Source organism: Klebsiella sp. 54 (assembly GCF_018223875.1).
Taxonomy (GTDB): domain Bacteria; phylum Pseudomonadota; class Gammaproteobacteria; order Enterobacterales; family Enterobacteriaceae; genus Klebsiella; species Klebsiella quasipneumoniae.
Window position 1 is genome coordinate 1 of record NZ_JAGRRA010000001.1, and the last position, 56,335, is coordinate 56,335.

The 56,335-nt window shown below is 60.1% G+C and carries 52 protein-coding genes, 1 tRNA gene and 2 pseudogenes (1 of these 55 cut by a window edge); 26 read left to right on the forward strand and 29 right to left on the reverse strand.

Features of this window, described 5'->3' with window-relative positions; genetic code table 11:
• The 4 genes and pseudogenes from KHQ24_RS24360 to KHQ24_RS00015 all read right to left on the reverse strand — a co-directional run.
• Positions 1-166: pseudogene (locus KHQ24_RS24360) on the reverse strand (putative porin); the annotation flags it as partial.
• A gap of 144 nt (positions 167-310) precedes the next feature.
• Complete coding sequence (locus KHQ24_RS00005; protein ID WP_004205145.1) at positions 311-613, reverse strand: PTS lactose/cellobiose transporter subunit IIA; 303 nt, start codon at positions 611-613, stop codon at positions 311-313.
• A 98-nt stretch (positions 614-711) separates the two neighbouring features.
• Entirely contained in the window at positions 712-2,034 is a 1,323-nt protein-coding gene (locus KHQ24_RS00010) for a PTS sugar transporter subunit IIC (RefSeq protein ID WP_004205144.1), read from the reverse strand.
• Positions 2,035-2,045: 11 nt separating this feature from the next.
• Complete coding sequence (locus tag KHQ24_RS00015) at positions 2,046-2,360, reverse strand: PTS sugar transporter subunit IIB (protein WP_023319372.1); 315 nt, start codon at positions 2,358-2,360, stop codon at positions 2,046-2,048.
• A gap of 94 nt (positions 2,361-2,454) precedes the next feature.
• On the opposite strand from KHQ24_RS00015, the gene KHQ24_RS00020 reads away from it, so the two are divergent.
• From KHQ24_RS00020 to KHQ24_RS00035, 4 genes are all read left to right on the forward strand, one after another.
• Entirely contained in the window at positions 2,455-2,670 is a 216-nt protein-coding gene (locus KHQ24_RS00020) for a hypothetical protein (protein ID WP_128316240.1), read from the forward strand.
• Entirely contained in the window at positions 2,654-3,595 is a 942-nt protein-coding gene (locus KHQ24_RS00025) for a LacI family DNA-binding transcriptional regulator (RefSeq protein ID WP_004205142.1), read from the forward strand. Before KHQ24_RS00020 ends, KHQ24_RS00025 begins: the two co-directional genes overlap by 17 nt.
• 213 nt (positions 3,596-3,808) lie before the next feature.
• Complete coding sequence (locus tag KHQ24_RS00030; RefSeq protein WP_004205140.1) at positions 3,809-5,179, forward strand: MFS transporter; 1,371 nt, start codon at positions 3,809-3,811, stop codon at positions 5,177-5,179.
• Between the two features lie 13 nt (positions 5,180-5,192).
• Positions 5,193-6,455, forward strand: coding sequence for a gallate dioxygenase (locus tag KHQ24_RS00035; RefSeq protein ID WP_211777070.1), 1,263 nt, complete (start codon positions 5,193-5,195; stop codon positions 6,453-6,455).
• On the opposite strand, the gene KHQ24_RS00040 is transcribed toward KHQ24_RS00035, so the two are convergent.
• Entirely contained in the window at positions 6,452-7,678 is a 1,227-nt protein-coding gene (locus tag KHQ24_RS00040) for a LysR family transcriptional regulator (protein ID WP_017900183.1), read from the reverse strand. The genes KHQ24_RS00035 and KHQ24_RS00040 overlap by 4 nt on opposite strands.
• 127 nt (positions 7,679-7,805) lie before the next feature.
• Here KHQ24_RS00040 and galB point away from each other — a divergent pair, with 127 nt between their 5' ends.
• The 4 genes from galB to KHQ24_RS00060 are packed head-to-tail and all read left to right on the forward strand — an operon-like array spanning position 7,806 to position 11,212.
• The gene (gene galB / locus KHQ24_RS00045; RefSeq protein ID WP_004205133.1) at positions 7,806-8,546 is read left to right on the forward strand and encodes a 4-oxalmesaconate hydratase; all 741 of its coding nucleotides are present in this window, start codon (positions 7,806-7,808) and stop codon (positions 8,544-8,546) included.
• The gene (locus tag KHQ24_RS00050) at positions 8,543-9,256 is read left to right on the forward strand and encodes a 4-carboxy-4-hydroxy-2-oxoadipate aldolase/oxaloacetate decarboxylase (RefSeq protein ID WP_017900182.1); all 714 of its coding nucleotides are present in this window, start codon (positions 8,543-8,545) and stop codon (positions 9,254-9,256) included. Before galB ends, KHQ24_RS00050 begins: the two co-directional genes overlap by 4 nt.
• A 1-nt stretch (position 9,257) precedes the next feature.
• Entirely contained in the window at positions 9,258-10,343 is a 1,086-nt protein-coding gene (locus KHQ24_RS00055; protein WP_117131853.1) for a 4-oxalomesaconate tautomerase, read from the forward strand.
• Positions 10,344-10,345: 2 nt separating this feature from the next.
• Positions 10,346-11,212, forward strand: coding sequence for an NAD(P)-dependent oxidoreductase (locus tag KHQ24_RS00060; RefSeq protein ID WP_023319368.1), 867 nt, complete (start codon positions 10,346-10,348; stop codon positions 11,210-11,212).
• Positions 11,213-11,215: 3 nt separating this feature from the next.
• On the opposite strand, the gene KHQ24_RS00065 is transcribed toward KHQ24_RS00060, so the two are convergent.
• The 8 genes from KHQ24_RS00065 to eefA all read right to left on the reverse strand — a co-directional run bounded on the left by KHQ24_RS00065 (position 11,216) and on the right by eefA (position 21,995).
• Positions 11,216-11,506: a YicS family protein gene (locus KHQ24_RS00065; RefSeq protein ID WP_002923120.1), complete on the reverse strand. Its 291-nt coding sequence runs from the start codon at positions 11,504-11,506 to the stop codon at positions 11,216-11,218.
• A 106-nt stretch (positions 11,507-11,612) separates the two neighbouring features.
• On the reverse strand, positions 11,613-12,515 hold the full coding sequence (locus KHQ24_RS00070; RefSeq protein WP_004205129.1) for a DMT family transporter: 903 nt from the start codon (positions 12,513-12,515) through the stop codon (positions 11,613-11,615).
• Between the two features lie 151 nt (positions 12,516-12,666).
• Positions 12,667-14,097, reverse strand: coding sequence for a PTS N-acetylmuramic acid transporter subunit IIBC (gene murP, locus KHQ24_RS00075; RefSeq protein ID WP_119620988.1), 1,431 nt, complete (start codon positions 14,095-14,097; stop codon positions 12,667-12,669).
• A 24-nt stretch (positions 14,098-14,121) separates the two neighbouring features.
• Complete coding sequence (murQ, locus tag KHQ24_RS00080; protein ID WP_048293921.1) at positions 14,122-15,024, reverse strand: N-acetylmuramic acid 6-phosphate etherase; 903 nt, start codon at positions 15,022-15,024, stop codon at positions 14,122-14,124.
• A gap of 162 nt (positions 15,025-15,186) precedes the next feature.
• Positions 15,187-16,350, reverse strand: a complete 1,164-nt coding sequence (locus KHQ24_RS00085) for a multidrug effflux MFS transporter (protein WP_060656552.1) — start codon at positions 16,348-16,350, stop codon at positions 15,187-15,189.
• 45 nt (positions 16,351-16,395) lie between these two features.
• Positions 16,396-17,760, reverse strand: a complete 1,365-nt coding sequence (gene eefC / locus KHQ24_RS00090; RefSeq protein ID WP_004205125.1) for a multidrug efflux RND transporter outer membrane subunit EefC — start codon at positions 17,758-17,760, stop codon at positions 16,396-16,398.
• 3 nt (positions 17,761-17,763) lie between these two features.
• Complete coding sequence (eefB, locus tag KHQ24_RS00095) at positions 17,764-20,871, reverse strand: multidrug efflux RND transporter permease subunit EefB (protein ID WP_211777071.1); 3,108 nt, start codon at positions 20,869-20,871, stop codon at positions 17,764-17,766.
• Positions 20,871-21,995 carry a multidrug efflux RND transporter periplasmic adaptor subunit EefA gene (gene eefA, locus KHQ24_RS00100; protein ID WP_211777072.1) on the reverse strand — a complete coding sequence of 375 codons (1,125 nt, stop codon included), beginning with the start codon at positions 21,993-21,995 and terminating at the stop codon, positions 20,871-20,873. The genes eefB and eefA overlap by 1 nt, the downstream gene beginning before the upstream one ends.
• 205 nt (positions 21,996-22,200) lie before the next feature.
• Here eefA and KHQ24_RS00105 point away from each other — a divergent pair, with 205 nt between their 5' ends.
• Positions 22,201-22,323, forward strand: coding sequence for a hypothetical protein (locus KHQ24_RS00105; RefSeq protein WP_032426094.1), 123 nt, complete (start codon positions 22,201-22,203; stop codon positions 22,321-22,323).
• Here KHQ24_RS00105 and KHQ24_RS00110 read toward each other — a convergent pair.
• On the reverse strand, positions 22,283-22,399 hold the full coding sequence (locus KHQ24_RS00110; RefSeq protein ID WP_032431163.1) for a hypothetical protein: 117 nt from the start codon (positions 22,397-22,399) through the stop codon (positions 22,283-22,285). The genes KHQ24_RS00105 and KHQ24_RS00110 overlap by 41 nt on opposite strands.
• On the opposite strand from KHQ24_RS00110, the gene KHQ24_RS00115 reads away from it, so the two are divergent.
• Positions 22,374-22,790 (forward strand): GNAT family N-acetyltransferase, encoded by a 417-nt coding sequence (locus KHQ24_RS00115; protein WP_004205120.1) that lies wholly within the window; start codon positions 22,374-22,376, stop codon positions 22,788-22,790. The genes KHQ24_RS00110 and KHQ24_RS00115 overlap by 26 nt on opposite strands.
• Before the next feature lie 630 nt (positions 22,791-23,420).
• Here the strand turns inward: KHQ24_RS00115 and KHQ24_RS00120 are convergent.
• Complete coding sequence (locus tag KHQ24_RS00120; protein WP_032456747.1) at positions 23,421-24,068, reverse strand: TetR/AcrR family transcriptional regulator; 648 nt, start codon at positions 24,066-24,068, stop codon at positions 23,421-23,423.
• Between the two features lie 80 nt (positions 24,069-24,148).
• Between KHQ24_RS00120 and KHQ24_RS00125 the strand changes: the two genes are divergently transcribed.
• On the forward strand, positions 24,149-25,642 hold the full coding sequence (locus tag KHQ24_RS00125; protein ID WP_032456746.1) for an MDR family MFS transporter: 1,494 nt from the start codon (positions 24,149-24,151) through the stop codon (positions 25,640-25,642).
• On the opposite strand, the gene KHQ24_RS00130 is transcribed toward KHQ24_RS00125, so the two are convergent.
• On the reverse strand, positions 25,639-26,553 hold the full coding sequence (locus KHQ24_RS00130; protein WP_180250168.1) for a LysR substrate-binding domain-containing protein: 915 nt from the start codon (positions 26,551-26,553) through the stop codon (positions 25,639-25,641). The genes KHQ24_RS00125 and KHQ24_RS00130 overlap by 4 nt on opposite strands.
• 95 nt (positions 26,554-26,648) lie before the next feature.
• On the opposite strand from KHQ24_RS00130, the gene KHQ24_RS00135 reads away from it, so the two are divergent.
• Positions 26,649-27,281 carry a pyridoxamine 5'-phosphate oxidase family protein gene (locus tag KHQ24_RS00135; protein WP_023319359.1) on the forward strand — a complete coding sequence of 211 codons (633 nt, stop codon included), beginning with the start codon at positions 26,649-26,651 and terminating at the stop codon, positions 27,279-27,281.
• On the forward strand, positions 27,278-27,748 hold the full coding sequence (locus KHQ24_RS00140) for a DUF1348 family protein (protein ID WP_017900757.1): 471 nt from the start codon (positions 27,278-27,280) through the stop codon (positions 27,746-27,748). Before KHQ24_RS00135 ends, KHQ24_RS00140 begins: the two co-directional genes overlap by 4 nt.
• Before the next feature lie 20 nt (positions 27,749-27,768).
• Here KHQ24_RS00140 and KHQ24_RS00145 read toward each other — a convergent pair whose 3' ends face one another.
• Complete coding sequence (locus KHQ24_RS00145; RefSeq protein WP_004205112.1) at positions 27,769-28,305, reverse strand: carboxymuconolactone decarboxylase family protein; 537 nt, start codon at positions 28,303-28,305, stop codon at positions 27,769-27,771.
• Positions 28,306-28,423: 118 nt separating this feature from the next.
• On the opposite strand from KHQ24_RS00145, the gene KHQ24_RS00150 reads away from it, so the two are divergent.
• The 3 genes from KHQ24_RS00150 to KHQ24_RS00160 all read left to right on the forward strand — a co-directional run bounded on the left by KHQ24_RS00150 (position 28,424) and on the right by KHQ24_RS00160 (position 31,144).
• Positions 28,424-29,329: an AraC family transcriptional regulator gene (locus KHQ24_RS00150; protein WP_017900756.1), complete on the forward strand. Its 906-nt coding sequence runs from the start codon at positions 28,424-28,426 to the stop codon at positions 29,327-29,329.
• Positions 29,330-29,455: 126 nt separating this feature from the next.
• Complete coding sequence (gene nlpA, locus KHQ24_RS00155) at positions 29,456-30,265, forward strand: lipoprotein NlpA (RefSeq protein WP_017900755.1); 810 nt, start codon at positions 29,456-29,458, stop codon at positions 30,263-30,265.
• A 24-nt stretch (positions 30,266-30,289) separates the two neighbouring features.
• Positions 30,290-31,144: a DMT family transporter gene (locus tag KHQ24_RS00160; protein WP_004205109.1), complete on the forward strand. Its 855-nt coding sequence runs from the start codon at positions 30,290-30,292 to the stop codon at positions 31,142-31,144.
• On the opposite strand, the gene KHQ24_RS00165 is transcribed toward KHQ24_RS00160, so the two are convergent.
• A complete protein-coding gene (locus KHQ24_RS00165) occupies positions 31,134-31,694 on the reverse strand; it encodes an NUDIX domain-containing protein (RefSeq protein ID WP_017900754.1) in 561 nt (186 codons plus the stop codon). The two genes, KHQ24_RS00160 and KHQ24_RS00165, sit on opposite strands and share 11 nt — an antisense overlap.
• Positions 31,695-31,860: 166 nt before the next feature.
• Between KHQ24_RS00165 and KHQ24_RS00170 the strand changes: the two genes are divergently transcribed.
• Both KHQ24_RS00170 and KHQ24_RS00175 read left to right on the forward strand, forming a co-directional pair.
• Positions 31,861-32,640 (forward strand): MBL fold metallo-hydrolase, encoded by a 780-nt coding sequence (locus KHQ24_RS00170; RefSeq protein ID WP_004205106.1) that lies wholly within the window; start codon positions 31,861-31,863, stop codon positions 32,638-32,640.
• Positions 32,641-32,661: 21 nt separating this feature from the next.
• Positions 32,662-33,615 (forward strand): GlxA family transcriptional regulator, encoded by a 954-nt coding sequence (locus KHQ24_RS00175; RefSeq protein ID WP_017900753.1) that lies wholly within the window; start codon positions 32,662-32,664, stop codon positions 33,613-33,615.
• On the opposite strand, the gene KHQ24_RS00180 is transcribed toward KHQ24_RS00175, so the two are convergent.
• The 5 genes from KHQ24_RS00180 to KHQ24_RS00200 form a co-directional block, all read right to left on the reverse strand.
• Complete coding sequence (locus KHQ24_RS00180) at positions 33,612-34,661, reverse strand: NAD(P)-dependent alcohol dehydrogenase (protein WP_004205104.1); 1,050 nt, start codon at positions 34,659-34,661, stop codon at positions 33,612-33,614. The genes KHQ24_RS00175 and KHQ24_RS00180 overlap by 4 nt on opposite strands.
• Before the next feature lie 154 nt (positions 34,662-34,815).
• Complete coding sequence (locus tag KHQ24_RS00185) at positions 34,816-35,106, reverse strand: putative quinol monooxygenase (RefSeq protein WP_004205103.1); 291 nt, start codon at positions 35,104-35,106, stop codon at positions 34,816-34,818.
• A gap of 1 nt (position 35,107) precedes the next feature.
• Positions 35,108-36,115, reverse strand: a complete 1,008-nt coding sequence (locus tag KHQ24_RS00190; RefSeq protein WP_004205102.1) for a zinc-binding alcohol dehydrogenase family protein — start codon at positions 36,113-36,115, stop codon at positions 35,108-35,110.
• Positions 36,116-36,227: 112 nt separating this feature from the next.
• Positions 36,228-36,695, reverse strand: a complete 468-nt coding sequence (locus tag KHQ24_RS00195) for a DUF3237 domain-containing protein (RefSeq protein ID WP_004205101.1) — start codon at positions 36,693-36,695, stop codon at positions 36,228-36,230.
• Between the two features lie 165 nt (positions 36,696-36,860).
• Positions 36,861-36,955, reverse strand: a tRNA-Sec gene (locus tag KHQ24_RS00200).
• Between the two features lie 292 nt (positions 36,956-37,247).
• Here KHQ24_RS00200 and KHQ24_RS00205 point away from each other — a divergent pair.
• The 3 genes and pseudogenes from KHQ24_RS00205 to KHQ24_RS00215 all read left to right on the forward strand — a co-directional run bounded on the left by KHQ24_RS00205 (position 37,248) and on the right by KHQ24_RS00215 (position 41,854).
• Positions 37,248-38,642: pseudogene (locus KHQ24_RS00205) on the forward strand (glycoside-pentoside-hexuronide family transporter).
• A 12-nt stretch (positions 38,643-38,654) separates the two neighbouring features.
• Positions 38,655-40,973, forward strand: coding sequence for an alpha-xylosidase (yicI, locus tag KHQ24_RS00210; protein ID WP_032456738.1), 2,319 nt, complete (start codon positions 38,655-38,657; stop codon positions 40,971-40,973).
• Positions 40,974-41,131: 158 nt separating this feature from the next.
• Entirely contained in the window at positions 41,132-41,854 is a 723-nt protein-coding gene (locus KHQ24_RS00215) for a MurR/RpiR family transcriptional regulator (RefSeq protein WP_004205097.1), read from the forward strand.
• A gap of 614 nt (positions 41,855-42,468) precedes the next feature.
• Here the strand turns inward: KHQ24_RS00215 and KHQ24_RS00220 are convergent.
• The 4 genes from KHQ24_RS00220 to KHQ24_RS00235 form a co-directional block, all read right to left on the reverse strand.
• Positions 42,469-43,848, reverse strand: coding sequence for a maltose-6'-phosphate glucosidase (locus tag KHQ24_RS00220; RefSeq protein ID WP_004205096.1), 1,380 nt, complete (start codon positions 43,846-43,848; stop codon positions 42,469-42,471).
• 12 nt (positions 43,849-43,860) lie between these two features.
• Entirely contained in the window at positions 43,861-45,420 is a 1,560-nt protein-coding gene (locus KHQ24_RS00225) for a PTS transporter subunit EIIC (RefSeq protein WP_109938739.1), read from the reverse strand.
• A gap of 251 nt (positions 45,421-45,671) precedes the next feature.
• Entirely contained in the window at positions 45,672-47,387 is a 1,716-nt protein-coding gene (locus KHQ24_RS00230; protein ID WP_004205094.1) for an AsmA family protein, read from the reverse strand.
• 150 nt (positions 47,388-47,537) lie between these two features.
• The gene (locus KHQ24_RS00235) at positions 47,538-48,929 is read right to left on the reverse strand and encodes a nucleobase:cation symporter-2 family protein (RefSeq protein ID WP_004150226.1); all 1,392 of its coding nucleotides are present in this window, start codon (positions 48,927-48,929) and stop codon (positions 47,538-47,540) included.
• 284 nt (positions 48,930-49,213) lie between these two features.
• On the opposite strand from KHQ24_RS00235, the gene gltS reads away from it, so the two are divergent.
• Entirely contained in the window at positions 49,214-50,416 is a 1,203-nt protein-coding gene (gene gltS, locus KHQ24_RS00240; RefSeq protein WP_004901437.1) for a sodium/glutamate symporter, read from the forward strand.
• A gap of 114 nt (positions 50,417-50,530) precedes the next feature.
• Here the strand turns inward: gltS and glpK are convergent, their stop codons facing one another.
• Together glpK and KHQ24_RS00250 are read right to left on the reverse strand one after the other, a co-directional pair.
• Positions 50,531-52,042 carry a glycerol kinase GlpK gene (gene glpK / locus KHQ24_RS00245; protein WP_004873089.1) on the reverse strand — a complete coding sequence of 504 codons (1,512 nt, stop codon included), beginning with the start codon at positions 52,040-52,042 and terminating at the stop codon, positions 50,531-50,533.
• A gap of 21 nt (positions 52,043-52,063) precedes the next feature.
• Entirely contained in the window at positions 52,064-52,915 is an 852-nt protein-coding gene (locus KHQ24_RS00250) for an MIP/aquaporin family protein (protein ID WP_004205091.1), read from the reverse strand.
• Positions 52,916-53,357: 442 nt separating this feature from the next.
• Between KHQ24_RS00250 and zapB the strand changes: the two genes are divergently transcribed.
• From zapB to KHQ24_RS00270, 4 genes are all read left to right on the forward strand, one after another.
• Positions 53,358-53,603: a septal ring assembly protein ZapB gene (zapB, locus tag KHQ24_RS00255; RefSeq protein ID WP_004150222.1), complete on the forward strand. Its 246-nt coding sequence runs from the start codon at positions 53,358-53,360 to the stop codon at positions 53,601-53,603.
• Between the two features lie 152 nt (positions 53,604-53,755).
• Positions 53,756-54,745 carry a sulfate ABC transporter substrate-binding protein gene (locus tag KHQ24_RS00260; RefSeq protein WP_004205090.1) on the forward strand — a complete coding sequence of 330 codons (990 nt, stop codon included), beginning with the start codon at positions 53,756-53,758 and terminating at the stop codon, positions 54,743-54,745.
• A gap of 242 nt (positions 54,746-54,987) precedes the next feature.
• Entirely contained in the window at positions 54,988-55,761 is a 774-nt protein-coding gene (locus KHQ24_RS00265; protein WP_211777073.1) for a CDP-diacylglycerol diphosphatase, read from the forward strand.
• 64 nt (positions 55,762-55,825) lie between these two features.
• Positions 55,826-56,335: the 5' end (the start) of an SLC13 family permease gene (locus tag KHQ24_RS00270; RefSeq protein ID WP_211777074.1), read on the forward strand. The gene runs 795 nt beyond the window's last position; only the first 510 of its 1,305 coding nucleotides appear in the window; it begins with the start codon at positions 55,826-55,828; the stop codon falls past the right edge of the window.

Consider the following 56,335-nt stretch of genomic DNA (forward strand, 5'->3'; position numbering starts at 1 on the left):
CGGCCGCGGCGTCGATTTTCGCCTGGCGTTCGGCCAGCGCTTTATCAACGGCTTTGGCGACGATGGCGTCGATCTGTTCCTGAGTAAATTCTTGCGCCATTACGGAAATTGGGCACAGCACGGCGACAACCGCCATGGCTAAAGGCAGTTTTTTCACAGTATTCATGGTTATCTCGCTTTAATAATTAATATATTTCAGATAATAACCATCCCATTCTGGCTAAAATATATAGCCAAAATAAGCTGATTTGTTTTTTAGGGTGCAGCGACGCCGGAGAATAATATTCTCGCAGGCGTTATTCCATATTCATTAACGCTGGTACAGATGGATTAATTCTTCTGAGAACTCGCGGGCCAGCAGCGAATTCATCAGATGATCCTGGGCATGTACCATAATCAGCGTCATAGGCTGACGCGCTTCACCGGCATCCTGCTCGATGAGCTGGGTCTGCATCTGATGCGCCCGACGGGCGTAACCGTCGGCTTCATTTAACAGTAAACGCGCTTCGTCGATATTTCCGGTTCGGGCCGCATGTAGCGCTTCAAAACATAATGAGCGTGACTGTCCCGCATTAACGATAATTTCCATTACCGCATCTTCTAATTCAATCATGTGTATTCCTGAGGTCTTTATTATTTAATAATGCAGTGAAAGTCCTTTTTCTGCATTATTACGCTGCCATCATATTATCTCTCCGGGGCGGAGAGGAATTAGCTAACGGTTTCTGCCACCGGAACGCTATTTTTGGTTTTCTCAACTTCGGTTTTCATTAAGGAACGTTCATAGGCGCGCAGGAACGGCAGGTAAATGACCGCCGACATCACCATGCAGATAAGGCACATCACTACCGGGCTCAGTGTCCAGTTGGCCGCCCACGAGGCGCCAATCGGTGCCGGCGTGGTCCACGGAGTGAGGGACACCACCTGGCTCAGCCAGCCAAGACGCGTCGCGCCGTAAGCCAGCACCGCGTTGACCATCGGTACGCAGACGAAGGGGATAAACATCATCGGGTTCATGATGATCGGCGCCCCGAACAGGATCGGCTCGTTGATATTAAAGAAGCTCGGCACGATGCCCATCTTGCCGATGGTGCGCAGATGCGTGGCCCGACTACGCAGCAGCAGGAAGGCCAGCGGTAGGGTTGAACCGACGCCGCCAATCAGCAGATAGTGATCCCAGAAGCCCTGCAGATAGACGTGCGGTAACACCGTGCCGGCCGCCAGCGCCGCCTGGTTTGCCGAGAGGTTAGCCATCCAGAACGGGTTCATAATACCGGTGACAATCAGCGAGCCGTGGATCCCAGCGAACCAGAAAATCTGGCACATCAGGACGGAGAGCAAAATAGCCGGCAGCGAGTCGGAGGCGGAAACCAGCGGCTCCAGCAGATGCATGATCGCCTGCGGCAGGATCATCCCGGTCTGCGCTTCGATAAACAGGTTCAGCGGATGCAAAGTACCAATCACCACCAGCACCGGGATAAGGATTTCAAACGAACGAGCGACGCCGGTCGGTACCTCTTTCGGCAGTCGAATGGTGATGTTGTTTTGCTTCAGCCACGCGTAGACGCGGGTGGAGTAGATGGCGGTGATGAGGGCGGTAAAAATGCCCTGGCCGGACAGATACTGAGTGGAAATTTTTCCATCGGCATAGGGCGCGGCGACCAGCAGGAAGGCCATAAACGCCAGCAGACCGGACATCACCGGATCCAGCTGAAACTGACGACCGAGGCTGGCGCCAATGCCGACCGAGATAAAGAAGGTCATTACGCCCATGCTGAGGTTAAACGGCAGCATCAGCTGTTCGCGGTAGTGCTGGGAGAAATCGAGCCAGCCGCGGGCAAAGCCGTTGGTGGTCTCGGGTGAAAACGGCGGAAAGATAAATACCAGCATGAAAGAGCCGATGATCATAAACGGCAATGCGGCAGTGAAGCCATCGCGGATAGCGATAACATATTTCTGCTGCCCAAGGCGTCCTGCCAGCGGAGTAATAGATTGCTCGATCACGGCAATCATGGACTGATACAGAGAACTCATTTCAACACCTCTCAGTGCGCCGCTGGGATCAGCGACAGAGCATAATTCAGGACGTTGTCTCCCCGCTGCATACCGTAGTCCATCGTATCGATGGGCTGAACGGGAATGTTCAGGGGAGCCGCTTTGTCAGACAGGGTTTTCAACATGTATTTTACCTGGGGGCCTAGCAACACCACCTGATACTGCGGAAACTGGATGTCAAATTCGGAAACGCCATAGGCGTCAATCTGCACCGGCAGATCACGTTCATTCGCCGCCTCCACCATCTTTCTGACCAGCAGACTGGTGGACATTCCGGCAGAGCAGCACAGCATAATCTTGTACATCGACGACCATCCTCAAAATGTAAAAAGTTATTGCGTGGATGATTTGATATCAGACGGAAACCGGTTTCCATTTATAAAAAGCAGAACTGTGATAGTGGTCAAGATCTCCTGCTTATGGGGCGGATTTATTGGATTTGGCTCACATTATTCTGTCGATTTGGCGATGTTTTGCGCTGAAATGGAAAATCGGTTTCCAAAAAAATGGCGAAATGGATATACTGCGCTGGTCATAATTGAAGCGATTCAGGTTTACAGGATTTTGGCGGGACGCGGCGCCCGCGCAGGGGAAAATGATGTCGACAATCAATGATGTTTCACGACTTGCCGGGGTTTCTAAAGCCACGGTGTCGCGAGTGTTGAGCGGCTCACGTGGCGTGAAGGAAGCCAGTCGTCAGGCGGTGCTGCAGGCGGCGGAGGCGCTCAATTACCGGCCAAACATGATAGCCCAGTCGTTGCTTAGCCAGTCCACCGGCTGCATCGGCGTCATCTGCGCCCAGGACAATATCAATCAAACCACCAGCTATCTCTACGCCCTGGAAAAACAGCTCAGCCAGCACCAGAAGCACCTGCTGCTGCGCTTCGCCAACACCAGCAGCGGCGTGATGAACTCGCTGGAGGAGTTAACCTGCGGGCTGTGCGATAACGTGCTGATCATCGGCGCGCGTTTTCCTCTGAATATTAACCGCCCGGACGTGGTGTTGGTGGACTGCCTCGACAGCGAGGGCGAAAACAGCATTCAGTTCGATCACGCCTTCGCCGCCGAAACCGCCTGCCACTATCTGATAAGCCAGGGCAGAAGGCAGATTGCGCTGATCCATCCGCAGAGCAGCGGCTTTGCCGATCAGGTGCTGCTGGGCTACAAGCATGCGCTGGAAAAAAACTTTTTGCCGTTTAATCGCAATCTGGTGTTTCTGGATAACACCTCGCCGTCGGTGGCGGTGCAGGAGCTGGTCAATAACGCCACGACGCTGAACTTTAACGCGCTGCTGGTGAGCGATGAGCTGCAGGCGCAGCGCGTGGTCCCGCAGCTGCAGGCGTTTAACCGCGCCGTTCCGCAAAATGTGATGGTGTTTAGCCTCGCCGGATCGTTACAGCTGCCCGGAATCCCGACTATCCCGGCGATTGAATATTCCATGGACGCGATGGCGTCGCGGATCGTCAACTGGCTGACCGAGAAAACGGACAACCCGGGCGGCAGCCCGCTGCGCGGCGATTTAATTATTCCAAAGCACTGATCGTCGCTCTTGCCCTGACCCGCCGCCGTTGGCTGCGGGTTTTTTATTGGCTGTTTTTTGTCGTATCCCTCACATTATAAATAAAACTCATATCTGTCCCCGGGTTTTCGAACCGGACAGCCTGCGTGACCTGCCTTAAGTTGAGTACGAAAGTTCCACTCAAAAAAAACACTAACCAGAACATTCGTACCGCCTGCTTGAGGAAGTCACCCTATGAATCACATGAACGTTGTCGATGTGAAAGCGTGGATAGATGCCCGCCCGGTCTCGCGCTTTCAATGGAACGTGCTGCTGCTCTGTTTCATCATCATTATGCTGGATGGGTATGACGCTGCGGTGATGGGCTTTGTCGCCCCGGCGCTCATCGAGGACTGGGGCATCAGCCGGGCTGAAATGGGGCCGATTCTTGGGGCGGCTATGTTCGGCGTCGCCATTGGCGCGCTGGTGGCGGGCCCGCTTTCTGACCGCTACGGCCGAAAACGCATTTTACTCTGGTCGGTGGCGCTGTTTGCGCTGTTCAGCCTGGCCGGCGCCGTGGCGCAAAGCCCGTCGCAGCTGGCGCTGCTGCGCTTTCTCACCGGCCTCGGACTTGGCGCCGTGATGCCCAATTGCGTCACGCTGGTGGCGGAATATATGCCGGAGCGGCGTAAAGGGGTGATGATCACCCTGATGTACAGCGGATTCAACGTGGGTTCCGGCCTCGGCGGCTTTATCGCTGCCGGGTTGTTATCGCATTACAGCTGGCACTCGGCGCTGATTTTTGGCGGCGTGCTGCCGCTCGTGGTGCTTCCCTTTATGATCGTGATGTTGCCGGAGTCGGCGATGAGCATGGTGGCGCGCCGACTACCGGGCGAGCAGATCGCCAGGGCGCTTAACCGGCTTGGAGGCCAGTTTACGGCTGACACCGTCTTCCAGCTGAATGCGCCGCCCATCACGCGGAGCAGTAAAGTGGCGCAGCTGTTTCGGCATGGCTATGCCCGCGGCACGATAGCGCTGTGGCTGACCTATTTTATGGGGCTGTTCGTGATATATCTGCTGAACGGCTGGCTGCCAACCATTCTCCGCTCCGGCGGGCTGTCGCTGCAGCAGGCGGCGATGATGACCGGCTTGTTCCAGCTCGGCGGCCCGCTGGGCGGGATCCTTGTCGGTATGCTGATGGATCGTGCTTCGGCGAAAGCGGTGATTGCGGCAACCTATTTCCTTGGCTGCCTGTGCCTGTTGTCCCAGGGGTTGATGGACTTCGGATCGGCGGCGCTGTCGGTGCTGATTTTTATCAGCGGGATGTGCATTAACGGCGCGCAGAACGGTCTGCAGGCCTATTCGCCAGCCTATTATCAAACCGAGATCCGTGCTACCGGCGTCAGCTGGATGCATGGTATCGGCCGTACCGGGGCTATTCTCAGCTCCACGCTGGGCGGGATGCTGATGCTGGCCGTGCCGGGACACTCGTCGATCTTTTTGGTGCTTGCGCTGCCGGCCTGCCTGGCGGGGACCTGTATTTTGTTGCACCGTATGAATCACGCTAAGCCTCGACTCACAGAGGCAGAACTGGACGCTTTGTCATCCCCCCTGGAACACCGATAAGTGGAGTTATCTGATGGCTAACATTCTCGGCGGTATCGCCGTCTCTCATACCCCGACTATCGGCTTCGCGGTCGATCATCATAAACAGCAGGACCCGGCATGGTCGCCGATCTTCCAGAGCTTCGAACCGCTGCAGCGCTGGCTGGAGGAGAAAAAACCGGATGCGCTGGTGTACATCTTTAATGACCATGTGACCGCCTTTTTCTTCGATCACTATTCGACATTTACGCTGGGAATCGATAGTCAATATGACGTTGCCGATGAAGGCGGCGGACCACGCTGTCTGCCGCCGGTCCAGGGCAATGCGGCGCTCTCAAGGCACATTGGCGCCAGCCTGATGGCCGATGAGTTTGATATGTCGTTCTTTATGGATAAAAAGCTCGACCACGGCCTTTTCTCGCCGCTTTCGGCGCTGTTGCCCTGGGATGAAGCGCAGGGGTGGCCGACGGCGGTGATCCCGTTACAGATCGGCGTGCTGCAATTTCCGGTACCGAGCGCGCGCCGTTGTTACCGACTCGGCCAGGCGCTGCGCCGGGCAATTGAAAGCTTCCCGGAAGATATCAATGTGGCGATTGTCGCGACCGGCGGGCTCTCGCATCAGGTTCATGGCGAGCGCTGCGGATTTAATAATCCCGACTGGGATGCCCAGTTTGTTGACATGCTGGTTAATGACCCGGAAAAGCTTACCGAAATGACCCTTGGCGAATATGCCGAGCTGGGGGGAATGGAAGGGTCTGAGGTGATCATGTGGCTGGTGATGCGCGGCGCGCTATCAGCCAATGTCACCGAAACCTGGCGCGACTATTACCTGCCGTCGATGACCGGTATCGCTACGCTGATCCTTGAGAACAATGCGCGCCTGCCCCCCGTCGATACCCTGACGCGCCATCGCCAGCATATGGCGCAGCAGCTGGCCGGGGTGGAGAAACTGCCGGGAACCTATCCTTTTACCCACGAGCGCAGTCTGAATGGCTTGCGGCTTAACCGTTTCCTGCATCGGCTGATTGAGCCTGCCTGGCGCGAACGTTTTCTGCAGTCGCCTCAGTCGCTTTATGTCGAAGCCGGACTGAGTGAGGAGGAACAGCAGTTGCTCAACGCACGCGACTGGCGGGGATTGATTCAGTATGGCGCCAGTTTCTTCCTGCTGGAGAAAATGGGCGCGGTGGTCGGCGTATCCAACCTGCATATTTACGCCGCGATGCGCGGGCAGACGCTGGAGGCGTTTCAGCAAACGCGCAACCAACAGGTAACCTATTCGGTGGCGGGTAAACGTTAAACAGTCCCGTCCTGAACCTGCTGATAAATAAAACGCAACAGCGCCTGCGTCGCCGGGGAGGGTAGGCTGCCGGCGCGAAACGTCAGCCCGATACGCCGGGTGGTATCGGGCAGGGGGACCGGCAACACGCTGAGCAACCCATTGTCAGTTTCAAAACGCATCTGGCTGGCGGAAACCGCCGCCAGCATGTCGGAGTCCTGCAGCAATCCTCGCACCATCGCCGCATCCCCGGTCTCCACCGTCGGCTGGGGCAGCGGCAGCCCCAGGGTGACAAACGCCTTATCCAGCAAATGGCGCGCCGGCGCGTTGGCGCGCGGCAGCACCCATTGCGCTGTCGCCAGCTGGCTGCGCGGATCCGGATGGCGCAGCAGCGGGTGGTTATTACGCAGTAAAATCAGCATATCCTCTTCGAATAACGCCTCGCTACAGAGGTCCGGGAGATCTTCATCCTGACGCAGGGCGCCGATAATAAAATCGATATTACCTGCGCGCATATCGGCGACCAGCGACTCATACGGACTTTCATTGGTCATGAGGGTAATACCCGGGTGCTGGGCCAGAAAGGCGGCGATGGCGGAGGGCAGTAGCCGGGTGCGACTCAGCGGCAGGGCGCCAATGCGCACGGTGCCCTCCAGCACCCCGCGACGGGCGGCGAGATCGCTCCAGATGTTTTCCAGCTCGTTGAGCGCTCTGCTCACCGGGGGATAGAGCAGTTCTGCGGCAGGCGTGGGACGCACCCCTTCTGGCGTTCGGCGAAACAGCGCCGAATCCGCCCCTTTCTCCAGGACCTTCAGCGCGGCGCTGACCGCCGGCTGGGTGATCCCCAACTGTTGCGCGACGGTTTGGGTATGGTTGACGTGATAGAGCTGAATAAAAATGGCTAACCGGCGGGTATTGAACAGCCAACCGGCGTCCGCCAGCGGGCCGCTGGTGCGGGTATGGTGCTTCTGCAACAGCGCCGGGATGGCCTGCAGGTCGTCAATCGCCCGCCGGGCGCGCGGCAGGATGCACTTGCCATACTCGGTGGGCACCATGCCGCTGTAATGGCGTTCGAACAGCGTGACGTTCAACGCGGCTTCAAGGTCGCGGATAGCCCGGGTTATCGCTGACTGCGTGCGGAATAAGTCATCGGCAGCACGCGAGACGCTTCCGCGCAGCGCGACCTGACAAAAAAAGCGCAGCTGCATGATATTTATGATTTTATCGTGCTTTCTCTTCAGCATTATTCGTCAGGCCTGAAATAGTGAGTGAGTCGACAACATAAATAAAAATCATAGCCTTCGCAAGTTAACGAATTACCTTCCAACGGCGGGACATGACAAGCTGAAAAAAACAACAGAGGAAGCCATCATGTCTCATCCGGTTAGCGAAAAAAGTGCCCTTGTCGTCAGCGCCCACTCGGCCGATTTCGTCTGGCGCGCGGGCGGTGCGATAGCCCTGCATGCCCTGCAGGGCTATCAGGTCCATGTGGTCTGTTTGTCCTTTGGCGAGCGCGGCGAGTCCGCCAAACTGTGGCGTAAAGGCAACATGACCGAGGAGGCGGTGAAGCAAGTCCGTCGCGAAGAGGCGCAGGCCGCCGCCGAGATCCTGGGCGCCAGCGTCGAATTCTTTGATATCGGCGACTATCCGCTGCGCGCCGATAAAGAGACGCTGTTTCGTCTGGCGGATGTGTATCGCCGTATCCAGCCCCACTTTGTTCTGACGCACTCGCTGCAGGATCCCTATAACTACGATCACCCGCTGGCCTCCCACCTGGCTCAGGAGGCTCGGATTATCGCTCAGGCAGAAGGCTATCGCCCCGGCGAGAAAATTGTCGCTGCTCCCCCGGTTTACTGTTTCGAACCGCACCAGCCGGAGCAGTGCAACTGGAAGCCTGATGTGCTGCTGGACATCACCACTGTCTGGGAGAAAAAGTATCAGGCCATTCAGTGTATGCAGGGCCAGGAGCATTTGTGGGAGTACTACACCCGCGTGGCGCTGCAGCGCGGAGTGCAGGCCAAACGCAACATCGGCATCACGGCCGCGCGCGATATCGTTCACGGCGAAGCCTTCCAGAGCATCTTCCCCCGCGTAACGGAGAACCTGGCATGAAGCTGTTAAATAAAAAAGGCCTTGTGATCCGCCATCTGCCGCGCCATGACGAGGCGGTTTTGCGCCGCTGTGAGGCGGCCGGGGTGGCGACGCTCCATGAAGCCTGGGCACGCCAGGGGCTGATGGGGCCGGCAATCCGTCCGATTCAGCAGGGCGTCAGCCGGGCGGGCAACGCGGTCACGGTACTGGTGACGCCAGGCGACAACTGGATGTTTCATGTTGCGGTCGAGCAGTGCCGCGCCGGCGATATTCTGGTGGTGGCCCCGACGTCGCCGTGCGGCGATGGCTTCTTCGGCGATCTGCTGGCGACGTCTCTCCAATCGCGCGGTGTGGTCGGTCTGGTGGGCGATATCGGCATTCGCGATTCGCAAACGTTGCGGGAGATGGGATTCGCCGTCTGGTCCCGTCAGGTTTATGCCCAGGGAACGGTGAAAGAGAGCCTCGGCTCGGTTAACGTCCCGGTGATTTGCGCAGGCCAGCTTGTGCAGCCGGGCGATGTCGTGGTGGCCGACGACGATGGCGTCGTGGTGCTGCCTCACGCCCAGGTGCGTGATGTGCTTGATAAAGCGGAAGCACGCATGAGCAATGAGCTTGCGAAGCGTGAGCGGATGCGCCATGGCGAGCTGGGGCTGGATATTTACGCGATGCGCCAGCGTCTGGCGGAAAAGGGGCTGCGGTATTACGACAGCGCAGATGAGGTGGAGGAGTAAGATGGCGCAACGCGGAATTCCCTGTCTATGGATGCGCGGCGGCACCTCGAAGGCGGCCTGTTTTCTGGCTGACGATCTGCCTGCCGATCCGGTGCAACGTGATGCGGTGCTGCTGGCGGTGATGGGCTCGCCTGATCCCCGGCAAATTGACGGGATCGGCGGCGCCGATCCGCTGACCAGTAAAGTGGCGATTATCCGCCGCTCCGCACGGCCTGACGCCGATGTGGACTATCTGTTTGCCCAGGTGAACGTGACGGGGGCCTCTGTGGACTACGGCCAAAACTGCGGCAATATTCTTGCCGCCGTTGGCCCTTTCGCCATCGAGCGTGGGCTGATTCGCCACGATGCGCCGCTCACTCGCGTGCGTATTTATATGGAGAACACGGGGCAACTGGCGGTGGCAGAGATCCCCTGCGATGCCGACGGGGTCGACTACGTCGGCGAGAGTCGTATCGATGGCGTGCCGGGCAGCGCCAGCCCGATCCTGCTCCATTTTCTTGATGTGGCAGGCTCCAGCTGCGGGACACTGCTGCCGACCGGCCGGGTCCGTGACCGTTTTGACGGCGTCGAGGTGACCTGCATCGATAACGGAATGCCGGTGATCCTGCTGCGCGCGTGCGACCTCGGTTGCACCGGCTATGAGACGCGCGAACAGCTGGATAATGACGACGCGCTTAAACGTCGCCTGGAGTCGATTCGCCTGCAGGCCGGGCCGCTGATGCAGCTTGGCGACGTCAGCCAGCGCACGGTGCCCAAGATGACCCTGATCGCCGAGCCGCGACACGGCGGCGCCATCAGCAGCCGCACCTTTATCCCGCACCGCTGCCACGCGTCGATCGGCGTATTTGGCGCGGTGAGCGTGGCCAGCGCCTGTCTGCTTCCTGGATCCGTCGCGCAGGGCATGGCGCAGGTCGCGCCAGGCGCTACGTCGCTGCTCAGCGTTGAGCATCCGACAGGCGAATTTAGCGTGACGCTTCAGCTTGACGCAGACGGCGCCCTGACAGGCTGCGGCCTGTTACGCACGGCGCGACTGCTGTTTGCTGGCGAAGTTTTTATTCCGGCCCGCGTCTGGCCGCGTGAGGAGTAATGATGACGACAATCGCGTTTATTGGTTTTGGCGAGGCGGGTGGCATTCTGGCGGCAGATCTGGCCCGTGAGCATGCGGTGACCATATGGGATTGCAAGCTCAATGGCCCGGAGCGAGAGGCAATGGTCAGGAAAGCCGGTGATTCGCGCGTTCAGGCGGGGAGTTCGCTGGCGCAGGCGCTGGAGAGCGCCGCGCTGATTTTTTCTACTGTGACCGCCGGTGAGGCGCTAAAGGTCGCGCAGCAGGCCGCCGCGCTGCTGCAGCCGGGGCAATATTTCCTCGATCTCAACTCCGTGGCGCCGGAAACGAAACGGCAGGCAGCTGAACATTTTCTGCCCGGCGCCTACATTGATGTCGCGGTGATGGCGCCGGTGCCGCCGGCTCGATTGCAGACACCGTTATTGATCGGCGGGCCGCAGGCGGAGGCGATCGCGCCGCGTCTGCAGGGGCTGGGGCTGAATGCCCGCTATGGCGCCAGTACGGTGGGCCAGGTGTCGGCGATAAAAATGTGCCGTAGCGTGATGATCAAAGGTCTTGAAGCGCTCACCACAGAATGCCTGTTCGCGGCCCGTGAATATGGCGTCGAGGAGGAGGTGCTTAGCTCCTTGCATCATAGTTTCCCGTCTCTGGGCTGGACAGGCGCGTTTCCCGACTATCTGATCAGCCGGGTGGCGGAACATGGCGTTCGGCGCAGCGAAGAGATGGAAGAGGTGGTAAAAACCCTGCGTGATGTGGGGAGCGCCGGGATAATGAGCGAGGCGATCGCGAAAAGCCAGCGCCAGCTTCCGGAGCAGATGGCCGCCCGTAGCCTTAGCTACAGGCAGCTGACGCCGTTTGACTGGAAAACGCTGGTCGCCAGGCTGAAATAACCGCTATTTGGCCGGACAGACGATTTTGTCGATTGCGGCCTGGTAGCTTTTTTGGTTATTGCGCTCTTTCGCCAGCGTCGCTTCGCGGACCGCGTTCTTGTTGCCGTCGGTCGCCAGCACTTTATTGGCAAAATCGTTGTCGCTGAGGTGGCTTGCTGGCGCGCATTTTTCCTTCACCGCTTTGAGCACCTGCTGCTTTTGCTGCTCGAACTGCAGGCTTTGCAGCGGTGATTCGGCCCACGCCGACGTGGCGCTCAGGGCGGTGACCAGGCATACCATCCAACATGCTTTCATCAGGCTTCTCCTTCCGTAATCGCTTCCGTCAACTATATGCGCAGGTGGGAAAACACGCAAATAGCGGTTAATTTAACTTATTGAAAAGGCGTTTGTTATCATCGCCTCAGGCGGCTCTCACCCGCCGCCGCGAGTCGATAGCGATCAGCACCACCGACGCCAGGATCAGCAGAGTGCCCAGCCAGTCCGGCAGCGTGAAGGTGATCCCCAGCAGCAGGAGCGACAGCAGGGCGCTGCTCAGCGGTTCGGCGCAGCTGAGGATCCCCGCTTTGGCGCCGCCAATCTTCTGCGCGCCGTTAAGATAAAGGCTGAATGTCAGCGAAGTACCGATCACCACCAGGTAGAAAAAAGCTAACAGCAGGCTGCCGTTCACCACAAAATCGGTGCCCTGGCCGCCGTAAAACGGCAGCAGCATCGCACCGCCGAACAACATACTCCAGCCGACGATCGGCAGCGTCCCGTAGCGGGCAATTAGCGTCGAGGGATAGGTGGTATAAAACGCGGCGGCAAACGCCGAGGCGATCCCCCAGAACAGCGCCGCCGGCGAAATCGACAGCGTCGTCGGGTTGCCGTGGGTTACCAGCAGAAAGGTGCCCGCCAGCGAGGTGCAGATAGCCCCCAGCACCAACGGAGTGGGGCGCGCTTTGCGGGCGAGGGCGAACCAGGCGACGATGATCGTCGGGGACAGGAACTGCAGCACCGTGGCCGTGGCGGCATTCGATTTTTCAATGGTCATCAGAAAGGTGAACTGCACGGTTAACGCGCCAAACAGCGAGAAAAACAGCAGGCTGACGGCGTCGCGGCGGTTTTGCAGCACGCGGAAAATGCGGTCGCCGTGAACAAAGCCGAGCATCAGCAGGATCAGCCCGGCGAACAGCAGACGCGTCATGGTCAGAAACGGCGACGACATCTGGCTTTCCTGCATAATAAACTGCGCGCATACCCCGGAACTGCCCCACAGCACGGCGGCAATCAGTACGTTCAGCATCCCTTTTTTGCTGGAGCCCATCTTTTCCTCTGGTGAAATGTGACAAAGGGGAATCATAGCATGCGCCCGCCCGGGCGGCGGGGCAGGAAATGGTAGTTGGCCGCGGCGGGGTAACGATTTTGCAGGCCCGGGAAGTCGAAGTCGCCGCCGGGCATGACCCGACAATCGCGTTCTAGCTTAAATCGACATTTTTACTGCCGAACAGCCAGGTGAGCACAAAGCCGCACAGGTAGGAGACCGCCAGTCCGCCTGCGTAAACCGCCATCCCGGCGTAAATCCCGCTGCCGGAGGTCATCAGCGGCAGCGCCACCAGCCCGGACGGACCGAATACGGTGTTCAGGCCGACCGGCAGCCCCAGCCAGGCGATCAGCCCGACGAAGAAGCCGCCGCAGGCGCCGCCGAGGCAGGCGGTAACAAACGGCTTCATCCGCGGCAAGGTGACGCCGTAGATTAGCGGCTCGCCAATCCCGAGGAAGCCCGGAATAATCGCCCCCTTAATCTGGGTTCGCAGCAGCGAATCGCGCTTCGCCCGCCAGAACAGCGCCAGCGCCGCCCCCACCTGCCCGGCCCCGGCCATCGCCAGGATCGGGAACAGCGAGTTAAAGCCCTGGGCATCCACCAGCGCAAAATAGACCGGGACAAACCCCTGATGGACGCCGAACATCACCGCCAGCAGGAACAGACCGGCCAGCACCGCCGAGCCAAACGGATTGCCATTAAGATGCAGGAACAACCACGACATGCCGGTAAACAACCAGCCGCCAATCGGCATGATCACCGTAAAGGTCACCGCGCCCATGATCAGCAGCGTCACCGCCGAGGTGAGGATCATATCGAGGTTGGCCGGCATCACCCGCCGCACCTGGCGTTCAACCCACGCGCCAAGGATAGCGGCGATCAGTACGCCGATGATATTGCCGCGCGGATCGATGCCATGGCCGAAGAAGGTGGAAATGCCGGCGTAGAAGCCGCTGGTCGCCTCCGGGTTGTAGCCCAGCACGAACAGCGAGGCGATAATCGCGCCGTTCACGCCGGAGCCGCCGAACGCCTTCTGCGCGTTATAGCCAATCAGGATGCTCAGGAAGGTGAACATCCCTTTGCTGAAGACCTTCATATAGCCAATCAGCGCCACCAGGCTGGCGTTCGGATGGGCGTTCTCCAGCACGAAAACCTGTTCCGCCAGGGTGGCGAAGCCCAGCAGCAGCCCGACGGCGATAAAGCCGGGGATTAGCGGCGTAAAGATGGTGGCGAATTTGGCGAGAAACTTCTGCACCGCGCTGGTCTGCTTGCCCTTCAGCGCCTGTTTTCTCTCCGCCGCGACATCGGCCAGCGACGGCGCGGCGGGGGCCTCCTCCAGCAGGCCGTTCATCATCTCGGCGGCGGTTTGCGCTTTGCCGGGGCCGAGCACTACCTGGAACTGCTCGTCGCTGACGATCACCCCCATCACGCCGTCAATCTGGCGGATGGCGGTGGTGTCGGCCAGCCCTTCATCGCGCAGGGTCAAGCGCAGGCGCGTCATGCAGTTGCCCGCCTGCGCGACGTTTGCGGCGCCGCCCACGTGGGCGAGGATCCGCGCTATCATCTCTTTCGTTATTTTTGCCATTGCCCGTTACCTGTCTGTCGGCGCTCAGGTGTTGCTGAGCGCCTTGCGGATATAGCCGTTGTTTTTTGCCAGCAGCGACTGCGCCTCTTCGGCGCTTAAGCCCGCCAGCACCATCACGATCGCGGTTTTACAGTGGCGGCCGCAGGCCTCCAGCGCCTTCTGGGCGGCGGGGCGATCGCAGTCGGTCGCCTCCATCACGATGGAAACCTGGCGCTCAATCAGCTTGGCGTTTGTCGCTTCGACGTCGACCATCAGGTTGCTGTAGACCTTGCCGACGCGGATCATCGCCCCGGTGGAGATCATGTTCAGCACCAGCTTCTGCGCGGTGCCGGCTTTCAGGCGGGTCGAGCCGGTCACCACCTCCGGGCCGACGACCGGGGTGATGGCGACGTCCGCCAACTGGGCCATTTCGCCATGCGGGTTACAGCTGACGATGGCGACAAAGGCATTCTGGCGATGGGCATACTCCATGGCGCCAATGACGTACGGCGTGCGTCCGCTGGCCGCCAGCCCCACCAGCACATCGCGGTGGCTGAAGTTCAGGTTCTGCAGATCCATCGCCCCCTGCGCTTTGTTGTCTTCCACGTTTTCCACGGCGCTGAGAATCGCTTTATGTCCGCCGGCGATGATCCCCACCACCTGCTCCGGGCGGGTGCCGAAGGTCGGTGGGCATTCGCTGGCATCGAGGATCCCCAGACGCCCTGAGGTGCCCGCGCCGATATAAATCAAGCGGCCACCGGCCTGCAGCGCCGTCGCGACCTTATCCACCACCTCGGCAATCTGCGGCAGATAGGGCGTAATCGCCTGGGCCACCTGCTGGTCTTCCTGGTTTATCACCGTCAGCATCTCAAGGGTGGAAAGGGTGTCAATGTTGGCGCTGTTGGCGTTGCGTCGCTCGGTCAGCAGTTTGCTCAGGTCGATACTCATAGAAACCTCGTTATTCTCAGTCGTGCGCAGTATAAGGAATTATTTATTCCTTGCCTGTGAAGAGTATCACGATTAGTACGCGGAGAATAATACGAGAATGGTAGAGATGGCGGGAAATGGTGCGGTAATAAAGGTGGAATATTTTATTACCGCACCTGGCGTTTAGCGCGCGCTGCGCGACTGGCTGAGGCCCATTAGCAGCGCCAGCAGGTAGCAGATCGCCATCGCGAGGCTCATTTTCAGCATCGTTTCGCCACCGAGGCCCGCCAGCGGCGCGGCGATGCCGCCGAAGACAAACATCAGGGTGCCCATCAGCGCGGACGCGGTCCCGGACTGCGCGGCGTCAACGGCGCTCATCGCCTCCGCGCCGGCGACGGTGCTGATGCCGCTCATCAGCGACACGGTAAAGAACAGGCCGACCAGCGCCAGCACCGGCAGCTGCAGCCAGGCAAACAGCAGCATGATCGCCGCGCAGCTCACCGCCAGCGTCAGGCCGCCGCGCAGCAGGCTTTCGGCGCTGAAGCGGCGCGCCAGACGGGAAAAGATCATCGCCGCGATAATCAGCCCGATACCGTTCAGACCGAACAGCAGGCTGAACTGCATGGCGCTCATGCCGTATTCGCTCTGCATCACGAAGGAAGAGGATCCGATGTAGGAGAACAGTCCGGCCATCATAAAGGCCTGAATCAGGCAGAAGCGTAGAAAACGACGATTCTTCAGCACCGGCTGGCCGGGCCGCTGGCGGGTCGCATTGGTTGCCGCGGCCGGGCGCGTTTCCCGCAGAATAGTCAGGCTCATCACCAGCAGCGCGCCGCCAATGGCGGCCATCGTCCAGAAGAGAATTCGCCAGTCGAAGGCGGTGATCACGTAGCCGCCCAGCACCGGTGACAGAACCGGCGCAATGCCGTTCACCGTCATCAGCAGGGCGAAAAACTGGGTCAGCAGGGTGCCCTGGTATTTATCGCGGGCGATGGAGCGCGACAGCACCGAACCGCCGGCGCCGGCGAAGCCCTGTAAAAAACGCCAGACAATCAGCATGTTGATATCGCTTGTCAGGGCGCACATCGCCGAAGAGAAGATAAACAGCAGCAGGGACAGCGCCAGGGGTTTCAGGCGGCCAATGCGGTCGCTCAGCGGGCCGAAAAACAGCTGACCCAGACCGAGGCCAATCAGCGCGGCGGTCAGCGACAGCTGGGTCTGGGTGCTGGTGGCCTGCAGTTGCTGAGTTATCTCCGGCAGCGCCGGCAGATAAAAATCCGTGCACAGCGGGCCGATGCCCGACAGCAGGCCGAGGATCAGCGCCCAGGAGAGGGAAACACGTGGCATAACGATTCCTTACAGAAGCCGGGCGCGGCCGCCCGGCGGGTGAAATTAACTGGCGCCGCCGCCCAGCGACTGCCAGAGGGTGATCCGGTTATTGAGGTCGGTCTGCTGCAGGGACAGCAGCGTCGTCTTCGCCGACCACAGCGTGCGCTGGGCCGTAAGCACCGACAGATAATCGCCGACCCCGGCCTGATAGCTCTTCATGGCGATATCCAGCGAGGTCTGCTCGGCGGCGACGTACTGCCGCTGGGCATCGAGCTCTTCGCTCAGCGTTTCCCGGCGGGCCAGCGCATCGGCAACGTCCTTAAAGGCGCTCTGAATCGATTTCTCGTAGGTGGCGATCAGCCCCTTTTTCTCCGCTTCCGCATAGCGCAACTGCGCCAGGTTGCTGCCGCCGGTGAACAGCGGCAGGCTGATGGAGGGGGCGAACGACCACACCTGCATCCCGTGGCTGAACAGTGACGACAGCGAGTCGCTGCCGACCCCGGCGCTGGCGGTCAGGGAAATCGACGGGAAGAAATTCGCCCGCGCCGCGCCGATATCGGCATTGGCGCTCTTCAGGTTGTGCTCCGCTTCCTGTATATCCGGCCGGCGCAGCAGCACCGACGACGACACCCCCGCCGGCACCAGGGCGATGCTGTTATCCCCCAGACTTTCGAGGGTGCCGGGCAGCAGGCTCTCCGGCACGGTTTCCCCCGCCAGCAGGTTAATGGCGTTTTTATCCTGCGCCACCAGCGTGCGGTAGCTGGCGACGCTGGCGCGCGCCTGCTGATAGACGCTTTCCGCCGAGCTTAAATCGCCGGCGGAGGCGGTGCCCACCGCCATCTGGCGGGCGACGATGTTGCGCGAGTTTGCTGCGCTGTCCATGGTCTGCTGCGCCAGCGCCAGATTGCTGTTATCCGTCGCCAGCGTCACCCAGGCGGTGGTCAAATCGGCAATCATCGTCAGTCGGGTATTCTGCGCGGTGAATTCGCTGGCAAGCCAGGTTTCGCGCGCCGCGCGCGACAGGCTCTGGTTCTTGCCAAACAGATCCAGCTCGAAGCTGGAGACCGCGCCGTCGGCCTGCGAAGTTGAGCTCAGGCCGCTGGCCACCGTTTTGCTGCGGGTATGGCTCAGCTCGGCATCGACAGTGGGAAACAGCGACGCCCGCGTCTCGCCGTACTGGGCGCGCGCGGCCTCGATATCGGCCAGCGCCTTTTGCACATCGCGGTTGCTGTTCAGCGCGATACTGACCACTTTTTTCAGCCGCGCGTCATTGACCACTTTCTGCCAGTCGCCCACCACCGCCGTCGATTCGCCGTGCGCCCCGGGCAGGGTGGCCGGCACCGGCGCGGCCGGGCGATCATAATGCGGGTCAAGCGAGACGCAGCCCGCGGTCAGGAGCGCGATAAACATAAAACTCAAACGAAACATACTTTACTCCTGAGAAGGACGTTGGCGGGTGAAGAAGCGTTTCACCAGCACGAAGAACAGCGGCACAAAGAACACCGCCAGCAGGGTGGCCGTCAGGGTGCCGCCGATGATGCCGGTGCCGATCGCCACGCGGCTGTTGGCCCCGGCGCCGGTGGCGACGGCCAGCGGCAGCACCCCGGCGATAAACGCCAGCGAGGTCATGACAATGGGGCGCAGACGGGTCTGCGCGGCGCGGATCGCCGCCCGGGAGAGCGAATACCCCTCATCCACGGCGGATTCAGCGAACTCGACGATCAGGATGGCGTTCTTCGACGACAGGCCGATGGTGGTCAGCAGCGCCACCTGGAAGTAAACATCGTTGCTTAAGCCGCGCAGCGTCGCCGCCAGCGCCGCGCCGAGCAGGCCGAGCGGGATGACCATGATCACCGAGAACGGCACCGACCAGCTCTCATACAGCGCCGCCAGGCACAGGAACACCACCAGAATCGAAATGGCGTACAGGCTCATCGCCTGGCCGCTGGCCAGCTTTTCCTGCAGCGAAATGCCGCTCCACGCCCAGGTGGAGCCCGCCGGCAGGCTGTCGGCCAGCTTTTCCATCTTGTCCATCGCCGCGCCGGAGCTGAAGCCGGCGGCGTTTTCGCCCTGGATCTCAAAGGCGGCGGAGCCGTTGTAGCGCACCAGGCTTTCCGGGCCGTATTGCCAGTGGGTGGTGGCGAAGGCGGAGAACGGCGTCATGCTGTTATCGCTGCCGCGAACGAACCATTTGCCAAGGTCGGAGGGCACCGCGCGCGCGTCGCTCTCGCCCTGGATATAGACCTTCTTCACCCGGCCGCGATCGATAAAGTCATTCACGTAGGTGCCGCCCCAGGCGCTGGAGAGCGTATCGGTCACGTCGCTCAGCGACAGCCCCAGCGAGACCGCTTTGTTGTTATCGATATTCACCTGCAGCTGCGGCATCTGCGGCAGGTCGTTGGCGCGCACCGACTGCAGCTCGCCGCTCTGGTTGGCCGCCGCCAGTAGCTGACTGCGCAGCTTCATCAGGCTGTCGCGGTCGGTACCGCCGCTGGCCATCAGCTCGAAAGTGAAGCCGTTACTTTGCCCAAGGCCGTCCACCGATGGCGGCGTCATGGCGAACAGGGTGGCGTCGCGGATCGCCCCAAGTTCTTTGTTGGCGCGCAGGGCGATGGCCTGGGCGGTATTGTCGTCGCCTTTGCGCTGCGACCAGTTGTTCAGCGACACGAAGGCCATCCCGGCGTTCTGACCGCTGCCGCTAAAGCTGAAGCCGTCGACGGTGAAAATGACGTTGGTATTGGCTTTCTCTTTCGTCAGGAACCAGTTGGTTACCTGGCGGCGCACCTCGGCGGTGCGCACCGCAGTGGCCCCGGCGGGCAGGGTGTACTGGACCATGATCTCGCCCTGGTCCTCCACCGGCAGGAAGCTGCCCGGCAGTTTCCACATCGCCAGCGCCATCGCCCCGCAAATCAGGACGTAAGCGCCCATCATCACCGCGCCCCGGCGCAGGCCGCCGAGCACGCGGCGCTGGTAGCCCGCTTCCGTACGCCCCCACAGGCGGTTAAACGCGCCGAAGAACCCTTTGGTATGAGGCCTGGAGTGGCTGAGCAGCGCGCCGCACAGCGCCGGGGTGAGGGTCAGGGCCACCACCACCGACAGCATCATCGCTGAGATAATGGTCACCGAGAACTGGCGATAAATGACCCCGGTCGAGCCGCCGAAGAAGGCCATCGGCAGGAACACCGCCGACAGCACCAGGACAATCGCCACCAGCGCGCCGGAGATTTCGCCCATCGATTTTTCGGTGGCTTCGCGGGCGGGCAACCCTTCGTCGCGCATAATGCGCTCGACGTTCTCCACCACCACGATGGCGTCGTCCACCAGCAGGCCGATCGCCAGCACCATGGCGAACAGCGTCAGGGTGTTAATCGAGTAGCCGAACAGCGCCAGCACCCCGAAGGTGCCGAGCAGCACCACCGGCACCGCCACTGCCGGAATGAGCGTCGCGCGGAAATTCTGCAGGAACAGATACATCACACAGACCACGAGAACGATCGCTTCGAACAGGGTCTGAATCACGTCCTCGACCGAAATTTTAATAAACTCGGTGCTGTCCTTCGGATAGGCGATATCGTAGCCCTGCGGCATCTGACGCTGGAATTCGGCGATCTTGCTTTTCACCAGGGTCGCGGTATCCAGCGCGTTGGCGCCGGGGGCCATCATCACCGCGATCCCGGCGGCCGGATGGCCGTTCAGATTGGCGGTAGCGGTATAATCCTCGCTGCCCATCTCCACCCGCGCGACATCGCTCAGGCGCACCACCGAGCCGTCGGCCTGGCTTTTCACGATGATCGCTTTGAACTGATCGGGGGTTTGCAGCCGCGACTGCGCGCGTACGGTGGCGGTCAGCTGCTGGGCGCTGGACGACGGCAGGGCGCCGATTTTACCGGCGGAGACCTGCACGTTCTGCGCCTCAATCGCCGACTGGACGTCGGAAGGCATCAGCGAGTAGGAGGCGAGTTTGGTCGGGTCCATCCAGACGCGCATCGCGTATTCGGCGCCGAACACCTGCAGGCTGCCGACGCCCTCCACGCGCGCCAGCGGGTCCTGCAGGTTGCTGACCAGCCAGTCGGAGATATCGGAGCTGGTGGCGCGGTCGGTTTTGTCATACACCGCGAGGATCAGCAGGAAGCTGCTCTGCGATTTTTCCACCGTCACGCCGGACTGCTGGACTTCGCTCGGCAGCCGCGATTCCGCCTGCTGGACTTTGTTCTGCACCTGCACCTGGGCGGTGTCCGGGTCGGTCCCCTGCTCAAAGGTGACGGTGATGCTGACCGAGCCGTCGGAGCTGCTGGTAGAGCTGAAGTAGAGCAGATGGTCGAGGCCGGTAAGCTGCTGCTCGATGACCTGGGTGACGCTGTTCTCCAGGGTTTCGGCAGAGGCGCCGGTATAGGTGGCGGAGATTTTCACCGCCGGCGGGGCGACGTCCGGATACTGGCCCACCGGTAGGGTGCGGATCGCCAGCACGCCGGCGAGCATAATCAGAATGGCGATCACCCAGGCAAAGACTGGGCGACGCACGAAGAAACGGGAGAACATCAGGCGTTGCCTCCGTTATTGTTGACGGCAACGGCCTTCACCGTCTGGCCAGGGGCCACTTTACCGGTGCCTTCGACGATCAGCTTGTCGCCCGCTTTCAGGCCGCTCAGCACCAGCCATTTATCGCCGTAGGTGTCGCCGGTTTCCACGGCGCGCTGCGCAACTTTGTTGTCGGCATCGACCACCAGCGCCGTGGCGTTGCCTTTGGCATCGCGGGTAATCCCCTGCTGCGGGGCGAGGATCGCGTCGTTCATGATGCCTTCATCGATGCGCGCGCGAACAAACATCCCCGGCAACAGGACGTGCTGTGGGTTGGGGAAGATAGCGCGCAGGGTTACCGAGCCGGTGGATTCATCGACGGCGACTTCGGTGAGCGCCAGACGCCCTTTTTCCTGATAGGTGCTGCCATCTTCCAGGGTTAACGTCACGCTGAGGGTGTCGCTGTTGCTGGCCAGGCTTTGTTTGCGTAAGCGCAGGAGATCGACGCTGGATCGCATCAGATCGACATACATGGTGTCGAGCCCGCGGATCGTCGCCAGCGCGGTATCCTGATCGGCGGAGACCAGCGCCCCCGGCGTGACCGACGAGATGCCGATACGCCCGGCAATCGGCGCGGTGACGGTGGTCCAGTTCAGGTTGATGCGCGCGCTCTCCAGCGCCGCTTTCTTCGATTCCACGCTGGCCTTGTCCTGGGCGCAGGTGGAGGCGGCGTCGTCGGCATCCTGGCGGGAGACGCCGTTATCCCGGACCAGCGACGCGTAGCGCTGAGCCTTCTGGCAGTCGGAGACTACCAGCGCCTGGGCCTGTTTCAGCGCCGCCGCCGCTTCGTTCCAGGTCGCGCGATAGCTGGAGGGATCGATCTGGTAAAGGGCCTGCCCGGCCTTCACCATATCGCCTTCGGTAAACAGGCGCTTCTGGATGATGCCGCCCACCTGCGGGCGTACTTCGGCGCTGAGCGAGGCGGTGGTGCGGCCGGTGAGCTGGCTGACTACCGGAACCGGCTGGCTTTGCAGAGTGACCACGCCCACTTCCGGCGTGGGTTGCTGCGGGGCAGATGTCTGCGCATTATCGCATCCGCTAAGGAGAAATAATGCTGTCGCGATGGGAGCTATGATGTATTTCATTATATTTTCTCAAGATATAAGACGTCCGCCCCGTTTATTTAAAAACGAGGGAATAGGTTGGGCGCTGAGGCATTTTCGGCTAAGCGAAAATGACAAAAAAGGAACACAGATGTTCCTGAACGTGATTGTTATTGTGTCTCCGCTGAAGCCAACCTCTTCGGCCTTCAGGAGGTGAAAAGCGCATCTCCTCTGGTTTGTGGTGAGAATGATCATTCTCATTTTTTGCCATTATACGATCCGCCGCGATAATGGAAAGGTTTTTTTGCTTACTTTTAGAACGCAAAAAATTAAGGCAAATAATCATGGAGAAAATAAGAATTTTTTGTGAAAGTGGAGAGGGAAAATAACCATTCGGCATCGCGATACTGGAGATAGTTAATGGCGTTAATCATTACAAAAAGCATTAATCCCGACGATCAACAAGAATTATTCGCCGGTCTGCGGCACTATAATCAGCAGTATCTTGATGCGGCGCAGTTTGGCGATCTGGGGGTTTACTCCCGCGATGCACAAGGGGTGATGCAGGGCGGGCTGATTGCCAAACGCAAAGGCAACTGGCTGTGTATTGAGTATCTGTGGGTCAGCGAGGCGACCCGCGGACGCGGTCTGGGAAGCGAGCTGATGCAGGAGGCGGAGCGGCAGGCGCAGGCGCTGGGCTGCAGCCATCTGCTGGTGGATACCTTTAGCTTCCAGGCGCTGCCGTTTTATCAGAAATTAGGCTATCAGCTGCAGATGTCGCTGCCCGACTTCCCGCACGCGGGGATGCAGCGTCACTATTTGTCGAAAGCGCTGTAACGATCCTGATATCGCCGGGCGGTCAGGTACCGTACCTGTGATTGTGCCGGATGGCGGCATAAATGCCTTATCCGGCCTACACCGTTCTCCCATAGTTTCGCCCCACCCAGGACCGGCAAGCGCAGCGCCGCCGGGCAGGATATCAGGCACGTCACCTGTATTCTTGCCGGGTGGAGCCTGTCGCCTTACCCGTCCTGGGGTTCGTGCGACCTGTTGTTAATTTAACCACTTGCGCGACTGAAACTGCCGGTGCTGGCGGCCTCAAAATCGCTGAGACGTTCCCGGAAGGCCGGGGCAGCCCGCATGGATGCGGGCTGAGGGCCGTGTTTTGCATGGACGCTGCCTCGGCCCGACCCGAAGCCTGCAGGGATAAGTCGAAGGCACCGCGCAGCGGCGATTTTGGCTGGCCGGAGCCCGGGGGTACAGGGGGCGGCGGCGACTGGCCGCCCCCTGTGCGCTCCCTGCTCCATAAGAGACATAACGCAGAAGATCAACCGGGAGCGCAATCTGCCCGGACATAACACGGGAGTGGTAGCCCTGCTAAGCGTAGCGCGAGCAGGGAAAATCCCGGATGGCGGCGCGTGGCGCCTTATCCGGGCTACAAAAGCTTTTGCCGGGCGGCGGCTGCGCTTAACCCCCGACGCCGTGGCCCATCAACGCCAGGGCGTGGCTGACGATGGTCTGGCGGTTGACCGCCTGTAAACGCGGATCGCTGTGGATGCGCGAAAACGGCACCAGCACCAGGCTAATCACCGTGGTAAACAGCAGCTCCGGCGACAGCGCCGGGTTAATCTTGCCCTCCAGCTGCCAGCGGCGCACTGCCTCCAGCATCACCTGAAAACGCTCCTCGCCGAAGCGGGCGTCCATATGCTGACGCAGGATCGGCATCTCGCCGATGATCTCCTGCATCCACAGCGGCGCGAACCAGGTGTTCTTCTCCGCCATATGCGCCAGCGTTTCGACCATCATCGTCAGCGCCAGCACCGGGTCCTGCGGATGGTCGACAAAGATGCGGCTGATGTGGTTGCGCAGCGGCATAAAGCGCTCCTCAATCAGCTGCGTCACCAGCGCATCCCGCGAACTGAAATAGTAATGCAGCATCGCCGGCGTTACCCCGGCCTCTTTGGCGATGGCGTTCAACGACACGCGGGCCGCACCGTCGCGGGCAAACAGCGTCAGGGCGATGTCCATCAGCTGTTCGCGGTTGGCGGTACCCGGTTTTTTTCCACGCGGTCGCCCCGGGCGGCGGGGGGCATTCTGATCCTTTTGTGCTGTCATGATATGGCGATCTCTTGACCCGACTCATTCTTTCACTAAATATTAATTATGCATTTAATTAATTTCAAGCGAGCGTTGTAATGACTTCTCAAGTCGCGAATCCACCGGTGCAGTCGATACGCCTGCTGTTCAGCGCATTGCTGTTGGTGATGCTGCTCTCCGCGCTGGATCAGACCATTGTCTCCACCGCGCTGCCGACGATTGTCGGCGAACTGGGGGGGCTGGACAAGCTTTCCTGGGTGGTCACCGCCTATATCCTCAGCTCCACCATCGCGGTGCCGCTGTACGGTAAATTCGGCGATCTGTTCGGTCGCAAAATCGTGCTGCAGGTGGCGATTGGGCTGTTTCTCGTCGGCTCCGCCCTCTGCGGGCTGGCGCAAAACATGACCCAGCTGGTGCTGATGCGCGGCCTGCAGGGGCTCGGCGGCGGCGGCCTGATGGTGATCAGCATGGCGGCGGTGGCCGACGTCATCCCGCCCGCCAACCGCGGCCGCTATCAGGGTCTGTTCGGCGGCGTTTTTGGCCTGGCGACGGTGATCGGCCCGCTGATCGGCGGCTTTCTGGTGCAACACGCCTCCTGGCGCTGGATCTTCTACATCAATCTGCCGCTGGGCCTCTTCGCGCTGCTGGTGATCGGCGCGGTATTCCACAGCAGCAGTAAACGCAGCCAGCATCAGATTGACTGGCTGGGAGCGATTTACCTCAGCATGGCGCTGTTGTGCATCATCCTGTTTACCTCGGAAGGGGGCAGCGTCCATGCCTGGAATGACCCGCAGCTGTGGTGCATTCTGGCCTTCGGCATCGTGGGTGTCATCGGCTTTATCTACGAAGAGCGGATGGCCGCCGAGCCGATTATTCCGCTGTCGCTGTTCCGCAACCGCAGCTTCCTGCTGTGCAGCCTGATCGGCTTCGTCATCGGCATGTCGCTGTTCGGGTCGGTCACCTTCCTGCCGCTCTATCTGCAGGTGGTGAAGGAGGCGACCCCCACCGAGGCCGGGCTGCAGCTGATCCCCCTGATGGGCGGCCTGCTGCTGACCTCGGTTATCAGTGGGCGCATTATCAGCCGGACCGGTAAATATCGCCTGTTTCCGATCCTCGGCACCCTGCTTGGCGTGACCGGCATGGTGCTGCTGACCCGGATCACCATTCACTCGCCGCTGTGGCAGCTGTACCTGTTTACCGGCGTGCTGGGGGCGGGTCTGGGGCTGGTGATGCAGGTGCTGGTCCTGGCGGTGCAGAACGCGATGCCGGCGAAGCTGTACGGCGTGGCCACTTCCGGCGTGACCCTGTTCCGCTCGATCGGCGGCTCCATCGGCGTGGCGCTGTTTGGCGCGGTGTTCACACACGTACTGCAGAGCAACCTGCAAAAGCTGTTGCCGGAAGGCGCGGTACTGCCGCCGGGAATGAATCCGGTGGCGGTGCAGCACCTGCCCGCGGATATCCGCCTCGACTATCTCGACGCCTTCGGCGCGGCGATCCATGCGGCGTTCCTGATGGCGGCCGGCATTATGGCGGTGGCGTTTGTCCTCTCCTGGCTGTTAAAGGAGGCGCCGCTGAAGACCGCGACGCACTAAGCGGCCCCGGCGATGCGCAGCAGCGCCTGACGCAGCGCTGGCGCGGCAAAATCGATAAATTTTCGCAGCTTAAGCGGCGCCAGGTCCCGCGCGGTATACAGCAAATGGACCGGCGCCGGTTCCGGCTCGACGCGTTCCAGCAGCAGACGGAGCTCACCCTGTCGCAGGCCGTCCAGCGCCTGATAGTGCAGTAAGCGAGCTACGCCCACCCCCAGCCGCGCGGCATCGGCAGCGCTCTCCGGCGTGGTGACCGATAGCGCCGGCGGCAGATTAATTAGCTGGTCCTCGCGCTCAGCGGCGCGAAAGCGCCAGCCGCGATAGGGCATCGGCGATTCAATGCGGATGATTGGCAGCGCCGCCAGATCGCGCGGCCGCTGCGGCTCGCCGTATTTCGCCAGCAGCGCCGGATGGGCGCAGGCCACAATGCGCATCCTGCCGAGGCGGGTGGCCACCATGCTGCTGTCCGCCAGGTCGCCAATCCGCACCGCCAGATCGATATGGTCGCCCACCAGGTCGGCGTTACGATCGCTGAGCAGCAAACGGACGCGAATTAGCGGGTAGCGGGCGATAAATTCACTGATTACCGGAAGAACGTGCTGGCGTCCAAACATCGTCGGCGCGGAGATCACCAGCTCACCCTTTGGCTCCTGATATTCGCCCGTCGCCTGGCGTTCGGCGTTTTCCACCTCCTCAAGGATCCGCTGCGCGGCGGCAACATAATCGACCCCGGCGTCGGTGAGCGTCAGTTTGCGGGTGGTTCGCGCCAGCAGGCGCACCCCCAGCGCGCTCTCCAGTTCGCCAATATGGCGGCTGACGGTGGTCAACGGCATATTCAGCGCCCGCGCCGCCGCCGACATGCTCCCCAGCTCGGTCACTTTCACCAGCAGCGCCATCGCGCTTAATCGATCCATTATTCTCCCGGTTTTTGGAAAGATGATTGCCACTAAATCAGTATTATCATTTTTCGCAGTACAGTCCATGATGGCGCCAGACAACAGGAGGCGCTATGGCAGCAACCTTTCTCGATATCGCCATCACCCCGGACGTGATGGATGTGCAGCATGAAATGGGCAGCGACCAGCTGTGGCAAACGCCGCATAGCCGCCGCCAGGCCGACCGCTTCGGCGACAGCGAAGCGGGGATGATCGCCACCCGCGACAGCTTCTATCTGGCGACGGTGTCGCAGAGCGGCTGGCCCTATGTCCAGCACCGCGGCGGCCCGCCGGGGTTTCTGCATCTGCTGGATGACACCACCCTGGCGATGGCGGATTTCGGCGGTAACCGTCAGTACATCACCACCGGCAACCTGCGCGGCAGCGACCGGGCCTGCCTGTTTTTGATGGATTATCCACGCCGTGCCAGGCTGAAAATCTACGCCACCGTCGAGGTCGTGGCGGCAGAGGACCACCCGCAGCTGCTGGCGCAGGTGGCGCCGGCCAACTATCGCGCCCGCATCGAGCGCCTGTTTCTCTTTCATCTGCAGGCGTTTGACTGGAACTGCCCGCAGCACATTACGCCGCGCTACAGCGCGCAGCAGGTGGCGGAGTACAGCCAGAACCTGCAGCAACGTATTCATGACCTGGAGCAGGAGAATCAGCGCCTGCAGCAGCAATTAGCCCGCAGAGGAGAGTCAGCATGACCGAACAACGTCCCCCGTTACCGCCGTTTACCCGCGACAGCGCTATCCAGAAGGTCCGCGCCGCGGAAGATGGCTGGAACAGCCGCGATGCCGAAAAGGTCGCTCTGGCCTACACCGTGGACAGCGAATGGCGCAACCGCAGCGAGTTTGTTCATGGCAGGAGGGAAATTGTCGAATTCCTGCAGCGAAAATGGCGCAAAGAGCAGCAATATCGGCTGATTAAGGAGCTGTGGGCATGGCAGGAAAATCGTATCGCCGTGCGCTTCGCCTACGAGTGGTGCGACGACAGCGGCAACTGGTTTCGCTCGTACGGCAATGAAAACTGGGAGTTTGATCAGCACGGGCTGATGCAGACGCGCTACGCCTGCATCAACGATCTGCCGATCGCTGAAAGCGAGCGCCTGTTCCACTGGCCCCAGGGGCGTCGCCCGGACGATCATCTGGGGCTCAGCGATCTGGGGCTGTAAAACCGGCGCTGCGCGACGGATTAATCGGCTTTCGGGAAGTCGACCACCGTGTCGTTAACCCGGTTCACCATGTTGGTGAACAGGATCGCGCTGATGGCGCTGATAATCTCAATCACCTGCTGGTCACTAAACCCGGCGTTGCGTAGCGCGGCGACGTCGGCTTCCGGCAGCGTACCGGTGGTGGTGACCAGAGTCTGCGCAAATTTCACCAGCGCATCAAGCTGTGTCTCTTCCGCATACGCCCCGCGGCGCAGGGCGTGGATCTGCTCGCTGCTGAAGCCGGCTTTTTTCGCCATCAGGGTGTGCGCGGCCAGGCAGTAGTCACAGCCGGTGGCTTCGCTGACTGACAGATTAATCGCCTCCAGCTGTTGGGCGCTGAGGCTGCCTTTATGGAGCATCGCATTGTGCGCCAGCGCCTGCTGCAACGCCGCCGGCGAGTGGCCGCCGATGGTCAGGTAGGCGTTTGGCACTTTGCCCATCGCTTTTTTGATCCCGGCGAAAATATCGGCGGCTTTGCCAGTGGCGTCTTGTTCACGAATATCAGCTAAACGGCTCATGGTTAACTCCTGTTGTTATCGAGGGTGTGTGTTGGCATTGGGGTCATCTTAGGCCGTTGCCGCATGCTAGACTGGCGGTCTTCGTCTCACCTTTTTGTCTTATCGTCTCAGGAGAAGCATGGACAGTCTCAGTCATCTGCTGGCGCTGCTGGCGCCGCGCTGCGAAGTGAACCTGCACTGTCGCTTCGGCGGCCGCTGGCAGGCCGGGCACCAGCAAATGCGCAGCGGCGTGGTGCCGTGGCACGTGGTGCTGCGCGGTGAGGGGCGGCTTAACGTCGGCGGCCAGACTCATCACCTGCGCGCGGGAGATGTGGTCCTCCTGCCGCACGGTTCGCCGCATCTGATGGAGAGCCTGGTGGAGTGGGGCCAGGTGCTGCCGGTAGCGCACCGGTTTAACGGCACGGTGACGGAAATGCGCGCCGGCCCGGCGGAGGGGGCGCTGGAGATGCTGTGCGGCGAATTTTATTTTGGTCCGCACGTTAGCTGGCTGTTCACTGAGGCATCGACGCTGATCCATCTCCATACCGATACGCGCGAAGACTGCCCGGAGCTGCAGCCGTTGCTTAACATACTGGTCCGCGAAAGCCTGGCGCAGCGTCCCGGCGGCAGCGCTATCGTGCGCAGCCTCGGCGATACGCTGCTGGTGCTGCTGCTGCGCATGCTGCTTGGCGAGCAGCAGCCGCCCGGCGGGCTGCTGCGTCTGATGAGCGATGAACGCCTGATGCCGGCGGTGCTGGCGGTGATGGCGACCCCGGAGCAGCCGTGGACGCTGGAAACCATGGCCGCCCGCGCCTTTCTGTCGCGGGCCACCTTTGCCCGTCATTTTGCCCGCGTTTATCACCTGACGCCGCAGGCGTGGCTGTCGCAGCTGCGAATGGCGCTGGCCGCCCGGCTGCTGCGCCTCGAGCGTCAGACCAACCTCGAGGTGATTGCCGAACGCTGCGGCTTTCAGTCGCTGGCGTCCTTCTCGAAGCGTTTCAAAATGCGCTATGGCGTGACGCCGGGCGAGTGGCGACGGGGCTAGTGCTTCGCTCTGGGGAAGATGATTTTATTTCCGGTTGCGTGGTTTGCTGTTTATTACCCCACCCGAAAGTCGCTATAGTTTTGCACGAAAAAAACAATGACAGTCAGGACGGACAGGGTGAAGAGGATGAGATTACGTTTACGTGCCGCCGCCGCGGTAATGCTGGCGGGTCTGGCGCTGGTCGGCTGCGACCAAAAGAGTAATGAAGCGAAGCACATTAAGGTCGGCGTGATTAATGGCGCTGAACAGGATGTGGCGGAAGTGGCGAAGAAGGTGGCCAAAGAGAAGTATGGTCTGGAGGTTGAGCTGGTGGGGTTCAGCGGCTCGCTGTTGCCTAACGAATCGACCAACGCCGGGGATCTGGACGCCAACGTCTTCCAGCATCGGCCTTTCCTTGAGCAGGACAACAAAGCGCATAACTACCATCTGGTGGCGGTCGGCAATACCTTCGTCTTCCCGATGGCCGGCTATTCGCGCAAGATCAAGTCAGTCGCCGAACTGAAAGACGGCGCGACGATCGCCATCCCCAACGACCCGACCAATCTCGGGCGGGCGCTGCTGCTGTTGCAAAAAGAGAAGCTGATTACCCTCAAAGCCGGCACCGGCCTGCTGCCGACGGCGGTGGATATCACCGACAACCCGCATCACCTGAGAATTATGGAGCTGGAAGGGGCGCAGCTGCCGCGCGTACTCGACGATCCTAAAGTCGACGTGGCCATCATCAGCACCACCTACCTGCAGCAAACCGGGCTGTCGCCGGTTCGCGATGGCATCTTTATCGAAGATAAAAACTCGCCCTACGTGAACATCATCGTGACCCGTGAAGACAATAAAGACGCGGAAAACGTGAAGGAGTTTATGCAGTCGTACCAGTCGCCGGAGGTGGCGAAGGCGGCTGAGACTATCTTCAACGGCGGCGCGGTGCCGGGCTGGTAAGCCAACACACAGGGAGAGGCGCGTATGGTTCGCCAACGGCAGGCTGACCTGCTGCTGATTGCCGCGACGGTGATTGCCGCCTGCGGCTGGATTTTTTCCCGCGAGGCGATCGCCGGCATGCCGGTATTCGCGTTCCTTGGGCTGCGCTTTTTTTTCGCCGCGCTGCTACTGCTGCCATTCTGCCGCGGGTTTCGCCCGCAAAAGCAGCACTGGCCAAAGCTCATCATCAGCGGGCTGTGGTTTGCGCTCAACCTCTGCCTGTGGATCTACTCGGTCTCCACGACGGCGTCGCTCGGCGAAGGGGCGTTTATTATGAGCCTGTCGATGATGTTCGTCCCGCTGACCGCGTGGGTGATGATGAAGGTGCGTCCGCCTCGGGCCTGGTGGGAGTGCCTGCCGATCGCGGTGGTTGGCCTGGGGCTGCTCAGTCTGCATATGCCGATAGCCTTCCACCCCAGCCAGGGCTGGTTTTTGCTGACGGCGCTGGTGCAGTCGATCTGGTTCTGTTACACCAGCCGCTGCGCGCGTGAAGTGCCGCTGATCCCCCTGACCACCGTGCAGCTGGCGATCACTGGTATCGTCGGGTTGACCATCTCCGCTGCCGTTGAACGCTGGGACCAGCCGATGACCCTACCGACCTTCGGCTGGCTGGTGGCCAGCATTGTCATCGCCACCAGCCTGCGCTTCGGTCTGCAGATGAAGGGGCAAAAGTACGCGGCGGTGGCCAGCGCGGCGATCATTATGGTGCTCGAACCGCTGCTGACGGTCATTGCCGCCGCGCTGTGGTACGGCGAACAGCTGCCGCTGCAGAAAATTATCGGCGGCGTGCTGATCCTCGTGGCCCAGCTGTGGTTCCGCTGGCGAATGCTTAAGCCGTAGCCTGCCCGGTGCGCGGCTGCGCCATCAATTGCAGCAGCGGCACCAGCGACAGCCCGTCCGGCATTTCGCCGCGGGCGATCAGCTGGTTTATCTCCTCAAAGGTAAACCAGCCGGTTTCCATTACCTCATCCTGAGCCGCATCCATCCCCACCCAGCGTAAACCGGTAGCCAGCCAGGTGATAAACAGCTGATCGCTGCTGCCGTAGGAGGGGTTGAAGCGAATGATCTCCTCGACGCGTTGCGCCTGCCAGCCGGTCTCTTCCCGCAGCTCGCGCAGCGCGGCCGCCGCCGGATCTTCCCCTTCGTCAACGCCGCCTGACGGAATGGCCCACACTACCTTGTCGATCAGGTAGCGGTAGTGGCGAATCAGCAGCACTTTGCCCTCCTGGATAGCCACAACCCCCACCGCCGGGCGGGGATAGTGAATGGCGTAAAAGTCGCGGCGCTCGCCGGGGGCGATATCAATACCCACCTTGCGCATGCTGAACCACGGCGTCTCGGCGATGACCTGCGGGTCGTGCATATCGGCGGCGGTCAGTTTTTTCTTCATCCTGCCACTCCTGTCAAAAATGGAGCCTTCAGAACAACATAGCCGGAGACGGATAGCAATCGCCGCAGGTTGGCCCGATTTCATCGATCCTTGCCCAAATGCCCCTATTGCGCCAGGCTGGTACTCAGTACGATGTTCGTCAAATCACCCCCTGAGGAACGCCGACATGAACATCACCCATATCCGTAACGCGACCCAGATTATTGACTACGCCGGGAAAAAGTTTCTGATCGATCCGATGCTGGCGGACAAAGGCGCCTGGCCGGGATTTCCGGGCACCGCGCGCAGCGAGCTGCGCAACCCGCTGGTGGCCTTGCCTTTTTCCCGCGATAACATTATCGACGTTGACGCAGTGATCGTCACCCATACCCATGACGATCACTGGGACGAGGCGGCGATCGCCGCGATCCCGAAAACCCTGCCGGTGTTCGTCCAGCACGAGGCCGACGGTGCGCTGCTGCGCAGCCAGGGATTCCAGGATATCCGCCTGCTGACGGCAGACAGCGAATTTGCCGGCGTGCGCCTGCTGAAAACCACCTCCGGCCAGCACGGCAGCGATCGCACCTACGCGGTGCCGGCGATGGCCGAACGCCTGGGCGAGGCCTGCGGCGTGCTGTTTCGCCATCCGCAGGAGAAGACGCTGTGGCTGGTGGGGGATACCATCTGGCGTGATGAAATTGCGGCCGACCTGCTGAAGCTGCGTCCGGACGTGGTGGTCCTCAACGCCGGCTACGCCCACGTCATCGGCTTTGGCCCGATTATCATGGGCAAAGAGGATCTCCTGAACGTACACTTCACCCTGCCGGAAGCGAAAATCATGGCTATCCACCTGGAGGCGGTCAACCACTGCCTGGTGAGTCGGGAAGAGATGCGCCAGTATGCGCTGGATAATCAGATTGCCGAGGTCGTGTGTATCCCGCAGGATGGGGAAACCGTGGTTTATTAACGTGCGCAAGGGGAAGGAACGATGAAGCTCACCGACGTGGCGATTGTTGCCGTAGAGGGCTTTAGCCCGTTTCATTACGCCGTTCCCTGCATGCTGTTTGGCGATTCGGTCTCTGAAAACAAACGCTTTAATCTGCACATTTGCGCCGAGCGACCGGGGCTGCTGCGCGCCCGCGACGGCTTCGCGCTGTACGCCAGCGGCGATTACGCCGTCCTGGAACAGGCGGATATCGTGGTGGTGCCTTACTGGGGCGAGGTCGACCGGCGCCCGCCGCAGGCGCTGCTTGATAGCCTGGTGCGGGCCCGGAATAACGGCGCGGAAATCGTCGGTCTGTGCCTGGGCGCGTTCGTCCTTGGCTACGCCGGGCTGCTGGACGGGAAACGCGCGGCGACCCACTGGGAGTTTGAGCAGGATTTTCAGCGCCGGTTTCCGCAGGTGCGGCTGGATATCAACGCCCTGTACGTCGATGACCAGCGGATCATTACTTCAGCGGGCACCGCGGCGGCGCTCGACTGTTGCCTCTACATTATCCGCCAGCGTTACGGCAGCCTCGCGGCCAACCAGATCGCCCGGCGGCTGATTGTTTCGCCGCACCGCGAGGGCGGCCAGGCGCAGTTCATCGCTCAGCCGGTGCCGAAAAATACCCGCGATGCGCGAATCAACTGCCTGCTGGATTATCTGCAGCAGCATATTGCCGAGCCGCATAATCTCGATTCGCTGGCCCGGGTGGTGGCGATGAGCCGCCGCAGCCTGACCCGCCACTTCGCCCGGGCGACCGGGATGAGCATCACCGACTGGCTGACCGCCGAACGCCTGCGCCGCAGCCAGAGCCTGCTTGAGGCGGGGGATCTGCCGGTCGAGCAGGTGGCGGAGGCGGTGGGTTATCTCTCTGCCGTCACCTGGCGTCAGCAGTTTAAGGCGCGCTTTGGCGTCAGTCCGGCCGAATGGCGGCGTACCTTTCGCCGCGGCGCTTAGCCGCCGAGGGTCGCGCTGTCGATCACGAAGCGGTATTTCACGTCACCCTTGACCATTCTTTCCCAGGCTTCGTTGATCTCATCGCCGCGGATCAGTTCGATATCGGCGACGATGCCGTGTTCAGCGCAGAAGTCGAGCATCTCCTGGGTTTCCGCGATCCCGCCAATCATCGACCCGGCAATCGACCGGCGACGGATGATCAGATTGAACACTTCCGGCGACGGATGCGGTGTGGCCGGCGCGCCTACCAGCGTCATCGTGCCATCGCGCTTCAGCAGCGTGGTGAAGGCATCGAGATTATGCGGCGCCGCCACGGTGTTGAGGATGAAATCGAAGCTTTTGACGTGGGCCGCCATTTCCTCTTCGTTACGCGACACCACCACTTCATCAGCGCCTAGCGCTCTGGCCGCATTACGCTTGGATTCGGAGGTGGTAAAGGCCACCACGTGGGCCCCCATGGCGTGGGCCAACTTGATTCCCATATGCCCAAGGCCGCCAATGCCGACCACGCCGACTTTTTTACCCGGCCCGGCGTGCCAGTGGCGCAGCGGCGAGTAGGTTGTGATCCCGGCGCACAGCAGCGGCGCGACGGCGGCCAGCTGCGCTTCGGGATGAGTTATCCGCAGCACGTAGTGTTCTTTGACCACGATCTGCTGTGAATAGCCGCCCAGGGTGTGGCCCGGCGCGTCCTGGGTCGGTCCGTTGTAGGTCAGCACCATATGGTCGCAGTAGTTCTCCAGCCCTTCAGCGCACTCCTCGCACTGTTGACAGCTATCGACCATGCAGCCGACGCCCACCAGATCGCCGACGGCGTAGCGCGAGACGGCCTCGCCGACCGCGGTGACCCGGCCCACAATTTCATGCCCCGGCACGCAGGGGTAGAGCGTTCCGGCCCATTCCGATCGCGCCTGGTGGAGATCGGAGTGGCAGACGCCGCAGTAGGCGATGGCGATCTGCACATCCTGCGGCCCCGGTTCGCGGCGGGTGATGGCCATTGATTCCAGCGGTTGGCTGGCGGAGTAGGTACCTATAGCGTTGATCAGCATAGCGAAACCTCTTGATTATATCGGTGTTAAAACGGGCGGACGGAGGTGAGCGTTTTTTGCGCGGTAAGGATAAGCGTAGCCTGGAGCGCCCGGGATGCGAGACGGGTAGCTCAAAGCGTTAAAACCGCTCCTCACCGGGTGAGGAGCAGACTTTTCAGGGGGCGACTGGCGTCAGATAGTCCAGGCGCAGTGGCTCGGCGAGCAGGGAATCCATCTCGCCAATAAAGGCCTGAAAGTAGGGTTGGTCGATATGCTCATCCAGCGCCTGCTGGTCACGCCAGGACTCCCGCATGTAGAAGGTATCCGGCGCGTCGCGCAGCTGGAACAGCGCGTAGTCAAGATTGCCCGGCTCTTGTCTCGTCGGCAGGAGCAGACCCTGCAGGACCTTGCGCAGCGCGTCCGTTTGGCCTGGTTTCGCCTTGAGCACGGCGAGAAGGGTTATCATCTTAAAATCCCTCCAGCACAATCTTGCCCACTGCGCGTCCGGTTTCCAGCTGGCGATGCGCTTTCTGCAGATTGTCGGCGGTGATAGCGCCGTAGTGTTCGCCGAGTGTGGTTTTGATCGTGTGGTTGTCGATCAGGGCCGCCACGCGGGTTAGCAACTGATGCTGGGCGATCATGTCATCCGTCTCAAACATTGAGCGGGTGAACATAAATTCCCAGTGCAGGGACAGGCTTTTGGCTTTCAGCGGCACCACGTCCAGGGTCTCCGGGTCATCAATCAGCGCCAGCTTGCCCTGCGGGGCGAGGGCGTCGATCAGCGCGTTGAAGTGCTGGTCGGTGTTGGTCAGGCTGGCGACATGGGTCACCGCGTTGATGCCGATGCGCGCCAGCTCGTCGGAGAGCGGCTTGCTGTGATCGATAACATGGTGCGCGCCCGCCTCGCGGACCCAGCGTTGGCTCTCCGGACGCGAGGCGGTGCCGATCACCGTCATGGCGGTCAGTTTGCTGGCCAGCTGGGTCAGGATCGACCCTACGCCGCCCGCCGCGCCGACGATCAGCAGCGTGTCGCCCGCGTTGCCGCCTTCCGTGACGCCAAGACGGTGAAACAGCAGCTCCCAGGCGGTGATAGCCGTCAGCGGCAGCGCGGCGGCGGAGGCGTTATCGAGGGTGCGCGGTTTGTGGGCCACCAGGCGCTCATCCACCAGCTGATATTCACTGTTGCTGCCGGCCCGGCCCAGGGCGCCGGCGTACCAGACCTCATCGCCTGGTGCGAACAGCGTCACTTCCTCACCGACGGACTGCACCACGCCAACGGCGTCCCAGCCCAGCACCCGCGGCGTGTCGCCCTGGAAGCCGGCGCGCACTTTGGTGTCCACCGGATTGACCGAGACCGCCTTCACGGCAACCAGCAGGTCACGCCCGTGGGCGGAAGGGACCGGCAGGTCGATCTCGGTTAAAAAAGGGATATTGTCGCCGTCAGCGGCGGCTTGAGTAATGGCGATAGCTTTCATAACTGCTCCGGTCTGTGAATCGGGTGAATAAAGCGATGACGCGATAGTAGACCGGCGCCGGGAGGGGAAAAACGGGTTAACGGCAATAACAGTTATATGCAGAAAGTGAAAATCAGCCCACCTGATAGAAATCGAGCATCACCCCATCCTGAGTACGTCCGCCCGCGCAGATAAACAGCGAGGTGGTTAGCCAGCTGAGCGCGGGGGTATCCACCTCGAAGGTGGGGACGGTGCGAAAATAGATTTCTTCCGGCGGAATAGTGCTAAAAAAGCGCATATCGTCGGCGAACAGCTGGTCATGATAGCGGGCCGGCACCCGGCGAATACCGTTGTTTTCCACGTACACCGTTCCTTCCTCCACCTGCAGGGCATAGCGGGCGGATAGCCTGCACGTGCCGTCGGGCTCGATAATCTGGCTGTCGACGCCGCCGGGCAGCACGTGGCCGCGAAGTTGACCCGAAACGCTGCCCCCGAGAATCGGGATCAGCTGGCGCTTGCCGGTTTGCGGACTGCGGGAAACGATTATCGGTTTATCAACCTGGATGGTAATGGAAAAACAGTGTCTCAGTTCGGGGGTCATCATGGCTCTCCTGTTTCGGTTGGCAACGGCACGCGGCCTTTGCGCCAGTGTAACGGGTTCGCAGGAGACAAAATAACGCAGAGTTTGGATGAAAATGATTGACTGGGATGATGGGTTTTGCGGCTCAGTTTGGTATGGCGTGGCGGTGGAGGAGCAGAGGCAAACTGGCGGAAGATCACAGGAGTTGAACCTGCCCGGGACCGCTGGCGGCCCCAACTGGATTTGAAGTCCAGCCACCTCACCGGAGATGACGATCTTCCGCGCCTCGATTGCTACATGGAGGCGGGGCGCATTATAGCTACTTTCAGCCGTTTACCACATACCTGAACGCACTTTTTTACTGTTAAAACTGGACTTTGCAGAACAGTCTGAAACAAATCCGTTCAAAATCCATGGGTTACACTTTTTCATACGCTTTCAGGCTACCGCGATCACAGAAAACAAGAAACGTAATCTGATAACGAGATATCGCAATTCATCTTCCTGCGGCAAAGGTTTACAAGAAATGTAACCGGTACCAATCCGTGGCGCCGCTAAGGGAATTGTGCCCATATGAAAGATCATATTTTGTCCGTCAAAGAGAAAATTGGCTACGGCATGGGTGACGCCGCCAGCCACATCATTTTTGATAACGTTATGTTGTATATGATGTTTTTCTACACCGATATCTTCGGCATCCCCGCTGGTTTTGTCGGCACCATGTTCCTGCTGGCGCGCGCGCTGGATGCGATCTCCGACCCGTGCATGGGCCTGCTGGCCGACCGTACCCGCAGCCGCTGGGGTAAGTTCCGCCCGTGGATCCTCTTCGGCGCCATTCCGTTCGGCCTCGTCTGCGTACTGGCCTACAGCTCGCCGGACTTAAGCCACCACGGCAAGCTGATCTACGCTGCGGTAACCTAGACGCTGCTGACCCTGCTCTACACCGTGGTGAATATCCCTTACTGCGCGCTCGGCGGCGTGATCACCGACAACCCGACACAGCGCATCTCCCTGCAGTCCTGGCGCTTTGTGCTGGCGACGGCAGGCGGCATGCTCTCCACCGTGCTGATGATGCCGCTGGTCAACGTTATCGGCGGAGATGACAAAGCGCTTGGCTTCCAGGGCGGCATCGCGGTGCTGTCGGCGATCGCCTTCCTGATGCTGGCCTTCTGCTTTTTTACCACCAAAGAGCGTGTCGAAGCGCCGCCGAGCAGCACCTCGATGCGCGAAGATTTGCGCGATATCTGGCGCAATGACCAGTGGCGAGTGGTTGGCGTGCTCACCATTCTCAATATCCTCGCGGTCTGCGTTCGCGGCGGCGCGATGATGTACTACACCACCTGGATCATGGGCTCGGCGGCGCTGTTCACCGTCTTCCTCACCACCTACTGCGTCGGCAACCTGATTGGCTCGGCGCTGGCGAAACCGCTGACCGACTGGAAATGCAAAGTCAGCGTCTTCTGGTGGACCAACGCCATCCTGGCGGTGCTCAGCGTGGCGATGTTTTTCGTACCGATGAATGCCGAAATCACCATGTTCGTCTTTATCTTCGCCATTGGCGTACTGCACCAGCTGGTGACGCCAATCCAGTGGGTGATGATGTCCGACACCGTCGACTACGGCGAATGGTGCAACGGCAAACGCCTGACCGGCATCAGCTTTGCCGGCACCCTGTTTGTGCTCAAGCTGGGTCTGGCGCTGGGCGGCGCGCTCATCGGCTGGATGCTGGCCGGCGGCGGTTACGACGCCGCAGCCAAAACCCAGAACGGCGCCACCCTCACCATTATTATCGCCTTGTTCACCCTCGTTCCGGCGGTGTGTTACCTGCTGAGCGCGGCGATCGCCAAACGCTTCTACACGCTGAAAACGCCGTTCCTGAAAAAAATGATGGCCGAGCTGGCCGAGGGCGCGCGTCGTAATGAACAAGATTTCGCAACAGCCCCGATTGACAAAGAATGGCAAAACTAAGAGGACGTTTTAATGAAAATCAGTGATGGAAACTGGCTCATTCAACCAGGGCTAACCCTGATCCAACCCGTACAGGTTTATGAGGTGGAGCAGCAGGGGAATGAAATGGTGGTCTATGCCGCGCCGCGCGATGTCCGCGAACGTGCCTGGCAGCTGGATACGCCGTTATTCACCCTGCGCTTTTTCTCCCCGCTGGAAGGGGTGATTGGGGTGCGTATGGAGCACTTCCAGGGCGCGCTGGATAACGGTCCGCACTACCCGCTGAACGTGCAGAACGACGTCAATGTCACCATAGAGGATACGGCCGAATTCGCCGAGCTGAAAAGCGGTAGCCTTAGCGTGCGCGTTACTAAAGGCGAATTCTGGGCGCTGGATTTTCTGCGCGACGGCGTGCGTATCACCGGTAGTCAGCTGAAAAACAACGGCTACGTGCAGGATAGTCAGACCCAGCGCAATTATCTGTTTGAGCGCCTCGACCTCGGTGTCGGCGAAACCGTCTACGGTCTCGGCGAGCGCTTTACCGCCCTGGTGCGCAACGGCCAGACGGTAGAAACCTGGAACGAAGACGGCGGCACCAGCACCGAGCAATCCTATAAAAACATTCCGTTCTACCTGACCAACCGCGGCTACGGCGTGCTGGTCAATCACCCGCAGCGCGTCTCCTTCGAGGTGGGCTCAGAGAAGGTCTCGAAAGTCCAGTTTAGCGTGGAAGGTGAATACCTTGAGTACTTCGTGATCGATGGCCCGACGCCGAAAGCGGTGCTCAACCGCTATACGCAGCTCACCGGTCGCCCGGCGCTGCCGCCGGCATGGTCGTTTGGTCTGTGGCTGACCACCTCGTTCACCACCAACTATGACGAAGCGACGGTGAACCGCTTTATCGACGGCATGGCCGAGCGCCAGCTGCCGCTGCACGTCTTCCATTTCGACTGTTTCTGGATGAAGGCCTTCCAGTGGTGCGATTTCGAATGGGATCCGCTGACTTTCCCGGACCCGGAAGGGATGATCAAGCGCCTGAAGGCGAAAGGGCTGAAGATCTGCGTGTGGATCAATCCGTATATCGGCCAGCGCTCGCCGGTGTTCAAGGAGCTGAGAGAGAAGGGCTATCTGCTGAAGCGCCCGGACGGTTCGCTGTGGCAGTGGGATAAGTGGCAGCCTGGGCTGGCGATATATGACTTCACCAACCCGGAAGCCTGTCAGTGGTACGCCGACAAACTCAAAGGCCTGGTGGCGATGGGCGTCGACTGCTTCAAGACCGACTTCGGCGAACGCATCCCGACCGATGTGCAGTGGTTTGATGGTTCTGACCCGCAGAAAATGCACAACCATTACGCCTTCATCTATAACGAACTGGTGTGGAACGTGCTGAAAGAGACCGTCGGCGAGAAAGAAGCGGTGCTGTTCGCTCGCTCCGCCTCGGTGGGCGCACAGCAGTTCCCGGTGCACTGGGGCGGCGACTGCTACGCCAATTACGAATCGATGGCGGAAAGCCTGCGCGGCGGGTTGTCGATCGGCATGTCTGGCTTCGGTTTCTGGAGCCACGATATCGGCGGTTTCGAGAATACCGCCCCGGCCCACGTCTACAAGCGCTGGTGCGCCTTCGGCCTGCTTTCCAGCCACAGCCGCCTGCACGGCAGTAAATCCTATCGTGTGCCATGGGCCTACGACGAAGAGTCCTGCGACGTGGTGCGCCACTTCACGCAGCTGAAATGCCGCATGATGCCCTATCTCTATCGTCAGGCGGCATTGGCCAATGAGTACGGCACCCCGATGCTGCGCGCGATGATGCTCGAGTTCCCGGACGATCCGACCTGCGACTATCTCGACCGCCAGTACATGCTGGGTGATTCAGTGCTGGTCGCGCCGGTGTTCTCCGAAGCGGGCGATGTGCAGTTTTATCTGCCGGAAGGGCGCTGGACGCATCTGTGGCATAACGATGAATTGCCGGGTAGCCGCTGGCATAAGCAGAATCATAATGCGCTGAGCCTGCCGGTCTACATTCGCGACAATACTCTGCTGGCGCTGGGCAACAATGACCAGAAACCCGATTATGCCTGGCATGAAGGCACCGCCTTCCAGCTGTTCCACCTCGAAGAGGGGCGCGAGGCGCGCTGTCAGGTTCCGGCGGCGGACGGTTCCACGATCTTCACCCTGAAGGCGAAGCGCCAGGGCAACACCATCGCCGTGAGCGGCGAAGGCGAAGCCCGCGGCTGGACGCTGTGCCTGCGCAATATCCAGCAGATAGCCGGCGTTCAGGGCGGCACGCAGACCGGCAGCGAATGGGGTGTGGTGGTGAGCGCCCAGGGCAATACGCTGACGATTACGTTGTAAAAGACTGCGTTAACGGCAGAGACCCTCTTCGCCTGGCGGAGAGGGTTTTTTATTCCATTTTTGTACAAAAAGTAATATTCATTTCAGTCTGGTGACTCAGGCCGCAGACGCCGTTGCTGAACGGTGATAGCGTATTCTGCCGCTGAGAGGAGCCCGCCATGGACGTAGAAAATATCTTTCGTGACGTGAAGCTAAGCAAAACGGAAATGACCGTGCTGCGCTTTATCCAGAACGACCCGGAGCAGTGTATCCGCCAGGGGGTCCGCGCCGTGGCGGAGCAGTGCTACAGTAATCCCTCCTCGCTGGTACGGCTGGCGAAAAAGCTTAAGTTCAGCGGCTGGCTGGAGCTGGTCTATTTCATCAAGTTCAATATCACCATGCCGAAGCTCGATGTCACCAACGATATCGACTATATGAGCATTCAGCCGGCGGAGGCGCTGACGCCACTGCTGGCAAGCCTCGCGCAGCAGCGCGTCCTGATCCACGGCAGCGGCTTTTCGCAGCTGATCGCCCAGTATATTTATAACAAGTTTCTCGTCACTGGGGTGAATGCCAGCCTGGCGCTGTGGCCGGATTACGAAATTCTTGAACAGAAAAACGCCGCTCGCTTCGACTCCATCTGGATCATTTCGAAATCCGGGCGCAGCAGCTCAGCGCTTAACTGGGTGAAGGCCCTGGAGGGGAAGGAGATCAACCTGGTCTGCTTTACCGGTGATTATCAGAGCCCGCTGGCGCAGGCTGCAGATACGGCGTTTATTATTCACGACCCGCAGAAGTTTGACGATGATATTTACTGGAGCAACCCGTTTTTCGGCTACTGCATCTTAGGCTTTGAGCGGCTACTGAAGATGTGGTTTACCCGCGTACGGAGCAATAGCTAGACCCGCTAAGCGCGGTGCGAGCGGGGGAGTTCCCGGATGGCGGCTGGCGCCTTATCCGGGCTACCGGGTGATGCAGCTATTTGTCGGGTGGCGGCCTACGCCTGACCCGACCTACATAAAATCATAACCGCTCCGTTCGTAGCCCCGCTAAGCGCGGTGCGAGCGGGGGAGTTCCCGGATGGCGGCTGGCGCCTTATCCGGGCTACCGGGTGATGCAGCTATTTGTCGGGTGGCGGCTTACGCCTGACCCGACCTACATAAAATAATAACCGCTCTGTTCGTAGCCCCGCTAAGCGTAGCGCAAGCGGGGGGAGTTCCCGGATGGCGGCTGGCGCCTTATCCGGGCTACCGGGTGATGCAGCTATTTGTCGGGTGGCGGCTTACGCCTGACCCGACCTACATAAAATAATAACCGCTCCGTTCGTAGCCCCGCTAAGCGCGGTGCGAGCGGGGGAGTTCCCGGATGGCGGCTGGCGCCTTATCCGGGCTACCGGGTGATGCGGCTATTTGTCGGGTGGCGGCTTACGCCTGACCCGACCTACATAAAATCATAACCGCTCCGTTCGTAGCCCCGCTAAGCGTAGCGCAAGCGGGGGAATCCCATCGGCAGCAGGTTACCGCCAGGCGGCGAACTGCTCATCGTCGAGGTAGGCCTCGACCAGGGTTTTCGCCAGCGACCAGGAACCGATCAGCGGGTGCGCCATCAGCGCCCGCACCGCCAGCGACTTATCCTGCTGCAGGATCGCCGCAACCGCCAGCCGCTCATACTCTTTCACGCAGGAAATCATATTTTTCTGCGCCGTCGGCACCTTCACCGGCGTTACCGGCTTGAGACCCTCCCGGCTCAGGTCGCAGCTGATCTCAATCACGTCGTCAGGGCGCAAAAAGTCGAGCGTGCCATTATTCTGGATCGACACCACGATCCGCTTGGTGGTGGTGCTGTTCACCGCTTCCAGAATATCCAGCGCCACCCCGGCATAGCCGCCGGTGTCCGGCTCTTCGATAAACTGCCGCAGCGTCAGCGGCTCGCGGGTATGAAATTTCTCCTGACGGGATTCGTTCTGCATATAGCTGTTTTCCCGGCGAAGGTAGTGTTGCATCCAGATATTGAAGGCGGCTTCCGGCTGCGTTCTGGCATCCACGGTGCGCAGCGCCTGGCGCATCTCCTGATTGATACGGGCGATCTGCTCCCCGCGCGTTTCGCCTGCCCCCTGAATCGCCTTCAGCGCCTCGTCGCGATAGTAATAATAATAGAGATATTCGTTGAGTAACTGGTTATCGCACAGCCGCACCAGTTCGGGTGAGAAATACTGCATCGCGGTCTTCTGGTACAGCGCCGGGCTGGCGATCAGCCGCTCGGTCACCGCTTCCCCGCGCACGGTGAAGTGGGTAAACCAGGAGAAATGGTTCAGCCCATAGCATTCCACGCTCAGGTCGCGCTCCTCACAGCCGAGGATCGCCGGCAGCTCACGAATCAGCTCGGAGGGGGCATCGCAGATCCCGTAGACCCGACGCTTAAAGCCGGACTTAACGATCGCTTCCGTCACCAGGCCTGAGGGGTTGGTAAAGTTAAACAGAATGGCGTCTTCGGCGGCATGCGCTTCGATCAGCCGGCAATAGTCGAGGATCGCCGGGATCGAACGCATGGCCATCGCGAAGCCGCCGGCGCCGGTGGTCTCCTGGCCGAGGGTGTTATGTTGCAGCGCAATGCGCTCGTCGCGAATACGGCTTTCATCACCACCGACCCGCAGGGTGGTAATAATATAATTAGCGTTTTGCAGCGCCGCGACCGGGTCGGTGGTGGTCGTGAAATGAATATCCGGGCGAATGGTCGTAAATACATAGCGGGCAATTTCGCCGAATATCGCCAGATTATCTGCAGAGTTATCGAGAAAAACCACCTCCGTTAAACCAATGCGGTGAGCATTATATGCCAGAGATTTCGCTAAAAATGCAGAGCGAACGCCGCCCCCGCCTAATACGGTTAATTTCATACAAACTCCTCATTAATTTTCTGCTAACCAGTTATCAACCCGGGAACGTACCTGTCCCACTTTTACGCCATAAATAACCTGAACCTCATTGCGATTGCGCACTACGCCGTTGGCGCCGGTATTTTTTAATTGCGCGTCATCAACCCGGGCCATATCGCGCACGGCCACGCGCAGGCGGGTAAAACAATTATCGACGGAGAGAATATTCTCCTTGCCCCCGAGACCGCGGATAATGTCATCGGTGACCGACTGCGGCTGCGCGACTTTCTGGCGATACTCCGCTTTGCTGTAGAGCTTCACGTTCTCGTCATCTTCCCGGCCCGGCGTTTTCAGATTCAGCTTCACCACCAGAGTGCGGAAAATCACGTAGTAGACGGCGAACTGGCCGATACCGATAAGGACATATCCCGGCCAGCGCGTTAAGGAGACCGGTAGCGGCAGGTTATAGATCAGAAATTCGATCAGGCCCGAGGCTCCCCAGGGGCGTACGGTGAAGAGGTCGCATATGGCCTGCGAGGCGGCGGTTAACGTCGCATGGATCACCCACAGCAGCGGCGAGACAAACAAGAAGGTGAACTCAATCGGCTCGGTGATGCCAGTCAGCATCGAGGTGATAATTGCCGGCAGCAGAATCGCCTTGGCCATCACTTTTTTCTCCGGCTTCGCGGTGTGGTAGAACGCCAGCGAGGCGCCGGCCAGGCCGAAGATGGTGGTCATCCCTTGCTGCGAGAAGCGTAGGGCCTCATTCATCACCGGGGTCAGATCCGGATGGCGCATATAGGCGAGAAAAATGGCCTGGGTACCGGAGACCACCTGACCGTCCACGTTCAGGGTGCCGCCAATCTGGGTGAGCTGGAAGGGTGACCAGACAAAATGGTGCAGGCCGGTCGGGATAAGAAATTTTTCAAAGAAACCATAGACGAAGACCCCGGCGACCCCGGCATTTTTCATAAAGCCGGTGAGGGTGGAGATGCCGTGGGTCATAAACGGCCAAAGCCAGGTAAAGGCGATGGCGTAGAAGATAACCACCGGCGTCATCGCCACCAGCGTCAGCTTGGCGCCGCCGTACATCGACAGCGCGCCGGGCAGCTCAATGGTAGAAACTTTATTGTGCACCCACGCGATAGTGCAGCCGAGAATAATGCCAAGGAAAACGCCCATATCCACCACTACAAAGCCCAGCAGTTGGGTTTGCCCGGTGCCATAATATTCACCGTTAATTTTTTCGGCGAGTCCGTGGGTGTGTTCCAGCCAGGAGTGGTTGGCGCCAAGAAACATAATGAAGCACATCACCGCAACCAGCGCGACTTCGGTTTTTTTATCTTTTGCCAGGCCATAGCTAATACCGACGCAAAATAATAAGCCGAGGTTGCCAAATAGAGGCCAAAAGGTGTCGCCGAGCATCTGCCCAAGCTGGTGCAGGAAACTGGTTTCAGCTATTAATGTCGGATTAGTTAATACTGAACTGAGGGCCAGAATTAAGCCAATGACCGGCAAGAACAATACGGCGCCGATCATGGCCCGGGAGAATTTTTGCATATTCTCCAGAATACGCTGACGTATTTCAGGCATGATTGATCCTTTTATATTTTTGTAGGTACAGGGAGCGGTTTGTTTTTATTGACTTCCAGTATTTTGGTTATAGCAACTCTGATATTTGAAAGGAACCAGTAGCGGTAAATAGGCACAGATAGCCGCTTATTGCACACAGGTTTCAGAATGCTTGCAGACCCCCTCCCTGAAAGGGAAAGGGCGTAGCCAGAGCGGAGTGTTTGCAGAGAAGCGTTCCCTCTCCCCGTGGGGGAGAGGGGGATGGGGCATCGCTAGGGCGTGACGGGAGTGGGCGCTGGCGCGGCGGGGGCGGTATTGACCTCGCCGTTGCGCATCGTTTGCGCCACCTGCTGTTTCTCCATATTCACGGCGCTAAGCTGTGCGTTGACCGTCGGCTTGAGCGGGGCATCGGCCTGCACGCTGCCGCTGGCGGTCAGCTGGAGGTTACCATCCCCGCTAATGGGGAGCGAAGGCCAGCCCCAGGCCTGCAGAATATTCAGCGGCACGCCGCGGCCGTTCAGGCTCAGATTGACCTGGCGCTGCGGCAGCTGGGATACGGCGGCGGTGGCCTGCAGAATGCCGCGCTCGGTGAAGGCGCTGAGCTCAGTGATATTGACCGTCGACGCCGTGGCGCTCAGCTTGAGTGAAGGGCGACGCACGTCAATTCGGTTAAAGGTCGCCGCCGCGGCGTTCAGCGTCGCGCTACCGTTCCACACCCCCCAGCTGCCGTTTTTCACCAGCTGAAGCTCGCCGCCATAGCCATCGAGAGCGGTAATCTGCCATGGGAAGGCTGGGTCCACATCGATGATCAGGTTGCGGCTGGCGCTGAATTTTTTCAGCGTCAGGCTTTGCAGCCAGGCCGGCAGCGGGGCCATCCACAGTGGCTTCCAGTTCGCCGGCAGCGTGTACTCCAGCCCGGCGAAGGCGGTGTCGTCAAGCACCAGCGCGTTACCGGCGCGCAGCCAGTTGCCGGAGGTGCGCACCATGCCGCCCTCCCAGCGCGAGGAGAACTGGCGCAGGGCAATACCCTGGGGTGAAAATTCGGCATTCAGGATCGGGTCGAAAAAGTGCAGCGAGCCGTAGATAAATTCGCTGGCATTCATCGACAGCGTGCCGTCCTGGCTCTGCCAGCCGCCGTGACTGAGCGTCAGGTTGCGCAGGCTCAGGTCGAGATCGGTTACCGCCCAGTCCGGCCCCTGCAGGCGGGCGTCGGTGATATCCAGGCGGCCAATCTGCAGAGAGGGGACCGTGGTTAACGGCGCGAAAAAGTCGGCCAGCGAGGCGGCGCTCTGCAGTCGGATCTCATTGAGCTGCAGGTTATCCACCAGCCAGCTGCCGTCGGCGCTGCGTTTCGCATTGCCGGTTAAGGTGCCGCGGGCGACATCGGCGCCGAGGGTGGAGAGGGTGACCTCGCCCTGATCAATCTTGCCCTGAATCAGAACATTGCTGGCTTCGACGCCATTGAGCGTCATCGAGCCCGCGCTCATCTGGATCTGCGCCGTTTTCCCCAGCACATTGCCTGCCTCCGGCGCCCACGGGCTAACGCCGCCAGTGACGCGCTGCGCACTGAGCGCCCAGCCGGTTTCCGGACTATTGAAGGCCATATTGCGCAACATTAGCCGGTCTGCAGCGAACGGCAGGTCGGCAGAGTGGGGTGACAGATTCAGGGTGCCGTCGTTAAGGACAATCTCATCCGCATGCAGCGGGTCGCTAAACTGGCGGGTGCTGAAGCCAATATCGACCGTTTTCGCCACCAGGGTTGCCGGCTTGCCTTCCCGGCCAAAGGTGACGTTTTGCAACTGCACATGAAGAGGGGAGGAGAAATCGTGGTCCATCGCATCGAAGGAGACCTGCCAGCCGGTGCCATTGCTGAGCCAGGCGCTGGCCTGGCGGGCGCCCCAGTGGGTTTGCAGCAGGAACCACGCGCCAACGATGACGAGCAGCAGAGCGACTAGCAGCCAGAGAATCAGCTTTCCAAGAAATTTCATGGTCTTCCATTCTGTGAGATGCACATAACCGTGTTATGCCCGATTTATGCGCACTTCTCAAGGCAGGCGTGGTTTATTTCCGTGACGGGGCAGACGGTGGAGGGCAGCGCCAGGGTGCCCCGGCCGATGGCACGACCGGGACGCGTTAAATCAGGCTTTTTCTGGCGGGAAAATTAAATTCAGAACAATCGCCGTGATACCGCCGGCGGCGATACCGGAGGAGAGCAGATTCTTCAGCCAGTCCGGCGCGAACTGCAGGATCAACGGCTGCTGCGACACGCCGAGGCCCACCGCCAGCGACAGGGCGATAATCAGGATCGCCCGGCGATTCAGCGGCTCGCGGGAGACGATGCGCACGCCGGACGCGGCGATGGTGCCGAACATCACCAGCGTGGCGCCGCCGAGCACTGGCTCAGGGATATGCTGTACGAAGCCGCTCACCGCCGGGAACAGCCCGAGGACGATCAGCATCAGCGCCACCACAAAGCCGACGTAGCGGCTGGCGACGCCGGTCAGCTGGATCACGCCGTTGTTCTGGCCGAAGCAGGAGTTCGGGAAGGTGTTGAAGACCGCGGACACAAAGGAGTTGAGGCCGTTAGCCAGCACGCCGCCTTTCAGGCGCTTCATATACAGCGGACCCGAGACCGGCTGTTCGGAGACGTCGGAGGTGGCGGTGATATCGCCGATGGTTTCCAGGGAGGTGATCATAAACACCAGCATCAGCGGCAGCAGCAGGCTCCAGTCAATGCCGAGGCCATAGTAGAGCGGCGTCGGGACGGTGATGAGGCTGCTGTTGGTCGGGGCGGTGTTGGCCGGCAGCATATCGAGGAACCACGCCGCCAGATAGCCCGCCGCCATGGCAATCACCAGCGAAGCGATGCGCAAATAGGGATTACGCTGGCGGTTGAGAATGATGATCAGCGCCAGCACGATGCCCGCCAGCAGCAGGTTCTTCGGCGCGCCGAAGGTATGGTCGGCCATCGCCGCGTAGCCGCCGCCGATGGAGGTCAACCCAACCTGAATCAGCGACAGGCCGATGATCATCACCACCACGCCGGAGACCAGCGGGGTAATGATGCGGCGCGCGAGGTGCAGGACGCGGGAGAGGACCATTTCCGTGCAGCTGGCCAGCATCAGGGTGCCGAACAGGGCGGCCATCATCGTCGGGACGTCGGCGCCGCCGGTTTTCAGCGCGGTGCCGCCCATGATCAGCGGGGCGACAAAGTTGAAGCTGGTGCCCTGGATGGAGAGCAGTCCGGAACCGACCGGGCCCCAGGCTTTGATCTGAATAATGGAGGCCACGCCGGAGGCGAACAGCGACATGCTGATGATATGTTGGGTATCTTGCGCCGGGAGACCGAGAGCCTGGCAGATTAATAGCGCCGGGGTGATCACCGCGACAAACATCGCCAGCAGGTGCTGGAAGGCGGCGAACAGGGTTTGCGGTAGGGGCGGGCGATCTTCGAGGCGGTAAATTAATTCGCTGGCTGGTTTATGCGCAACCGGTTGCGCATTTTCTGACTCTGCGGTGTTAACGGACATCACAAGCAATCCCAAGGTGGCAAAGCGGGAATTTTATCGGACTGTAGACCAAAAGCAAACGTTTGCCAGCGTTTGCCCATAAAAATTTATGCTGTGAATATGCGCAACGAGATTATTAACATTTTGTATGCTAAATCGCATCATTCAGGATACAAAATATCTTTTTCTGTCATTTTTTCCGCCGTTCTGCGTAAAATCCCCCTCTGCCTCCTCATGAAGAGAAGCTAAAGACACCAGGAATATCGTCGCGTGTGAATGGATCATGCGCCCATAAGGAGCTTTTTATGTTTCATCTCGATACCTTATCGACGCTCGTTGCCGCAACGCTTGTGCTATTACTCGGCAGAAAACTCGTCCAAACCGTACCCCTCCTCAAGAAATACACCATTCCTGAACCTGTTGCCGGCGGTCTGCTGGTGGCGCTGGCGCTGCTGGTGCTGAAAAAAAGTATGGATATCGATATTGATTTCGATATGAGCCTCAAAGATCCGCTGATGCTGGCGTTCTTCGCCACCATCGGTCTGAACGCCAACCTGGCCAGCCTGCGGGCGGGCGGCAAGGTGCTGGGTACCTTTCTGATTGTGGTGGTTGGTCTGTTGCTGCTGCAGAACGCCCTCGGTATCGGCATGGCGAAGCTGTTGGGCCTGGATCCGCTGATGGGTCTGCTGGCCGGTTCTATTACCCTTTCCGGCGGCCACGGCACCGGGGCGGCATGGAGCAAGCTGTTCGTTGAGCGCTATGGTTTTGCCAACGCCACCGAGGTGGCGATGGCCTGCGCGACTTTCGGCCTGGTGCTCGGCGGCCTGATCGGCGGCCCGGTGGCGCGTTACCTGGTGAAACACTCTTCCTCGCCGGACGGGACGCCGGACGATCAGGTGGCGCCGACCGCCTTCGAAAAGCCGGACGTGGGGCGGGTGATCACCTCGCTGGTGCTGATCGAGAGTATCGCCCTGATCGCCATCTGTCTGACGGTGGGCAAGGTGGTTGCGCAACTGCTGGCGGGCAGTGTCTTTGAATTGCCGACCTTTGTCTGCGTGCTGTTTATCGGCGTGATCCTCAGCAACAGCCTGGCGCTGGCGGGGCTGTATCGGGTGTTCGATCGCGCGGTGTCGGTGCTGGGCAACGTCAGCCTGTCGCTGTTCCTCGCCATGGCGCTGATGAGCCTCAAGCTCTGGGAACTGGCTTCTCTGGCGCTGCCGATGATTATTATCCTGGCGGTGCAGGCGGTAGCGATGGCGCTGTATGCAGTGTTCGTCACCTATCGGATGATGGGTAAAAACTACGATGCCGCGGTGCTGGCAGCCGGGCATTGCGGGTTTGGTCTGGGGGCAACGCCGACGGCGATCGCCAATATGCAGGCAATTACCGACCGTTTCGGCCCGTCACATATGGCCTTCCTGGTGGTGCCGATGGTGGGGGCGTTCTTTATCGATATCGTCAACGCGCTGGTGATTAAGCTGTACCTGTTGCTGCCGATATTTGGTTGATAAAAAACCCGGAGGCGGTGCTGCGCACCTGTCCGGGCTACAAGATCGTGCTGTTTGGGGTTTTGTAGCCCGGCTAAGGCGTTTACGCCGCAAGCCGGGAATACCTCCACAATCTTACGCTTCGTCGTGCTCTTCCCACGCTAACGCGCGTTTTACCGCTTTCTTCCAGCCGCTGTAACGATAGTTACGCTCGGTGGTTTCAATCCCCGGGCGGAATTCACGCTCAATCACCGCTTTTTCCTGCAGCTCATCGAGGTTCTGCCAGAAGCCGACCGCCAGACCGGCCAGATAGGCGGCGCCCAGGGCTGTCACTTCGCGCACTTCCGGACGCTCCACGCGGGTGCCGAGGATATCGGACTGGAACTGCATGAGGAAGTTGTTGGCCACCGCGCCGCCATCCACGCGCAGCGCATGCAGACGGATACCGGAGTCAGCCTGCATCGCTTCCAGCACGTCGCGGGTCTGATAGGCGATGGACTCCAGCGTCGCACGGATAATGTGGTTCGAGTTCACGCCACGGGTGAGGCCGAAAATCGCGCCGCGGGCATAGGGGTCCCAGTACGGCGCGCCAAGACCGGTGAACGCAGGCACGACGTACACGCCGTTGGTGTCCTTCACTTTGGTGGCGAAGTACTCGGAATCGAACGCATCGCTGATGAGCTTCATCTCGTCGCGCAGCCACTGAATGGAGGCGCCAGCCATAAACACCGCCCCTTCCAGTGCGTAGTTCACCTCGCCGCGCGGACCGCAGGCGATGGTGGTCAGCAGACCGTGAGTGGAGGTCACCGCTTTTTCGCCGGTGTTCATCAGCATAAAGCAGCCGGTGCCGTAGGTGTTTTTCGCCATCCCTTCCTTGACGCACAGCTGGCCGAACAGGGCCGCCTGCTGGTCACCGGCGATCCCGGCGATAGGAATGCGGGTCCCGCCTTTACCACCGATGTTGGTCTGGCCGTACACTTCGGACGACTTGCGTACTTCCGGCAGCATGGCGCGCGGAATATCCAGCGCGTCGAGCATCTTGTCGTCCCAGTCCAGGTCGTGGATGTTGAACAGCATGGTACGCGAGGCGTTGGTGTAGTCGGTGACGTGCACGCGACCCTGGGTCATCTTCCAGATAAGCCAGGTGTCCACGGTGCCGAACAGCAGCTCACCGCGCTTCGCACGCTCACGGGAACCTTCGACATGGTCGAGGATCCATTTCACCTTGGTGCCGGAGAAGTAGGGGTCCACCACCAGGCCAGTGGCCTTGCGGATATACTCCTCCATCCCGTCACGCTTGAGCTGCTCGCAGATCTCGGCGGTGCGGCGGCACTGCCAGACGATGGCGTTATAGATCGGTTTGCCGGTCTCGCGCTCCCACACCACCACGGTCTCACGCTGGTTGGTGATACCGATGGCCGCGATCTGATCGGAGTTGATATCCGCTTTGGCCAGCGCTTCGACCAGCGTCGAGCTTTGGGACGCCCAGATTTCCATCGGGTCGTGTTCAACCCAGCCTGGCTTAGGATAAATTTGTTCGAATTCTCGCTGGGAGACGCTGACGATATTGGCATCATGATCCATCACAACGGCCCGGGAGCTGGTAGTGCCCTGGTCAAGCGCAACGATATATTTTTTGTCGGTCATAGTCGGTGTCCCGTAGTCAGATTACAGCGAAGCTTTATGTTGAGTGGAGGAAGAGGAGGGGCTCTCTTGCTCTTCGTCCACGCAGGTGTCGCAAGGCAGGTGGCGGCCAATCAGCTTACGATAGCTGAACGCGCCCAGCGCCGCGCCGACCACCGGTGCGCACAGCGGCACCAGGAAATAAGGAATATCTTTACCGCCGGTGAAGGCGACGTCGCCCCAGCCGGCCAGCCAGGCGAAGGCTTTCGGGCCGATATCACGCGCCGGGTTCATGGCGAAGCCGGTCAGCGGTCCCATGGAGGCGCCAATCACCGCGATCAGCAGGCCGATCAGCAGCGGCGCCAGCGGGCCGCGCGGCACACCGTTGCCATCGTCGGTCAGCGCCAGGATGACGCCCATCAGGATAGCGGTAATCACCATCTCTACCGCGAAGGCCTGCACAAAATTGATATGCGGGTTCGGGTAAGTGGAGAAGATGCCAGCCAGATCAAGGCTTTCCACGCTGCCGCGTACCATATGGTGGGTGGTTTCATAATCGAGGAAAAGATTGTAATAAAGCCCGTAAACTAATGCCGCAGCGCAAAAGGCGCCAGCGAATTGCGAAATAATAAAAGGAACCACTTTGCGGCCATCGAAGCAGGCGAACAGCCAGAGCGCGATAGTCACCGCAGGGTTAAGGTGCGCACCGGATACGCCTGCGGTCAGGTAGATCGCCATGGCGACGCCCAGACCCCAGATGATGCTGATTTCCCATTGTCCGAAGCTGGCTCCCGCGACCTTGAGCGCAGCCACGCACCCAACGCCGAAAAAGATCAACAACCCGGTACCGAGGAACTCTGCGATGCACTGGCCTTTTAAGGTTGATGTTTGGCTCATAATCGAATCCTGAAGCGTGGTGATGATTATTGTATGTAGGGTGGTCACAGACGACCATATTGCCATGTAGGCATAGTGTTAATTTATCGTTAACGAGCAAAAACGAGAAATATCGAACTTCAAATGTGTGTACCACGTCAAGAAAATGAGCGTTTTCGCGCCATTCGCGCGCATTAAGCGCGCTGCCGGAGCGTTTCACCTCGCATTTTGTTAACCATAATATTAACAATGGCTCATGAAGTACGAGCGAACTGCGCTGAAAGTACCAGGTAAAGACTGAAAAGTGTTGCAAACCGCAATCTGCGCGGCTTGCCGCTGGACAGGGGCGGCGGGGATTCATACAATCGACGATAACACCGCTATGTGCGCTAATTTTCGTTAAGGCGGGACCGCGTATACGAAACACCAGTTTCTATCAACGCCTTGCAAGTTCAGGAGAGGTATGACGATGTCATTAGAAGTGTTTGAGAAATTAGAATCTAAGGTTCAGCAGGCGATTGATACCATCACTCTGTTGCAGATGGAAATCGAAGAGCTGAAAGAAAAGAACAACACCCTGGTGCAGGAAGTTCAGAGCGCGCAGCATGGTCGTGAAGAGCTGGAGCGCGAAAACAGCCAGCTGAAAGAGCAGCAGCAGGGCTGGCAGGAGCGTCTGCAGGCGCTGCTGGGCCGCATGGAAGAAGTCTAATCGCTTCACGCCCTCTCCCGCCAGGGAGGGGGTGATCCTTATCCCTTCCTTTATACTCACAAGTTATAGCCAATCTTTTTTTATTCTTTAATCATTGAATCGCTTTCTGGCACGCTTAGCCCATCACAACACGACATAAAGAGAGCGGTGCGATGAATAAGTGGGGCGTAGGGTTAACTCTGTTGCTGGCATCCGCCAGCGTTCTGGCAAAAGATTTTCAGCTATTAAACGTATCTTATGATCCAACGCGCGAGCTGTACGAACAGTACAACAAAGCGTTCAGCGCGCACTGGAAGCAGGAGACCGGCGACAACGTGGTGATCCGCCAGTCGCACGGCGGCTCCGGCAAGCAGGCGACCTCGGTGATTAACGGTATTGAAGCGGATGTGGTTACGCTGGCGCTGGCCTACGACGTCGACGCGATCGCCGAGCGCGGCCGTATCGATAAAAACTGGCTGAAGCGCCTGCCGGATAACTCCGCGCCTTATACTTCCACCATCGTGTTCCTTGTCCGTAAGGGCAACCCGAAACAGATCCATGACTGGAACGACCTGATCAAACCGGGCGTGTCGGTCATCACCCCGAACCCGAAAAGCTCCGGCGGCGCTCGCTGGAACTACCTGGCGGCCTGGGGCTATGCCCTGCATCAGAACCATGGCGACCAGGCGAAAGCCCAGGATTTCGTCAAGGCGCTGTATAAAAACGTGGAAGTGCTGGACTCCGGCGCGCGCGGTTCGACCAATACCTTCGTAGAACGCGGGATCGGCGATGTGCTGATCGCCTGGGAAAACGAAGCGCTGCTGGCGACCAACGAACTGGGCAAAGACAAGTTTGAAATCGTGACCCCGAGTGAGTCGATTCTGGCTGAGCCGACCGTTTCGGTGGTCGATAAAGTCGTGGATAAGAAAGGCACCCGCCAGGTGGCGGAAGCGTACCTGAAGTATCTCTACTCGCCGGAAGGCCAGGAGATTGCGGCGAAGAACTTCTACCGTCCGCGCGATCCGAACGTGGCGAAGAAATATGCTAATGAATTCCCGAAACTGAAACTGTTCACTATCGATCAGGAGTTCGGCGGCTGGACGAAAGCGCAGAAAGAGCACTTCTCCAACGGCGGCACCTTCGACCAGATTAGCCAGCGTTAATTCTCTTGTCCCTGCTTGCGCTACGCTTAGCAGGGCTACAGTTTTGCGCTGTGCGTAGCCCGGGCAAGGCGTCAGCCGCCACCCGGGAATCCCTGCTTGCGCTACGCTTAGCAGGGCTACGGTTATACGCCGTGCGTAGCCCGGGTAAGGCGCCAGCCGCGACCCGGAAAACGCTCCGCCCGTCATCTGTTTTCATTTAGTCATCAAATTACGTTACTCTTCCGCTTCAGGCTTAACAGGGAATGAAAATGAGAAGAGTAAGATACTTTTTGCTGGCGCTGCTGGTGGCGATCCTCGCGGCGCTGGCGGGCGGCTACTACTGGCTGCACTCTGGCAACCCGGACGCGTTGCGCAAGATTGTTCTGCAGCAGTGCGTTCCCCATCAGCAACAGCAGCAAAACCCGTCGCCGTGTGCCGAAGTGAACCTCAAGGGCGGCTATGTGCTGTTTAAAGATCGTAACGGCCCGCTGCAGTATTTGCTGATGCCGACCTACCGCATTAACGGCACCGAAAGCCCGCTGCTGCTGGACCCGCTGACGCCGAACTTCTTCTGGCAGGCCTGGCAGGGGCGTGAGATCATGAGCCAGCGCCACGGCGGCGCGCCGGTTCCCGATAACGCGATATCGCTGGCGATCAACTCGCGCAGCGGACGCACGCAAAACCATTTCCATATTCATATCTCTTGCCTGCGCCCCGATGTGCGCGCGCAGTTAGACAAGGATGCGGCGGCGATCAGCAGCCGCTGGCTGCCGTTGCCGGGCGGGCTTCAGGGCCATGAATATCTGGCGCGCCGGGTGACGGAGGCGGAGCTCGCCCAGCGCAGCCCGTTCCTGATGCTGGCGGAAGAGGTGCCGGAGGCGCGTCAGCATATGGGACGCTACGCGCTGGCGATGGCGCAGCAGAGCGACGGCTCTCTGGTGCTGCTGGCGACGGAGCGTAACCTGCTGTCCCTGAACCGGGCCTCGGCGGAAGAAATTCAGGATCATCGCTGCGCCATCCTTAACGCAAACCACTAGTTCTGGCGTTTACCTGTCTTACCTGTCGTCGTATTCTTGCTGAAAAAAACGACAGGAGACAGGCATGTCGCTCTGGCTTACCCACCCGCTGTTCCTCCCTTCACTGATTGTCGGCGTTACCATTGTGCTCTGGGCGACGTCGCTGCTGCCGGAATTTATCACCGCGCTGCTGTTTTTCGCTGCGGCGATGATGGCGAAAATCGCCCCGCCGGAGGTGATCTTTGGCGGCTTTGCCTCCTCGGCCTTCTGGCTGGTGTTCAGCGGCTTTGTGCTCGGCATCGCGATCCGTAAAACCGGGCTGGCGGACCGGGCGGCGCAGGCGCTGTCGGCGCGGCTAACCGACTCCTGGCCGCGGATGGTCGCCAGCGTGGTACTCCTGAGCTATGCCCTGGCGTTCGTGATGCCTTCCAACATGGGGCGCATCGCGCTGCTGATGCCGATCGTGGCGGCGATGGCCCGCCGGGCGGGCATTGCCGACGGCAGCCGCGGCTGGTTCGGCCTGGCGCTGGCGGTGGGGTTCGGCACCTTTCAGCTTTCGGCGACGATTTTGCCCGCCAACGTGCCGAATCTGGTG

Coding starts and splice junctions, on each gene's coding strand:
- KHQ24_RS00005 (WP_004205145.1), bottom strand. CDS start 613: ATGATTGAATTAGAAGATGCGGTAATGGAAATTATCGTTAATGCGGGA.
- KHQ24_RS00010 (WP_004205144.1), bottom strand. CDS start 2,034: ATGAGTTCTCTGTATCAGTCCATGATTGCCGTGATCGAGCAATCTATT.
- KHQ24_RS00015 (WP_023319372.1), bottom strand. CDS start 2,360: ATGTACAAGATTATGCTGTGCTGCTCTGCCGGAATGTCCACCAGTCTG.
- KHQ24_RS00025 (WP_004205142.1), top strand. CDS start 2,654: ATGTCGACAATCAATGATGTTTCACGACTTGCCGGGGTTTCTAAAGCC.
- KHQ24_RS00030 (WP_004205140.1), top strand. CDS start 3,809: ATGAATCACATGAACGTTGTCGATGTGAAAGCGTGGATAGATGCCCGC.
- KHQ24_RS00035 (WP_211777070.1), top strand. CDS start 5,193: ATGGCTAACATTCTCGGCGGTATCGCCGTCTCTCATACCCCGACTATC.
- KHQ24_RS00040 (WP_017900183.1), bottom strand. CDS start 7,678: ATGCTGAAGAGAAAGCACGATAAAATCATAAATATCATGCAGCTGCGC.
- galB (WP_004205133.1), top strand. CDS start 7,806: ATGTCTCATCCGGTTAGCGAAAAAAGTGCCCTTGTCGTCAGCGCCCAC.
- KHQ24_RS00050 (WP_017900182.1), top strand. CDS start 8,543: ATGAAGCTGTTAAATAAAAAAGGCCTTGTGATCCGCCATCTGCCGCGC.
- KHQ24_RS00055 (WP_117131853.1), top strand. CDS start 9,258: ATGGCGCAACGCGGAATTCCCTGTCTATGGATGCGCGGCGGCACCTCG.
- KHQ24_RS00060 (WP_023319368.1), top strand. CDS start 10,346: ATGACGACAATCGCGTTTATTGGTTTTGGCGAGGCGGGTGGCATTCTG.
- KHQ24_RS00065 (WP_002923120.1), bottom strand. CDS start 11,506: ATGAAAGCATGTTGGATGGTATGCCTGGTCACCGCCCTGAGCGCCACG.
- KHQ24_RS00070 (WP_004205129.1), bottom strand. CDS start 12,515: ATGGGCTCCAGCAAAAAAGGGATGCTGAACGTACTGATTGCCGCCGTG.
- murP (WP_119620988.1), bottom strand. CDS start 14,097: ATGGCAAAAATAACGAAAGAGATGATAGCGCGGATCCTCGCCCACGTG.
- murQ (WP_048293921.1), bottom strand. CDS start 15,024: ATGAGTATCGACCTGAGCAAACTGCTGACCGAGCGACGCAACGCCAAC.
- KHQ24_RS00085 (WP_060656552.1), bottom strand. CDS start 16,350: ATGCCACGTGTTTCCCTCTCCTGGGCGCTGATCCTCGGCCTGCTGTCG.
- eefC (WP_004205125.1), bottom strand. CDS start 17,760: ATGTTTCGTTTGAGTTTTATGTTTATCGCGCTCCTGACCGCGGGCTGC.
- eefB (WP_211777071.1), bottom strand. CDS start 20,871: ATGTTCTCCCGTTTCTTCGTGCGTCGCCCAGTCTTTGCCTGGGTGATC.
- eefA (WP_211777072.1), bottom strand. CDS start 21,995: ATGAAATACATCATAGCTCCCATCGCGACAGCATTATTTCTCCTTAGC.
- KHQ24_RS00105 (WP_032426094.1), top strand. CDS start 22,201: ATGATCATTCTCATTTTTTGCCATTATACGATCCGCCGCGATAATGGA.
- KHQ24_RS00115 (WP_004205120.1), top strand. CDS start 22,374: ATGGCGTTAATCATTACAAAAAGCATTAATCCCGACGATCAACAAGAA.
- KHQ24_RS00110 (WP_032431163.1), bottom strand. CDS start 22,399: ATGCTTTTTGTAATGATTAACGCCATTAACTATCTCCAGTATCGCGAT.
- KHQ24_RS00120 (WP_032456747.1), bottom strand. CDS start 24,068: ATGACAGCACAAAAGGATCAGAATGCCCCCCGCCGCCCGGGGCGACCG.
- KHQ24_RS00125 (WP_032456746.1), top strand. CDS start 24,149: ATGACTTCTCAAGTCGCGAATCCACCGGTGCAGTCGATACGCCTGCTG.
- KHQ24_RS00130 (WP_180250168.1), bottom strand. CDS start 26,553: ATGGATCGATTAAGCGCGATGGCGCTGCTGGTGAAAGTGACCGAGCTG.
- KHQ24_RS00135 (WP_023319359.1), top strand. CDS start 26,649: ATGGCAGCAACCTTTCTCGATATCGCCATCACCCCGGACGTGATGGAT.
- KHQ24_RS00140 (WP_017900757.1), top strand. CDS start 27,278: ATGACCGAACAACGTCCCCCGTTACCGCCGTTTACCCGCGACAGCGCT.
- KHQ24_RS00145 (WP_004205112.1), bottom strand. CDS start 28,305: ATGAGCCGTTTAGCTGATATTCGTGAACAAGACGCCACTGGCAAAGCC.
- KHQ24_RS00150 (WP_017900756.1), top strand. CDS start 28,424: ATGGACAGTCTCAGTCATCTGCTGGCGCTGCTGGCGCCGCGCTGCGAA.
- nlpA (WP_017900755.1), top strand. CDS start 29,456: ATGAGATTACGTTTACGTGCCGCCGCCGCGGTAATGCTGGCGGGTCTG.
- KHQ24_RS00160 (WP_004205109.1), top strand. CDS start 30,290: ATGGTTCGCCAACGGCAGGCTGACCTGCTGCTGATTGCCGCGACGGTG.
- KHQ24_RS00165 (WP_017900754.1), bottom strand. CDS start 31,694: ATGAAGAAAAAACTGACCGCCGCCGATATGCACGACCCGCAGGTCATC.
- KHQ24_RS00170 (WP_004205106.1), top strand. CDS start 31,861: ATGAACATCACCCATATCCGTAACGCGACCCAGATTATTGACTACGCC.
- KHQ24_RS00175 (WP_017900753.1), top strand. CDS start 32,662: ATGAAGCTCACCGACGTGGCGATTGTTGCCGTAGAGGGCTTTAGCCCG.
- KHQ24_RS00180 (WP_004205104.1), bottom strand. CDS start 34,661: ATGCTGATCAACGCTATAGGTACCTACTCCGCCAGCCAACCGCTGGAA.
- KHQ24_RS00185 (WP_004205103.1), bottom strand. CDS start 35,106: ATGATAACCCTTCTCGCCGTGCTCAAGGCGAAACCAGGCCAAACGGAC.
- KHQ24_RS00190 (WP_004205102.1), bottom strand. CDS start 36,115: ATGAAAGCTATCGCCATTACTCAAGCCGCCGCTGACGGCGACAATATC.
- KHQ24_RS00195 (WP_004205101.1), bottom strand. CDS start 36,695: ATGACCCCCGAACTGAGACACTGTTTTTCCATTACCATCCAGGTTGAT.
- yicI (WP_032456738.1), top strand. CDS start 38,655: ATGAAAATCAGTGATGGAAACTGGCTCATTCAACCAGGGCTAACCCTG.
- KHQ24_RS00215 (WP_004205097.1), top strand. CDS start 41,132: ATGGACGTAGAAAATATCTTTCGTGACGTGAAGCTAAGCAAAACGGAA.
- KHQ24_RS00220 (WP_004205096.1), bottom strand. CDS start 43,848: ATGAAATTAACCGTATTAGGCGGGGGCGGCGTTCGCTCTGCATTTTTA.
- KHQ24_RS00225 (WP_109938739.1), bottom strand. CDS start 45,420: ATGCCTGAAATACGTCAGCGTATTCTGGAGAATATGCAAAAATTCTCC.
- KHQ24_RS00230 (WP_004205094.1), bottom strand. CDS start 47,387: ATGAAATTTCTTGGAAAGCTGATTCTCTGGCTGCTAGTCGCTCTGCTG.
- KHQ24_RS00235 (WP_004150226.1), bottom strand. CDS start 48,929: ATGTCCGTTAACACCGCAGAGTCAGAAAATGCGCAACCGGTTGCGCAT.
- gltS (WP_004901437.1), top strand. CDS start 49,214: ATGTTTCATCTCGATACCTTATCGACGCTCGTTGCCGCAACGCTTGTG.
- glpK (WP_004873089.1), bottom strand. CDS start 52,042: ATGACCGACAAAAAATATATCGTTGCGCTTGACCAGGGCACTACCAGC.
- KHQ24_RS00250 (WP_004205091.1), bottom strand. CDS start 52,915: ATGAGCCAAACATCAACCTTAAAAGGCCAGTGCATCGCAGAGTTCCTC.
- zapB (WP_004150222.1), top strand. CDS start 53,358: ATGACGATGTCATTAGAAGTGTTTGAGAAATTAGAATCTAAGGTTCAG.
- KHQ24_RS00260 (WP_004205090.1), top strand. CDS start 53,756: ATGAATAAGTGGGGCGTAGGGTTAACTCTGTTGCTGGCATCCGCCAGC.
- KHQ24_RS00265 (WP_211777073.1), top strand. CDS start 54,988: ATGAAAATGAGAAGAGTAAGATACTTTTTGCTGGCGCTGCTGGTGGCG.